Here is a 57671-nt window from a genome sequence, read left to right on the forward strand (position 1 = left end):
ACTCATCGTTTACGGCGTGGACTACCAGGGTATCTAATCCTGTTTGCTCCCCACGCTTTCGCGCCTCAGCGTCAGTTACAGCCCAGAAAGTCGCCTTCGCCACTGGTGTTCCTCCACATCTCTACGCATTTCACCGCTACACGTGGAATTCCACTTTCCTCTTCTGTACTCAAGCCACCCAGTTTCCAGTGCGACCTCAGGTTGAGCCCAAGGTTTAAACACCAGACTTAAATAGCCGCCTGCGCGCGCTTTACGCCCAATAATTCCGGACAACGCTTGCCCCCTACGTATTACCGCGGCTGCTGGCACGTAGTTAGCCGGGGCTTTCTTCTCAGGTACCGTCACTCCGGTAGCAGTTACTCTACCGGACGTTCTTCCCTGGCAACAGAGCTTTACGATCCGAAAACCTTCATCACTCACGCGGCGTTGCTCCGTCAGGCTTTCGCCCATTGCGGAAGATTCCCTACTGCTGCCTCCCGTAGGAGTCTGGGCCGTGTCTCAGTCCCAGTGTGGCCGTTCACCCTCTCAGGTCGGCTACGCATCGTCGCCTTGGTGAGCCGTTACCCCACCAACTAGCTAATGCGCCGCAGGCCCATCCCTTACCAGCAGATTGCTCCGCCTTTCATTCTCTTCTCATGCGAAAAGAGAAATTATCCGGTATTAGCTACCGTTTCCGGTAGTTATCCCAGACTAAGGGGCAGGTTGCCTACGTGTTACTCACCCGTCCGCCGCTAAGCTTACCCCGAAGGATAAGCTCCGCTCGACTTGCATGTATTAGGCACGCCGCCAGCGTTCGTCCTGAGCCAGGATCAAACTCTCCAATAAGGTTTTTCCGAGTAGTTACCACACCCGAATTACTCCGAGGAAATAACCATCCGAAAACTATCGAAAAGAGCGATTGCTCATTTTGAAACATCTGACGAGAATTTACATTCTCTACTTTTGGATCTCACCGAAGTGATTTCCGATACTCACTCGTTGTTCAGTTTTCAAAGATCAAGCACGTCGTCGCTTGCGATGTTCTCGTCAGCAGCGACCTTTATAATATATCATGTCGCCCTCATTTTTGTCAACATCTTTTTTTGAATTTCTTTTTTCCGTTGATCACCATCTGCTGTTCAGCTTGACGGTGTGTCGGAGGGACGAGTTATAATTTATCACAGATTTAACACCCGAGTCAACCCTAAATATTTCGTTTTATTTTTCTGCGTTAAAGGCCTGCTTTTACATTACAAACAAACAAAAAAAGAGAGCGTATTTCCTCTCCTTAGCTTAACCTGTACAGCTATATTTATAATGTGTAACGGACCGTATGTCCTTCAGAAGCATCTTTAGACCAGGCTGTGATCTCTCTTATCTGTGAGCGGGATACCAGCTTGCGCAGTACCAGCGGCAGTTCTGCACCAAGCGGACTGAGACCCGAATGCTGTAATAACTCCTTAATACTCCACGATTCTTTGCGGCTCCCGAGAATGTTCAGCAGCAACCCGCAACAGTCGGACATCTTGGACATAAGGGCAAATTCGCAGGCAAGCAGAATCAGCTCAATTCTTTGATCCAGTGTTTCGGTACTCACTGTAAGTTCTTCATACAGCTTATGGACCGGGGTATTAAGGCTCTTTACTTGCTCCCACACCGCCGGATTCGGGAAGCAGCCTGCTTCACTGACTTCAATACGAGCCCAGTGATACAAGGCCATAAGCACACAATTGTACGCATCCATCGTACAGCAGGCTTCGATATAGCGCTTGGATTTTACATACATATGCAGGAACCGGGCAAATTCCATGAACAGCACGCGATCTTTAAGCGGCCCCTGAAACCGGATAATCTCCCGCCTCATCTCACCCAATATCCCTTTGGGGTCCCAGATAACTTCACCTGTTATAAGACTGGTCAGTAATTCGTTGTTATCACCTGCCAAAACAGCCCGTTCCAGCGCAGGCAAACCAACATGAACTGTCTGTGTCCGTCTCTCTCCGGCAATCGTATGGGTCAAAATCCGTTCTTTCTCCTGCTCCGCGTGCAGCATCAGTACCACCATATCAAAATCATGGAGCAGCGCGCTCTGAAACGGAGCGTTACCTTTTTGCCGCAATGCTACGGCGCCCAGGACACTTTCATCAAACGTTTCTCCACTCAACAGGGTCAAATTGGACAGTTCCATGCTTCCCTCCATCAAATTTGGCGATTTTGCGTCACGTCAGTTATAATTCTCTTTAAATATTAATATTCTACATATCCATGTCAGTTCCTTCTGAACGTCCGAACTATATTTAGTTAGGAGCCACTAATCATGAAGATAAAATCGGCTAAAATCAATGCTTTCCGCACCTGGGGACTGCTGCTGACCATGCTTGGAATGGGCCTTATGATTGCCGGGACTGCAGGAATCGTGTTCTGGGGATCAGCAGGTAAGGTGGCAGCGGCAATCGGACTGGTTATCGGTCTGATCTCCATGATGGCCAGTTTGGCCATCTACTTCTGGGCAGGCATGCTTTCAACGAGTGCAGTTCAGCTGGAGTGCCCTGAATGTCACAAACTGACCAAGATGCTGGGCAAAACCGACCGCTGCATGTTCTGCCATACTCTGCTCACCCGCGATCCCGCACAGGCAACTATTACAGCTGAGCAGCTTGAGAGTCAACAGCTCAAATCCCACTGACAAGCCTCATGCACTTCTATCTTCTAATTATCTACTCTCCCACTGAAAAATCACTGAAAAATGATTGAAAATATAAAAACAAGGTGCCCCCTATACGGGAACACCTTGTTTTTATTATGATCAAAGCCGGCTATTTGTTTATTTCCTGCAGTGCTTTCCAGGCCTCGACCGTTCCGAAGCTGCGCGTCCAGGAGGCCACTCCGCCGAGCCCGAAGGACTTGGCTAGCTCAACTCTCGCTTTTAGGGAAACCTCGTCTTCAATCCAGATTTTCTGGAGATTTCCTTCTTCTTTGTACTCGACATAGTTCTGTCCTGCTTCACTATCGAAGGAAGGTGTCAGTTTCTTTTCTGCCAGAAGCTCCTGGACAGTCTTCATTCCGACAGCTTTGGAGCTGACCTTCATCTCACCCTTTTCCGTAGTCTCTGTCCAGATTCGCGTATATAGAGGCACACCAAGGATTATCTTCTCGGCAGGCACCTCGTCCTCCTTAATGATCCGGCTGATTGAGTTCTCAACCCACGGCAACGAGGCGACAGAACCTGCTGTAGGGCTGGAAGCCCAATGTTCATCATAAGCCATGACCATTAAAAAGTCAGCTGTTGTACCAAGAGCCTTACGGTCCAGAAATAAGGACCACATCTCACTATTGGACTTAGGGGTAACATCAATCGAAATAATCAGATTCTTGGCCTGGGCCATCGGCTTCAGTTCCCGCATAAACTGCGTAACATTGCCTCCATCCTTGGTATACACATTCTCAAAATCAATATTAATACCATCCAAATCATATAAATCAGCATATTCAAGCATCTGGACTATCGTCGTCATCCGTCTCTCATAGCTTGATAACGCCTCAGTGGTAAGATCGGCATCAAAGCTGTTACTGAGCAGCGCCCATACTTCCATGCCTTGCTTGTGAGCCCACTCTACATAGGCTTTATCCGCCTTACTTCGCACATTCCCGTCAACATCAACAATACTGAACCACGTCGGACTAACCACGTTAACCCCCGGAAGCTCACCGAAGTTTGCCGGGTTAGGCTTACGCTCATACACGGCTTCCCAGAACAGATTCACAGCCTTCCCTTTCCAGCTGCGTTCTGCACGCGTAGGTACGTACTCCCTCTGCTCCACCGTCTTTTCTCCGTCAGCAGTAATGTCCTCGGCCTTGATAAATCCGGTATACCCGCTGTTCATCTGCACATACAGCCATTCCTCGTTCTCGGTAGCTGAATGCCAGATCCGTACCACTGTACCCGGCGGCATATCCGCAATAATCGGCGCATGAATGGTCGGCCCCTTGCGCAATGCCTTTGTACGACCGCCCTCCTCGCCTTTTACTGTGCCAAGCTTTACGCTCTCACCGGCAGTCATCAGCAGAACAGCGCTGGTACTGCTATCCTCCTCTACTTCTAAACCATAGAGGTTCTCAAGGGAATCTGCCGGAAGATAGGTCACCCCGTCCTGTTCCTCAGGAGCAAGCCGGAGCTGAACAGGCTCGTTGTTGAGGCTTGCCGCGGTTGTATCCTCCTGCATATATAGCAAATCATTATCTGTAGAAAGGATAACGGACTTGGTAGCTTCTTCATAACGGATGTCCGGGTCAACATACTCCTGCAAAAGCGGAAGCGGTAAAAGCAAGCCGTCACCGGTGCCGCTGGCAGAATAACCAGTCAATTGTCCTTTAACGAAAATAGGCTGCTGCACTCCATTCCAGTCCGGATCAATATGCTGACGGTTTGGCAGTACATAAAAAGCAACCCAATAGGCGGCTGCAGCAATGATAACCAGTCCCAGGAAACGGCGAAGACGGCTTCCACGCTTGTTAGTGCGTCCTTGTCTCTGTCTGCTCTCCAAAATATATCCTCCAAAACTATCAATAGATTTTCATTCTGATATCCAATTTTAAGTATACGCTATATTCAGCGCTTTGGTTTCGCAAATCTACTGGAAGAAGCGGCATTAACTGGCCGGCATATTGTAGTAAAACAAAAAACGTGCGGCAGCCGTTACCGGATACCACACGTTATAAATTACGCTTCCTGATATAAGCGTCTATACAGCTAGTGCTTCTTCTCACTACAGCCTTTGCAGACACCGTACATCTCCATCCGTAATCCGTGAACCTTGAAGCCTGTTGCCAGCTCGGCCGCATGCTCCACCTCATGAAGGGAGGGATAGCTGAAATCCTCAATTTTACCGCATTCCTGGCAGATGACATGATAATGATCGGATACATTAGCATCGAAACGGCTGGAGTTATCGCCGTAGGTCAACTCACGCACCATTCCGGCTTCCATGAACATTTTCAAATTGTTGTACACCGTTGCCACGCTCATACTTGGAAACTGCGGCTCCAGCGCACGATAAATATCGTCTGCCGTAGGATGATTCAACGCTTCCATCAGATACGTCAAAATTGCATGACGCTGGGGTGTAATACGGACACCGGTAGTCTTCAATTGTTCCAATGCATGCTGTACGCCACTACCCATCAATTCCACCGCCTTTAAATTAAAGCCATAATGTAAGATCCTAAAACTATACTGCAATTGTAAAACCCGGCTTTGAATGTTGTCAATGCACCAAGTACATTATATTTATTATTATATAATAAAAATTACTTTTTTCAATATTCCTTCACATTTAAGCTGCTGTTTCCTTCCACACGCACCTTAAATTCACCCGTACCTACCTCGCCGGAGATCGTCTTTTTATCAATGGCCAATCCGGAAATGTCTGTGCTGATATTACCGTAGCCGCTCGATCCGTTCACTGCATAGTTGCCTGAAGCAGGCAGAGAAAGCGTAATATCCCCTACCGCGCTGTAGACCTCCCAGTCTCCTCCGAGCACCTCAGACCGAATGTTTATTGTGCCGTTCAGCGATTCCGCATGCAGCTTCGCCCTTGAGCCGTCAACTTCAAGGTTGCCGTTTTTGCTGGACAGGTTTACTTCATCCCCGCTGCCCGTAGCAGAAATATTGCCTACGACCGTAGAGAGCTTCAGCACTCCGGTAACATCCCAGGCATCCATACTTCCGCCGCCTGATGCAAGATCGACGTTTCCTTGAACTGTACGTGCCCGCACCGCACCGTTCAGTGTTTTTCCTTTTACATTTCCATAAATGCGGTGCAGAATCAGCTCTCCGTTGCCCGTTTCCAGAGCAATATCCTGAATCGCCTCAACATTCTGTAAAGTAATGCCGCCGTTCATCGTCCGCACATCCAGATTGAAGCGCCGGTCTTCCGGAAGCGAAATATCCAGATCGATACGCGGCTGGCGTTTGCCGGATTCACCATAGGCCTGGTATTGGGGAGTTATTTTAATGGTCGGCCCTTCCTCCACCTGAACAAAAGACTGCTCAGAGACCGCCTCGGCCTGCGCGCCTTCAAGCTCATCGACCCATACAGTCGCTATAATTTCAATATCCTCTACAGCGGCACGGTGGATGAGAATATCTCCGTTAATACCGTCGACCGTAAGTTTGGAGGTGCCCAGCTCAACGGGTACAATTAGCGGCGCTTTTTCATACCTGTTACCCGTAGCTTCCCCGTAATCCACCGCAGCGACAGTCAGGTTCATACTGACCTTGTTCCACAAGTGTAAGTAGTGCTCCTGCTCGGCTACAATAAATACGCTGGCCCCCAGAATTATTGCCGACAGCAGGCCGCGCAGGTCCATCCGGGGTCTCGGAGCTTTGATTGCTCTGCCTCTGCGGCGTGCAAACAAAGATATCAGCAGGTACTCCACACCCCACAGCACCGGAATCAGCGGCCACCATTTGAGCAGCAGCAGCATCGTTTCCGTACCGTTCAGCCAGTCCAGCAGCAGAAAAACACCTACACCAGCCAGCACTAAGGCGGCTGTATAACGGCCTACACGGCGCGGACGGCGTTCATCGCTTTTGCGGACCAGGATGCTCTTGGCTATCTCTCGTATCCCCAGCCACAGAGCACTAAGAATCAGCACTCCCGCAGTCAATGCCCCCGCATAGCCCTCAAAGAATTGCTGCAGCCAGAGAGGCTTTTGCCGGAAAAGAAACATGAGCGCCCCGCCAATCAGCAGCATCAGCCCGAAAGAGATCCCCGGTTCGCTGATCCAGGCTCTGGATCTCTTGACCGCTGTTATCGGCAATTCCGGCTCAGATTCCTCCGGCAGCTGCAGGATACGGTCTGCAGACTGAAGGACATCAAATACATTGTAGAAATAAACAACCGGAATCAGCAGCGCGAGCAAAATAAGCAGCGGAACGTTGATCTGCATGCCGGTTGATGAGAAGTACAGCATAGCCGCGATGTCCAGTAAAATAATGAACAGGAAAGATATCCCCTTGCGGAAAAGTCCGAAATAAAGATGTCCGGATCCAGGGATAACAGCCGCCAGCAGCCCTGCTATAAATTTGCGCTTGCGGGGGCGTTTTTTCTGGCGTGGCGGGATTACAGGCGGCTTAGGCGGCATAACAGATTCATCCTGCTGTTCGGAACTCATATCGGGACTCTTCCTTTCACGAAAGGTATAGTTCTTCCTGCTCAAAGCTGCCCACCCCGGTAAAATTCAATCAGCTCCACTCCCGGAGCCACTTCCTCTACAGCTGCAGGAACAAAACCATGCTTTGTATATAGGGTCACAGCAGGGCGATTCAGTTTCCCTGTAGATACTATAAACTGTTCCATTGCGGAATGATGCCTGAAAATAAATTCCAGCAGACTTCCGGCTATACCTTGGCGGAAATGCTCAGGATTCACCATCATCCGGGTAACAGTCAGCTTGCCCGGCGTTTCCTCCAGAACAGCTGCGGCACCCAGCAGATCCCCGTTGTCATCCAGGCAGCCGTAGAATACCTCCTTGACCGCCGCCAGCATCTCTCTCGTCTCCAGCAGCGGAGGGATTTCATTGAAGCCGATGATCTCCGCCTCCAGCCGGTAGGCTTTATGCTGAAGACTCCAGAGCTCGCTCAGGGTATACTCATCCTGCAGATCCAGCCTGACTATTGTATTCATCCGTACATTCCCCTTATATGCCAGCACAGGACCTGCCGTTGCCGACAAGCCCTGTGCTGAAGATCCTATAATAAATTACCCAAAACCGGTTCTATCCGTTCAATACTTCAGCCAGAAGTGTATTTACAAGGCCCGGATTGGCTTTGCCTTTGCTCTCTTTCATTACTTGTCCGACAAGGAAGCCGATTGCCTTCTGCTTGCCTGCCTTATAATCCTCTACAGACTGCGGATTCGCAGCTACGACTGCTTCGACAATTTGCTTGATCGCGCCTTCGTCACTGATCTGCACAAGCCCCTTCTCTTCAACAATAACTGCAGGGAGCTTGCCGCTTTCCAGCATTTCCTTGAATACGGTTTTGGCAATTTTGCTGCTGATCGTGCCTCCGGCAATCAGACCGATCATCTCGCCCAGCCCCTGCGGGGTAATCTTAACCTGGGATAATTCCAGGCTGTTACTGTTCAGATACCCGAGCAGATCGCCCATCATCCAGTTGGCTACGGCTTTGGCATCCTTAGTATAAGCAAGGCTGCCCTCGAAGAAATCAGCCAGCAGTTTGGATGAGGTAAGCACGCCGGCATCATAGACGGGCAGTCCGAACTCTTCACTGTAGCGGGCCTGCCGGGCATCCGGCAATTCCGGAATAGTCGAGCGGATGGATTCCTTCCAGGCATCATCAATGTGCAGGACAATCAGATCCGGGTCCGGGAAGTAGCGGTAATCATGAGCTTCTTCTTTGCCGCGCATGGACAGGGTTTTGCCCTGAGCCTCATCCCAGCGGCGGGTTTCCTGCACGACAACTCCGCCGTCATCCAGAATCTCGCCCTGGCGGAACTGTTCATATTCTAATCCGCGCAGCACGCCGCGGAAGGAGTTCATATTCTTCAGCTCTGCACGGATGCCGAACTCTTCCTGGCCTACAGGGCGCAGACTGATGTTGGCATCGCAGCGCATCGAGCCTTCTTCCATCTTGACGTCGGAGACATCGCAGTACTGCATAATCGCGCGGATCTTCTCAAGATAGGCGCGGGCCTCTTCAGGGGAGCGCAAATCCGGTTCGGAAACAATCTCGATCAGCGGTGTACCTACGCGGTTGAAGTCAACCAGTGAAGCAAAACCGCCGTCAACATGAGTCAGCTTACCGGCGTCCTCTTCCAGATGAAGACGGGTAATTCCGATGCGTTTGGTCTCACCATTAACCTCAATATCGATCCAGCCGTTCAGCCCGATCGGCTGATCGAATTGCGAGATCTGGTAGGCTTTTGGCGAATCGGGGTAAAAATAGTTCTTGCGGTCGAACTTGCTGACATCACCGATCGTGCAGTTCAGCGCCATAGCCGCTTTCATTGCATATTCCACCGCCTGGCGGTTCAGGACCGGCAGCACGCCGGGATGTCCCAGGCAGACCGGGCAGGTATGGGTATTAGGCGGAGCTCCAAATTCTGTCGAGCAGCCGCAGAAAATTTTGGACTTGGTATGAAGCTCCACATGAACTTCCAGCCCGATGACCGTTTCGTATTTAGACATAAATGATCTCATCCCTTAAAAGTTTTGTGAGCTTGTACTTGTACACAGTCTTATCCGGCGGGACTTACAGCTGTGGCCGCTCTTTGTGGTAGTCTGTATTCTGTTCAAAGGCATGCGCTACGCGCAGCACGGTGCTCTCGTCAAATTCCTTACCGATGATCTGCAGTCCGACCGGAAGACCTCCGTCAAAGCCGCAAGGAATGCTGACCGCAGGAATACCGGCAAGATTGACCGGAATGGTCAGTATATCGTTCAAATACATGGTCAGCGGATCTTCCGTCTGCGAGCCCAGCTTAAAGGCAGCCGTCGGCGCCGTCGGGCCGATAACCACGTCGTATTTCTTGAATACTTCGTCAAAATCCTGCTTAATCAGGGTACGGACCTTCTGAGCCTTCAGATAATAAGCATCATAATATCCGGAACTCAGAGCATAGGTGCCCAGCATAATCCGGCGTTTCACTTCCGGTCCGAAGCCTCGGCTGCGGGAGTTAAGATATAGATCAAGCAGGCCGCCGCCCTCATCGGCGCGTACACCGTAACGGACACCGTCAAAACGGGCCAGGTTGGACGAGGCTTCCGATGAAGCAAGCAGGTAGTACGCTGCCACCGCATATTCGGTATGCGGCAGGGAGACCTCTTCCCATACAGCGCCAAGACCTTCAAGCACTTTGAGGGCCGACATGACCTGTTCGCGGACAGCTGCATCTACACCTTCGCCGATATATTCCTTCGGCACGGCAATGCGCAGTCCGGAAATGTCGCCGGTCAAAGCGCTGAGGTAATCAGGAACGTCTACCTTTGCTGAAGTGGAATCCTGGGCATCGTAGCCTGCAATAGCCTGCAGTACATATGCGGAATCCTCTACATTGCGGGTAACAGGACCAATCTGGTCAAGCGATGAGGCAAAGGCAACGAGACCAAAACGGGATACCAGGCCGTAGGTTGGCTTGAGGCCGACCACTCCGCAATAGGAAGCAGGCTGGCGGATGGAGCCGCCGGTATCGGAACCAAGTGCGAATAACACTTCGCCGGCAGCTACTGCCGCTGCCGAGCCGCCGCTCGATCCGCCTGGAACATGCTCAAGATTCCAAGGATTGCGCACCGCACCATAAGCGGAGTTCTCATTGGAGCCGCCCATGGCGAACTCGTCCATGTTCAGTTTACCGACCGTCACGGCATCAGCCTGACGCAGCTTAGAGACAACGGTTGCATCATAAATCGGCTGGAAATTATCCAGGAACTTACTGGCACAGGTCGTGCGCAGTCCTTTGGTTACAATGTTATCCTTAATTCCTGCAGGAAGGCCGAACAACAGTCCGCGCGCCGCCCCGGATGCCAGCTTGTCATCCAAAATCCGTGCCGACTGGCGTGCCCCCTCCTCATCCAGCGTTAAAAATGCATGCACCTTACTGTCACGTTCTGCAATTGCAGCCAGTGATTGTTCCGTCAGTTCGCTGACGGAAATCTCTTTGCCCTGCAGCATGCTATGTAATTCAGGCAATCTATATTGAAACAGGCTCAACATTCTTCCTCCTTTCGGTATAGTTATTCCAGTACAGCCGGAACCTTGAAGTGTCCGTCTTCATCTTCAGGCGCATTAAGCAAAGCTTCTTCCTGGGACAGGCTCTCCTTCACGACGTCATCGCGCATTACATTGCTGACCTGCAGCACATGCGTAGTAGGCTTTACATTCTCTGTATCCAGCTCATTCAACTTCTCAGCATATTGTAAGATAGCATTCATTTGTTCAGTAAAAACAGCCTCTTCTTCCGGGCTTAATTGCAGTCTGGCCAGCTTGGCCACATGCTGCACATCTTTGACAGTAATGCTCATACCAAATATCCCTCCTGTTTAAAGGGCTAAAGCGCCCGGATAACGTTTTTAATTATATTGTAGAAGGCTGGACAATTCAATGTACTTGTCATTCCGCCCTTATTGGCATAACAAAAAGACCGGCTTGCGCCGGTCTCCCTTAAATCCAAGCCCGGAGATTCACCTGTTTGATGAATTCCGCCTGGGACATGCTCTCTTTAGGTGCTGCTTCCGCCTCTTCGGCTTCCGCATCATCGCCGTTCATCAGATGATGGAACAGCTTCTCGTTATGCGTCGACAAAGCGTAGTCGATCAGTGCTTCATGGGTCGCTCTTTCAGCTTCCGCCTCCAGCAGCTGCTCCTCCGCCTCAATATCCTCTGCAGTAACATAAAAGTTCCTGTTAGCCTGAGGAACACGAATAACATAATCGAACGCGTTGTCAGGATTGCGGTCATAGGCAATCAGGTAGCCGTAGTCTCCGATAGGAAGACTCTGTTCAAACGCGTCAGCAACAATGACAATCTTCTCTCCCAACCGCAGCATCGCCTTACCTCCTGCTCCAAAATCTATCATGGTTCTACTTGTTTCAACAGTCTACTAGAAAAAGCTAGAGCTGTCCAGCAGCAGCAGGGGTGTTAAATGAAAGTTCACATTTTTTTCTGAAAATCAACATTTCCAACTTATGGTTCAGCCTCTTCGTCCCGTTCCCCGGCGGTGTTCCGGCAGTACAACAAACAGCAGGTAAACAATCAGCGGAGCGGGAAACCCGGTCATCCCCCATAAACCCCAGAACCAGGCTGCCCTGCCTTTATCTCTTCTGCGGGCATCCTGGAAAAGCCAAGTCCCCTGAACCAGCAGTGTGACGGCAATGACAGCCCACAGCCAATATGGCACATCTTGCAGTTCCTTCATTGCCTTCTGTCCTCCTCCCGCTGCCTGAGCTTTGCGGCTGCCAGACCGCCAAGCAGAGCAAGCGGAATTACCGCTTGGAGAACCCAATAAACTGCAGGCGCGAAACCAAAAACGGCCAGAACAATACTCAAAAGGAAGATCGCAGCCAATAAAAACAGCAGCAGCTCCCGGCGGCCCTGGCGGCGTCTGCGGATAGCCTCTGCGGCCAAAAACTGCTGCATCATCGGTAAGGAAGGTGCCGGGATGTCGTCATACTGCGCATCCAGACGTTCCAGCTCAGCGGATAGCTTATTCAGAAGCTTCCGGTTCTCTGCCTCATTACTCATCCTCTTTCAGCTCCTTTCTCAGCTGCTGCAGACCTGCAGATACACGCGATTTCGCGGTTCCCGGCGGAATCTCCATGATGCTTCCGATCTCTTCATAGCTGTAGCCGTAGTAATGCTTCAGCAGTACAGCAAGACGCTGGGGCAGCGGCAGCCGTGACAGGGCATCGAGCACTTCGCTCCACTCCATATTGCGGCTTTCGAACCGCCAGCGTATGGCCGCCGCTCCCCGTTCTTGGCGCAGCCAGACAGATTCCCGCTTCCAGCGCCGTTTACGGTCAATGTACAGCCGTGTTGCAATCGTAATCAGCCATGAGGAAAAAGCCGAAGTCCCATTGTAATTGCCGATCTTCTCCATGGCCCGTACCATAGTGTCCTGGACAAGATCTTCCGCCAGGGAAGGGTCCATAGTAGCTTTGATTAAATACTTGAACAAAAAGTTGTAATGCTCACGCAGAAGCCCGGCCAGCGCCGAAGCATCGCCCTGCTGGGCCTGCCTGATTAACTCCAGCGTCCCTTCGTTCATCAGCTTCCCTGTTCCCTCCTTCATTGTGCACAACTGTTATACGTGCAGACCGGTCTGATCGTTCATTCACTGTCCCGGCTATTCTGCAGCTCCCACAATTTGCGCCGCCAGGGCTGATAGCGCCCGCGGCCTTCAGGAAAACCCCAAAACCGTAATTTGCCTCCCGTTTCTCTGACTGCCGGAGCTAGCTCTGCCTTTGAATGGTATAACGATAATGCAGTTCCCTCTATGCTATCAGCCTTAAAATCAGCTTCGTTTACGTTAGAATAATCATATAAATCAATAATATCATTCTTCAATTTACTTCCTCCCATACAAATAAAACCCGTTTAAACAGACAAAAAAAGAACGCAAACCGGGATTAATTCCGCAGTCTGCGTGCTTCGCGAGGTAAATGTTGCATTTAATTAACGTTATTGTAACAACTTTGTATTCATCTGTCTATCTCTATTTTCCCGTTTTTTGTCGCTTGCTAAGAAATGACGTCACTGCATGGGTACGTACGGATTGTTCCGGCGCTCGAAGCCGATGGTTGTCCGCGGGCCATGTCCGGGATATACCTTCACTTCTTCGTCCAGCCGGTACAGCTTGCCGCGCAGCGAATCAACCAGATCCCGTTCCCGGCCTCCAGGCAGATCCGTACGGCCTACACCTAACTTAAACAGGACATCTCCGGAAAAAAGATCATTGCCGCACAGAAAGCTGACACTGCCGGGAGAATGACCCGGTGTATGCAGAACTTTGAAGGTTAGCCCGAGCAGCTTCAGAATCTGGCCCTCGGCCAGATCATATTCCGCAGGCTCTGTGCTAATCGGAGGCGATGTATCCGGCCACATCTGTGAACCGTTCAGCTTGGGACTGACCAGCCATTCGCTTTCCAGTGCGTGGACGTATACCGGACAATTTTTGGCTTTGCGGATCTCATCCACCCCGCCGATATGATCAAAATGGGCGTGTGTCAGCAATATGGCTTCAATCTCCATATTCTCTATGGCGCGTACAAGGGCAGCAGGATTCATACCGGGGTCAATGATGACACCCCGCTGCGGATCAGCTCCGGTTAGCAGATAGGCATTGGTCTGGAGCGGCCCCAGATTATAAGAACGGATATTCAGCATACGTTTAGAAACCCGAAATCAGGCTGCGCAGCTCTTTTACGATGACTGCGTGTGATTCCGTACCTTCCCCGTAGGCTTGCCCCATGGCCTTGCGCACTTCTGCAATTTTGCTGTCGTAATCGGCGGCTTCCCGGTCCGGATTCTCCTGCTTAAACGTCCGCATCAGTGACTGCACATGCTCCGGACGAGGACCCCATTGTCCCAGTACATAACCGCCGGTATCCGCAAAAATCACTACAGGCACCGATCTTCCGCCCATCGTCAGAAAATCATCCATCAGATCCAGGTTTTCTTCCAGAATCAGCACTTCTGTTCTGATCCCTGCCGTCTCCAGAATCCGGAATACAACCGGTACATTGCGCACAACATCACCGCACCAGTCGGCAGCCAGAATCAGCACATGCAGATCATCGCGGTGGTTCAGGCTTTCAAAGAATTCGCGGTCATCCTCATTTTCCCAGACAAACTTCTCATACCAGGCTTCGAAAGCCTGCTGATTCTTGGTCATGCTCTCTACGAACTGGCGCGGGGTCAGACCCTGGCCGAACTTATTGGCTACATTCTGTTTCATGCTGCACTACCTTTCTTTTTGGATTTATACCATTTGAGCAGGAAGTATATAACGATAATGGCGATAGCAACCAGGATAAGCTCATGGGTATATTTGCCGGCAACCTCGTCAATTGTCTCCCATTTATCGCCCAGGGTGTAACCCAGATAGACAAACAGGGCACTCCAAGGAATCACTGCCAGCGTAGTCAACAGCGTAAATTTACCCAGCGGCATACGTGATATCCCGGCAGGCACTGAGATGGCATGACGGACAACCGGAATGAACCTTGCAGTAAAAATAACACCCGTACCGTACTTTTTGAACCATTCCTCTGAGTGGTCGATGTGCTTTTTGTTAATAAAAATGTACTTGCCATATTTCTCGAGCACCGGTCTTCCTCCATAACGGCCGATCCAGTACACAAAAATCTGGGCAATGACACCGCCGACTGTACCAAAAAGAATCGCCCCGAAGAAATTAATGTCGCCCTGTGAAACCAGGTAGCCTCCGAACGCGAGTACAATCTCACTCGGAATGACCTCAATCATCAGCCCGATCATAATCCCGAAGTAACCCAGACTCTGAATCCATTCAAATAAATGCGAGATCAGATCAGATATAACATGCAACTGCAGCCCTCCTCTCTTTTGAATACAGAACATAATCGCCCGAAATCCCGGCATTTCTCTGCTATGTACCAGTCTTCTTCTAGCTTATTCTAGCATATGCGGCCTTACAACTTCTAGTTGAGACCGCAGCAGCAGATCCATCGTTGACAATAACAGGAATTCGCGCAATTATATATTTAGACAATTATTTAAATATCGAAAGGTTGGATAGAACATGAATGAATCTTTTAAGGCGCTGGCCGATCCAACCCGCCGGCAAATCATCCGGCTGCTGCGTGAAAAGGACCGTACCGCCGGAGAGATCGCCGATTATTTTCGGATGACTAAACCAAGCATCTCGCATCACCTGAGTGCATTAAAGCATGCCGGGCTGGTGCAGGATGAGCGTAAGGGGCAGTTTATCGTGTATTCACTCGATACGACCGTGCTTGAGGAGGTCCTGGGATGGTTTCTGGAACTGACCGGTGCCGGAAAAAAAGGTGAAGCTGAGCCGCCTGCAGCCGGGGATCTCCCCGGCCTGAAGCTCCAATCTGACGAGGAGGAATTGTGATGAAGGATTTTAGATGGAAATGGCAGGATACCCTGATCGTTGTTCTCGGTGTGCTGGCGCTCGGGTACGCTATAATTAATTACAGCAGACTGCCGGAGCAGCTCCCTGCCCAGTTCAGCATTACAGGAGAAGTGAACAGGTATTGGCCGAAAAGCACGATTATTATTCAGGGTGCCTTCCTGGGTCTTGTCCTCCCCCTTGCTATGCAGTTCATCCGCCGGATTGATCCCAAGAAGGACAATTACAGCAAATTTCCCGGGGCGTATAAAATGATCCGTCTGGCTATAGCCGTCCTGATGGATGCAATGCTGGTGCTTGCTGTAACCAAAGGATTGAACCCGGATTTTGCTGCCGGCAAGCTTGCGATTGCGGTCGTCGGGGTGCTGTTCATCGCACTGGGAAACTATATGCCGCAGATAAAAGACAACTATTTCACCGGCATCAAGACACCATGGACGCTTGCTAGTCCTGAGGTCTGGCGCAAAACCCACCGCTTCTCCGGATATATGTGGGTAGCCGCCGGTATAATGCTGGTGCTCGCCGCTTTTCTGCCGCAGACGTTGTCCATTAGTCTGATCATCACTGCTTTGCTGGTTGCTGTCATTGTGCCTTATGTTTACTCGTGGCTTGTTTCGCAGCGGATGAAGGTGTAGGGATAGTGCGGGCGGGAAGCTATGCGGGTAAGGGCGTTGCTGGTACGGTGGTGCCAGTTCGGTCAGAGCCGGTGCGGGTAGGGGCGTTGCGGGTAGGGCCGGTGGGTAGAAGCCAATTATCGCATTACTTAAAACTAGTTGGAATTTTGTCACTTCATTCTCGTCTCCCTCGGTATTTATGCGATCTAAGTGGATTTTCGCCACTTATTTCCGGCAATTTGCCGCTTAAACGGGATTTCTGGTGCTATTAAGTGACGTTTTTCCAACTAGTTTCCGGTTCATAGCGTTGGCTGCGATTTTAAGTAGCAAAATTCCACTTAGTTACGGGTGATGTGCCTCGAAAAATGTATACGGCGCGCTAAAAAGGGGCATTGAGGTTCATGAAGAGTACGAAAATGTGCAAACCCTTCTATGTAAGTTTGGTGCCCCCAGTTATTCCCGCGTAAACTTTAAAGAAGCAGGCTCATCTCCTTGCACTGTCTTTACCTCGTAAGCTGCTGCAATCAGCCGATTCAGCTCTACACCCGCCTCTTCAGCTTCCAGTGAGAATTTAAAATCCCGGTCATTGTGTGCCGGACCTTTAGCATGCTCTTCAAGGGCAAGCACCCGGTAACTCCTCAACAGCCCCTGCCCGGCCAATGCACTAACCGCTGCGTTCTGCCGTTCACCCTTCGTCAAAAAATACTGCCCCATCTGCAGCATGCCATTAGCTGCACTCTCCCATTTAACAGCATTAAACTTGTCCAAAACCAGGCTCCTTCTCACCCAGTACAATGCCCTCCCCGGATCACGGTCAGCCAAATAAGACTCTGCCAATAGCCAGTGCAATCCTGCGTCATCCGGAGAATATTCAAGACTGCTGTGCAACAGCTTTATCTTTTCTTCCTCCGGAAGCAGCACTGCAAGGCTTAGAGCTGTACGGGGAGCATACGGATTGTAACGCAGCGATTTCTGGAGCAGCATCCTTTGGACTTCAGGTTCCGCAGAACGGACAGCCTGTCTGAATAAGACTTCACCCTTCCACAGCTTGAAGGAGAGTCCGCTGAGCATCAGACAGGAGCATACCACTGCCACCAGGATTACCCGCATTATCCGGACTCCCGCCCGCTGTGCTGAAGTGTGACGATTTATATGCTTATGGCGCCCGGCTGCTGGTGCTGATACTGGTGCTGATGTAAGTCCGGTTACTGAATCGGTTGCTGGTATAGGTGATGGCCCAGAATTAAGCAAGTGAGCAGACAAATGTCTAAATACCGATATGGATGAAGATGCTTGCACAGATACGGATCCATGTAAGGCTGCCGGATCACGCAGACCGGTTCGGCTCGCAGGGAAGCCGGCGTCCGGCTCCCGGCTGACTAACTTGGGCTGCGGCGAGGCGGCAAGCGTTCTTGCTGTCAGCAAGAACAGCAGCAGCCAGAAGAGCCCGTAGCTCCAGCTGAAATCCACTGCGCCGTGCAGGAGGATGACGAGCAGCGGGGGCAGCAGCCCAGGGGCGTTCCTGCCCGCCAGTATTCCTGCTGCCAGCAGCATAAGCAGCAAAACGGCACTGCCGGTGATACCGAGATTCAGCAGGAAATCGAGGTATCCGCTGTGAACCTGGCTGCCCACATAGGGGCGGGACTGGGCAGCGAGGTACGCGCTGCGCCAGGTCTCGCCCCCCTGCCCCAGCCAGGGGGCTTCCCCCGCGAGGCGCCAGGCGTCGCGGTAAAACAGCCCGCGGGCGGCGGCCGTCGGAGACGGCCCGCTGATCCGCCCGCGCAGCAGTGCCAGGACGGCGCTGCCCGCTGCCGTCCATAGCCCCGCCGCCATAAGCATGGCGGCGGAGTGCCCGCCCGCCGCGCGCCGGCAGCGGCGGTACAGCCACAGGCCGGCCAGCAGCGCGCCGGCCCAGCACCCGGCCAGCAGCAGCAGGCCGGGCAAGGGCTCTGCCGCCAGCCCGGTGCGGGCCAGCTGGCGGCAGTACAGCGCCGCAGCAGCCGCAGGCGCGGCGGCGCAGATCAGAAGCGGCGCGGCCAGCTGCCGCTTCCAGAGCAGGGCTGCGGCGGCTGCGCAGGCCGCAGCGAGCATGGCGCCGCGCGACTCGCTGAGCAGCAGCGCGGCGGCGTACGGGAACAGAGGCAGCATGCGCAGCAGCTGCCCCGCGGTGCCCGGCGCGCGGAGACGGGCGCGTGCCGCTACTCCATCAGCGGCGACGGCTACGATCCGCTCCAGCAGAAAAACGGCCATCACAGCGCCGAAGGCATTCGGATACTGGAGTAGCCCGCCCAGCCTTGCTCCGGTAACGCTGACTGCCGGAGAATCCGTATAGGCAATTGCATAAGGGAGCGGCAACCCGCAGACGGCCAGCAGTCCGCTCAGGCAAATGGTCATACCAAGCACATGCCAGAGTAGCGCAAGAATCCTTGCACCGCCGCGGCGGCCCGCACAGAAAACGGCGAAAAAGGCAAAGCTCCCGTATAATCCCCAGCGCAGCAGCTCATTAAGTGTCCCCTGAACCGAGAGCGGCCCGCGCAGCAGATGAACGGCATATAAAGCAACAATAAGCAGCGGACAGCTCAAAAATACAATATGTATATAGTTCCGCCTGTTACCGGCAACCTGTAAACTCACTGCAGGTTCGGTGCCCGGCAAGCTCCCTGAACTACCCTCCCCCCGGCTGCCCCTTCCCGGATTAGCCCCATCTGAATTCCCCGTGCCGCTTTCCACTTCCGGTTTCTCAGCTTCGCTCTCCCCGCCTCCAGTCGGGTCCTCCTTAAAGCTCAGGAAAACAGCAACAGCGGCACACAGGACGAACCATACAACCAGAAGGCCGTACATATCCCGGGCAAAAAACAGCCCGTGCAGCAGGCAAGCTGCCGCTGCCGACAACAGCAGCATCATCCCACTTCCCAAGGCTGGAATTGATTGCAGCCGGCGCCTGATTCTACTCATTTTAGTATCTGCCTCCGTGTACTCGTGTTACCCGACAGCTTTGCCGTAAATTCTGGTTTTTATAGGATAAACGGCCAAACCAAAGGACAGCATCCTCCGGCTGGAGGATCACTGTCCTTTGGTAATAGCATTATGGCCTTATCCGGCGGCCGTCAGCCCTGTGCCGGATGCTCTGCAGGAAGCAGGTCTGCGCAGACCCGTTCAAGATACGGCTTGGCTCCCAAAAAATCACGGAAGGCGCTGTATTCGCGCCATTTAGCCGCGTTGTCACCGCCGCTGGCTTTAACGGCGCGGATCAGGATGTTCTTGGGTGTATGCTCCATATCGATGAACTCCAGCAGCTGGCTGCGGTAGCCCATCAGATCCAGCAGCTTGGCCCGGATAGCGTCGGTAGCAAGTGCCGAGAAGCGCTCTTTGAGAATTCCGTGCGACAGCAGCGGGCTAAGCACATCATTTTCTATCTGATTAAACAGCTCATGCTGGCAGCAGGGAACAGAGAGAATGACGGAAGCGCCCCAGCGGACCGCTTTTTCCAGTGCTGCATCAGTCGCGGTATCACAGGCATGCAAGGTGACAACCATGTCCACCTGGTCCAGCTCATTGTAATCGGCGATGTCGCCTACAAGGAACTTCAGCTGGTCGTATCCCAGCTTAGCCGCCAATTGGCTGCAATGGGCAATAACATCCGCTTTAAGATCAAGGCCGACTACATTCAGCTCCCTGCGTTCACGTACGGCCAGATAATGATAAAGGGCGAACGTCAAATACGATTTTCCGCAGCCGAAATCGACAATCGTCAGCGGCCGTCCGGCCGGCAGGTCAGCCAGCACATCCTCAACCATCTCCAGGAAGCGGTTGATCTGACGGAATTTATCGTACTTTCTGGCCAGAACTTTACCTTCATTGTTCATAATCCCCAGTTCAACCAGGAACGGTACCGGCTCGCCTTCATCCAGCACGTACTGCTTTTTGCGGTTGTGCGCCAGGTCAGGCAGCTCCTCCTTGCTGGCAGATTTCGTCAAAATAGATACCTTATACTTTTTGCTGATCAGCACCTGATAATCTGCTTCAATAGTACAGATCAGCGCCTGGCGGAAGGTTGTCCGCAGCAGCGGCATCATCTCTGCCGCAGCCTCTTCAGCCGGAATGTTCCGGTGCTCCACCTTGGGTCCGGTATAATAGGCAAACTGATAGTGAAGCTTTCCTTTAAGCTCGACAGGCTTGATCTGAACCTTGGTGTAGGCAACCTCGCCTTTGCTGCGGAGCTGGCTTAATGTAGCTGTTATTAAGGTGCGTTTGTTAATCACCTGTACGATTAATGTATTTAAAGATTCCACGGGGTACATCTCACTTTCACATTTTAAAATGGAGAACGGATTCTCCTTAAGTAGCCGTTATATTATAGCATGTCCGGCACCCGGATATTATAACAGGCTGCTGTATAGTCTGCTATTTAGTGAACTACACACCACCTAAGAGGTGGGTGCTTCTTGGTCAATAGAGCTACCGCTCTAAGTTTACCCAAGCTCATAGGCTAGTTCCTAGCCCAATCTTTGCAATATTACATTGCTAATTTAAGTAAGTTTTTTGCTGCGTTTACATCTCTATCATGTAGTGTAGTGCATACAGGACAAGCCCATTGACGTACACTCAGATTCTTCACCTCTGCATTTTTGTAACCACAGCATGAACATAGCTGACTGCTTGCAAAGTTTTTTGGAGCAATGATTAACTCTCTACTGTACCATGTCGCTTTGTAGGCGAGCATTTCTCTGAACATACTCCAAGAGACTTCGGATATAGCTTTAGCCAACTTGTGATTTTGCATCATGTTCTTTACACGCAAATCTTCCATCACGATCACTTGGTTATCGTTGATCATTTGGGTGGACAGTTTGTGCAAAAAATCTTTACGCTGATTCGCTATTTTTTCATGCAGCTTGGCGACCTTCAACCTGGCTTTATATCGGTTATGACTCCCTTTCTTCTTGCGCGATAAGTCCTTTTGTAATTTGGCTAATCGTTTTTCAGACTTACGCAAGTATTTAGGATTAGGTATGAATTCTCCATGTGAAGTAATCGCAAAGTCTTTCAGTCCAAGATCAACACCCATCTTAGTATCTAATTTGAGCAAGGGGAGGATATCCGTGTCCACCAATAAGGCAGCATAATATTTTCCTGTTGGTGTTTTGGAAATCGTACACGACTTAATAAGACCCGCAAATTGACGGTGCAACTTGATTTTTATTTTAGTTTTCAGTTTTGGAATTTTGATGGTTCCATTTTCAATCGCAATCGTTCCATTTTGATTATTCGTTGTGAAGCTATGGTTATTTGTTTTCTTACTCTTGAATTTAGGGAATCCCACTTTCTTATTGCGGAAGAAGTTCTTATAAGCCTTGTCCAAGTTAAGCTGGGCATTAGCTAAAGCAAGGCTATCTACTTCTTTCAGCCATTCAAAATCCTTTTTGTATTGGGCTGGTGTATTTTTAAGCATGGTTTCCGTCTGCTTGTAATGCTCCATTTTATCTGCAAGCATTCTATTGTAGATGAAGCGAACGCATCCGAATACGTTAGCGAAGTACTGCTCTTGTTCGTGGGTAGGATAGATTCGATATTTGTAAGCTCTTAACACATGCCCACCTCATTTCTGACCTTGTGACTCAATATACTTTCTGATGACATCAATCGGTGCTCCGCCAGTCGTTATTAAGCAGTAGCTTCTTGACCAAAAATATTCTTTCCATAATTGTTTACGAATAATATGGAATTCTTTCTTAATTAGTCGAGAGGAAGCGCTTTTGTAAGCATTCAGAAACTTGGAAATATCGCTATTGGGGTGAGCTTTCATAAGAATGTGAACATGATCCTTATCATGATTCCATTCCTGCAAAGTAATATTGTAATTCATCTGGATAGATTGAAATATCACTTTTAACCGTTCAGATATTTCATCGTCTATTACTTTTCTACGGTACTTTACAACTAGAACAAGGTGATAATTAAGGGAGAATACTGAATGATTATTTGTGTCCAATTCCACTGATATCACAACCCATTTTTTTATACGACTGAATAATTTAATTGTAATATTATGGGTTATAGTTGTCAATGAGAAAGACCGCTGACATTCATCCCCCACTTAGAGAAGTAGGGGAATTCTGACAGCAAAATGTTAAAAATAACGCTGCCATTCGTTTAAAACAAAGAAATAGCACAGAACACCTGATCTTGATACTCCCCAGGGCTTCTGTGCTGTTCAGTGGTTTAAATCAGTTCTGCTCCTGCTTCGCTGCAGCGGTAATTCTGTCCCATTCCGCCTGTCCCTGCCGGACCTCCTCCAGCGGCAGGCCGCCAAGCTCCAGCTCTTCCGGAGACTTCAGCAGCAGACGCTCGTAGAGGCCGCGGCCTTCCAAAGCAACATCTATACTCTGATCCCACAGCCGGTACAGGCTGTCCTCCGCCTTTGCATAACGGCCAGCAGACTCCAGATAGGAGAGCAGCTGTCGTTCTGTTTTGACAGGAAGCTGATAGCCTTCGGTTTCCTTGAGCAGCTCATCTACTTCCTTGTTCATATCCAGCAGCTCCCGGTCAGCACCATACAGATCCGCATACAGGAATAAGTGCAGGGAGCGCATGAACCGGAACAGCGCAGCTTCCCCGTTCCCGGCAGCTGCGAAGATACTGCCCTCCTCTTTAAGCAGCCTGGCTACGCCCTGCAGCTTGTCGGACTCTATAACACCGCCTAAACGGAACATTTCAATGATATCCTCCACCGACAGAGAGTTCAGCAGGCGGGAATTCAGCCGGAAATGGCGGTTAAGCAGCTCATCCACTTCCCATAAAGCCTCTGTTGTCTTCTTTTCCTGCTTCAGCGTAAATACCTTGGCCACCATGGCCGTCATATCTTCAATCATCCGGACGATATAATCTCTTCGGAACATAAACGTCACTCCTCCCCGGGAATTGAATTAATGAATGCTTTATGTTCATCTTAAACCATTACAGGCCTTACGCGCCACTGAACCCCCGCCTGGACCGGCTCCCTGCACTTTGCGGAAGTCATTGACAAGAAAAGAAACCATCTCATATAATGAGCCCATCTTTTTTGAATAATTGAATCCGGAGGATAACCTGAATGAATCCCGCTACAGCAACTGATTCCGCAAGCCGTAATCCCTTGCGTAAATTCTCCTCCCTGTTTACCTCATCGCAGGCGTTCCCTTATCTCTGGCTTGGAAATCTTATTTCCTTTCTGGGCAGCTCAGTAACTATGGTCATCCTGCCTGTCCTCGTCTACTCCATGACAGGTTCGACCAAGACAATGGGCATCGTAATGGCCATTTATATGCTGCCGAATGTGATTATGCTTCCCGTATCGGGCCATATAGTGGACCGGTACGACAGAGTTAAAATTATGATAGGGGCTGATATCGCCCGCTTTGTCATTATGGTCGCAATCGCCGTGCTCTCGCTCACCGGTACGCTAAGCATTTCGCTGCTCTATCTGTTTATGGGCCTCTATGGCATGCTTGACGGATTGTTCCGGCCTGCATACTCTGCAACCCAGGCTACGGTATTTACACCGGATATCCGGATTGCCGCCAACTCACTGACACAGATGAGCACCCAGGCGGTCCGTCTGATCGGCCCCGCGCTTGGCGGCCTGCTCATAACACATCTCTCTGCAGGCGTAGGGTTCGGACTGGACGCTTTTACCTACATCCTCTCCCTGTTCTGCCTGATTTACCTGCGCAGGGCGCTGATGGCCGGACTGCGGCAAAAGTCCTCACCGGCCTCAGCTGAAATACATAACGCACCTGCAGCCAGCCCCCCGGCAGCGCCTGCAAACTGGAAAGATGATTTCAAAGAAGGTATCGCCGTTCTGCGCAGTCATCCGTGGCTCTGGATTACGATTATTACCTTCTCCTTCTTCAATATCTGTTTTGCCGGAGTGACCAGTATATTGATTCCCTGGCTGTTCAAGGTATATCACGGCTGGCCGCCTTACATCTACGGTCTTGCGGTTACCTGCTCCGGTGCCGGTGCCATTATTGCCGGACTGCTGTACAGCCTGCGCCAGCACTGGACCCGCCGCGGGATTATGGCCTACGGAGGCGTTATTCTCAGCTGCCTTGCCCTGTTCCTGATGCCGTTCATTCCAAATGCGGCTGTAGCAGTCGCCCTGTTCACCGTGGAAGGCTTCGGGCTGATGATCTTCGGCCTGATCTGGGAAATCAGCCTGCAGGAGCTTGTTCCCCAGGAAGCATTCGGACGTGTAGCCAGCCTTGATCTGCTCGGCTCCTTCGCGCTGCTGCCGGTAGGCTATATTCTGGTCGGCTGGCTGGCGGATCAGATTGGCGGTCTTCCTACCATCGCCATCTTTTCGGGTCTGGGTGCAATTTGTGCCGCTTCAGTGCTCTGCCTCCCGGCAATCCGAAAGTTCCAGTAACAGGCACAGCCTAAAGAGGCAGCCTCCGCTGATCAGCGGAGGCTGCCTCTTTAGCATACCGATATGTTCCATCCTGGACGCTTATTTCTTAGCTGCCGGTACCTGAACATAATCCTTAATGATCTCTGCCAGACGCTCCGGCGCTTCATACATGCTCATATGGCCTACACCGGAAATTGTCGCCTTGGTTACAGTTGCCTTGTCAGTTGTAAAAATCCGTTCAGGCGGCACCAGACTATCTTCCGCACCGGCTACAAGCAGCACCGGCAGGGAAGATGCCGAAATAACATCCCGGCGGTCCGGCCGCTCCCGCATCGCCAGAGCGGCCCCAGCCGCGCCTTGCGGCGGGGTTTTGTAACCGATTTCCTTGGCACGTTCAAGCAGCTGGGGTGCGGCGCCCGGAGCAAACAACCCGGGAATCAGGGCATCGACAAACGCGGTAATCCCTTCATTCTGAACGGTGCTCACACTCTTGAGGCGTTTTTCCCGGGCTTCCTCGCCGTCCGGATAACCGGTAGAATGAATCAGCCCGAAGCCCTTCAGCCGGGAAGCATACCGCTGGGCAAAGGATAATGTGACATAACCGCCCATGGAATGGCCCAGCAGATGCACTTCCGGTATCTCCAGATAATTCAGCAGGGACAGTACATCATCAGCCATCTGATCAATGCTGTATGCGCCGAGCGGTGCATCCGATGCGCCATGGCCGCGCAGATCAGGAGCAATAACCCGGTAGCTGCCGCTTAGGTAAGGAATGACCTGCTCAAAGTACGCAGAGCTTCCGCAGAAGCCGTGAAGCAGTACGATAACTTCACCCTGCCCCTGATCGCTGTAACAAATATTGCTTCCTTCACAACGGATATTTTCCATGACTGCTTCCTTCTTTCTATGTAGTGACTAAGGCGTTTTATAATTATTAAGCAGAACGGTTCATCTTGAAACGGGCCTTAAGTAGCAAGTCTGAAACCTTTTGCTGCCGCCAGCGCAATCTGCTCTGCCATCTGCATTACCCGGTACAGCGGTGTCGTCTGCAGCGTACGGTAAGGAAAGGGGCCGTTCACCCCGACGACAGCAGCCAGGCTGTAATTCCCTACCTCAGGCAGGTATAGACCTACCGATTGTGCCGGGCGCAGAGGTTCACTGGCGGCAAAATAATGACCGAGTGCAGCCGGCGGACCCAGACACGCGTCAATAGCTATAATCAGCTGCCCTTCCGGAATTGCGGCAATCCGCGCAACCAGATTGTCTGCATCACAGGGCGACGGCAAGGTGCCGGTGACGTGCGGAAATCCGTATTCCAGCAATTTGCTGCCGGTCAAAGGGCCGAGGGCATCACCTGTAGAGCGGTCCGTCCCGATGCACACAAACGTGATGCCCTCAGCTTGATGCCGCTCAGCAATCTCCCGGAAGAAGATACCGATCCGGTCAGCATCCATTTTGATCCGTTTTCTGCTTTCCTGCTCCCTGATTGCCACTTTTTCTCCTCCTTGCAGTAATTAAAGTCTGCAATTATTCTTTCTAATTTAACACGGTTTTTCGGAATATGGACAAAAAAATGGTGTTTCTTTATCCTGTCATGATAAAATACTTCAGTAGGAACGGCTGACGGTCAAACGCTAAGCCGGTAATTTCAAGACAGCTTACTCAGAAAGGACTGTTTGCACTCCATGGATCTAACAAAGCCCAGCCAGGAAAATGTGGAATATATGATCGAGGGCATCAAGAGCAAGCTCAAAATGGCCAGCGCGGCAGCCATGCAGGCATCCGCTTTCTCGGTAGACCATTATGAGGATATTCTTGATATTTACGAGGTTGCTATGGGCAGCGACCGGCTCAGCATCTCCCAGGTGGAAGCCCTGGTTTCCGAGCTCGGCCGCCTGCGGAATAAATAACAGGCCCTTAACGGACAGGAGCTCTCTGCCCTTTGCCGCCATCTCCGGATGACTGCAAGGCTGAGAGCTCCTTTTCTTATCCCTGTGTAAGCCGGGGGTCGTACTCTATTATGGCAGGTCAATCAGGATGAACTCTGCGTCCCCCTCGCTGCTCGTCCCTTTAAGCTTCAAATCGCAGCTTTTGCGGATACGTGCCGCGTCACCGGGCTGCAGCTGAAAATCCCCTTCGCTGCAACTTACCTCCAGATTTCCGGCAATCAGATAAATATGGGTTCGTCTATCCTCCCGCTGCGGATACTGCACTTCCCTGTCTGTCTCAAGCACCGACAAATAAATCGTAACCTCTTCCCCCAGCTTCAGCACCCCGTCCGTATCTGTCCCCGAGGCCACTGGAAGCAGGGTATTCAGCTTCAGCTCACGCGGAAAATATTTCGCATCCCAGGCCGGTGTTACCCCCGGACGGTCCGGCAGCAGCCAGATCTGCAGGAAGCGGACCTGCTCAGCCGGCGACGGATTCGTCTCTGAGTGTGTGATTCCTGTTCCTGCGCTCATCACCTGTACACTGCCTGCCTGAAGCTCTGCATGATTGCCGAGATCATCCTGATGCTTCAGTACCCCTGAGATTACATACGTAATGATCTCCAGGTCATGATGCGGATGCTCCCCCATCCCCTGTCCCGGTTTCAGCTCATTATCGTTATGGGCCAGGAGAGCCCCGAAATGTGCATTGCTGGGATCATCATAATCGGCAAACGAAAAGCTGAATTCACTGTGGATCCATTCTCTATTCGAAGTATGACGCTCTGCTGCCGTAACGATTTTTATCATAATCTGTGCACCTCCAAAGATGTTAGAATTCTTTCATTCTTTAAGTTCAGGGCGTTTCCACCCAGCTCCTATCAGTGTATGGGCGCCTTAATTATGTATTTCTTACCCTTAACTTTTCTCTGTCAATCAATTGTTATTACTATATTATTCCAGATGAAATCAGACGGACGCTGCCGCTCTACAGCATCCGGATTCCAGCCGTAATAGTACTGATATATCTTCTTATGGTTTGCATCTTCACGGTCCGGCCTTCACCAATGGGTAATCTTTCCTCAGCTGCCCTGCTGTTTCAGCCTATATCTCAACGTTTATATACGAAGTAAGAACCTTCAGGCTATCCTGAACTCCAAAAGACGGCAGCTGCCTTAACAGCCCAGCTGCGACCGACCAGAGGCTGCCCGGTTTTGGAATATCATATTCTATTAAGGAGTGATTAAAGATGAATAAGACAGAAACAGAACATCCGGTAGATAGCGGAAGCACTTTTTTCAAAGGGATTTTTATCGGTGGTTTGCTCGGCGCCGCGGCGGCGCTGCTGTTCGCACCTAAGCCGGGCCGCGAAATGCGCAGCGACCTCTCCGATAAGCTTACGCTGGCAACAGATAAGACAAAGGAAGTTGCGGGTGTCGTAACAGACAAGACTAAGACTATTGCCACTACTGTCAGTGAAAAGGCAACGGATCTGGCCAGCACAGTATCGGCCAAAGCTTCGGACATTTTCACAACTGTGAATGACAGCAAACAGCAGATTGCGGCTACATTACAGGAAACCGGCAAAAAGATCGGGGATACTGTCTCCGAAGCGTCCGCCGATATCGCTTCCGATGTTACAAAGGCATCCGAGGATGTGGCTGATGAGGCTCAATCCTCTTCTAAAGAGGTTGCTGAACAAGCCAAGGACGCCAAAGATGAGGTCGCTGATAAAGCTAAGGATGCCAAGGAAGAGGTTAAATCCTCCTACAAGTCTTCTTACTAACATGCTGTGATCTGCGGCTCTGTCTAAATTTGAGAACAGCCAGCTCACTGCAGCTGGCTGTTGTTATGCTAATCGCAGCTTCTTCTAACAAGTTAGAAACTGCATTGTATCAAAGCCTTTTATGGCTACAGAAAGCGGGGATATCTTATGGGAGATGCGGGCAGCAAGACCAAAGCATATGAAGTTGAGGAGCATCCCTTTGAACTGCGGCATGAGGTGAAGCGGCTGAATGCGAGGCTGGACAAAATAGCGGATTCACTGGAGAAATCCGAATTCAAGGATATCCTTGAAAATTATACAAATCCCAAGAAGCGGATCATTACTAACCTGATGGCCGGTATATCCCGCGGACTCGGGCTGTCTCTGGGTACCTTTGTTATTCTCGGTCTGCTCGGTTATGTTCTCAGCCTGTTTCTTGATGTACCGGTTATCGGTGAGTATCTTGGCGAGATCAAAACCTATATTGATGCCAACAGCTGATATGTCCATCCTGGTTCACCCCGCCAGCAGCCCGCGTTATTATACCCAGGCTGCTGGCGGGGTGAACTGCTATGCTGATATTCAAGATCATTCACACAAATAAGGACATGCCATTTCCTGTGAAATAGGGCATGTCCTTATTGTATTCATATGGCTTAACCACAAATGCATCAATATGAGGAATTCGCCATGATCTGTTTAAGCTTCTCCGTAGCCCGCTTCTGGATCCGCGATACGCTCATCTGGGATACACCCAGCTTCTGAGCAATCGCCCGCTGGGATTGGCCATCCTGGAAAGCCAGCAGCAGTACCTGCTGCTCCTGTTCCTTGAGCTGGCCCAATGCCTGCTGGAGATCCATGCGCTTCTCGACTGTTTCATAGTCGTTGGCATCCGAGCTGATCAGCTCACCAAGCGTAGCACCGGTTTCCTCCTGCGACAGCGGCGAATCAAGCGACACATAGTGGTAGCATTCTCTGCCTGCCAATACCTCCACTGTTTCTTCTACGGTAAGATCAAGATAATGAGCAATTTCTTCGACAGCAGGTGAACGCTCCAGTCTGATGGTTAGCTCATCAATGGCCTGCTGGACGAGAGCCCCCTTCTCTTTAATCCGTCTCGGAACCTGTATGTACCAGGACTTATCCCGCAGGAAATTCTTCATATGGCCGATCATACTCTTCATCGCATACGGCTCAAAGGGAATTCCCAGACTGATGTCATATTGCTGAAGCAGTCTTATCAGCGCCATTTGTCCTACCTGATACAGATCTTCATATAAGTCCGGACGGTTACGGGCAATTTTGCCGGCAGCCATCTTGACCATGGGTTCGTATTTACGGATCAGCAGGGTGGCAATTTCATTATCTTTGGTCTGCTGGTATTCCCAGATCAGACTTACCGCATCATTCATGGACTCTGGGGGAGTCACTTTGTCATTCATACTTTCTCCTCGCTGAAATTAAGCCGTTTAGTCAAGGTAACGACCGTCCCTCTCCCTGCTTCACTCACAACGCTAACATCATCCATGAGTGCCTGCATCAGATAAAAGCCCAGTCCGCCAACCTCAACATCATTCAGCTCTTTGTCATGCAGCGTCATGCGCGGTTCAGGTGATTCCACTCCGTCAAAGCTCTCCCCCTCGTCTTTGACAGTAATGGACAAGGCACTTGCTCCTACTTCAAAAATGACATCGACAAGCCCGTCTTCCTGTCCGTAAGCATACAATACGGAGTTATTACAGGCTTCCGAAACGGCTACCTTCATATCTTCAATATCTTCATAGGTAAAGCCCATTTTAGAGGCAATCCCGTATAAATTTAGTCTGACAATGTCGACATATTCTGCGCTGGCGGGTAACTGAAGAACTACTTTTTGCACGTCATCATTCATCCTTATTTCGATCCTTTCCTAGTGGGAGTTCTCTTGGGAGGCAAAAAACTTGGAAATACCAGTCATATCAAACAGCTTCTGAATCTGCGGCGGAACTTCCTCAACCGCAAATTTAACGTCCATTCCGTGTCTGGCCTTGAGAATCGAGAGCAGGATACCAATGCCTGTACTGTCGATGTATTTAAGGTCTTTCAAATTAATAACGAGATCTAGTCCCGTGTCTCCCACAAGCGGCTCCATCACCAGACGGAAATCAGGAGCGACAGACAAATCAAGTTCTCCAAACAGATAAACTGTACATACATTGCCTTCGATTTCGGTTTTTGCATGGAATTTTTCGCTTTTATGTGTATTCATAGACAATCTCTCCTGATTAAATGTTTTCTTTACCAATAACCCTAAAGACATAGTGTTGAAACAAAAAACGGACAATCTTCATCAGGTAATTCCTGGGTGTCCGTTAAAAGAGTGAGGCATTTCGTTCAATTAGTGGACTTCCATGAGGCTCATAACGGCTGATAATTTGCTTGATGCTGCTCAGCTTGAGCGGTTTACTGACGTACCCGTCCATTCCTGCGGCTTTACAGCGGGTCTGAATGCCCTCCATGACATTGGCTGTCATAGCGATGATAACTGCCTTCTGTGCTGACAGACTGCTGCCAGAACGGATTCTGGAGGTTGCAGTAAGACCATCCATTACCGGCATCTGCAGATCCATAAAAATAAATTCATAATAGCTCTTTGCTGCCAGCTCTACCGCCTGGCTTCCATCTTCGGCAACGTCAGCGCTATAGCCCAGTTTGTCCAGCATGCTGACCATCAGACGCTGATTGATGGGATGGTCATCGACCACAAGCGCCTTGCGGTGCGTCCGCTCCTGATTCACCGCCCCATACGGCTCTTCAACCTGAAAGCCCCGGGCCAGCTCATCCTCTGGCATCGCCGCCTGAATCGTAAAGACAAAGGTTGCCCCTCTCTCCTCCATGGATTCCACACGGATCTCGCCGCCCATCATCCCGACAAGCGATTTACAGATCGCCAGCCCCAAACCTGTTCCACCGTACTTCCGGGTCATGGAGGAATCCAGCTGGGAGAAAGGCTGGAATAACCGGTCACATTTTTCAGGGGAGATGCCGATACCGGTGTCTTTTACAGTAAACTCCACCATTAGCTTCTCATCGGTACCGGAAGCTTTGGAGGCAACCAGATAGACGCCGCCCTGGTTAGTGAACTTGACCGCATTGGCCACCAGATTAATCAGAACCTGACGGAGGCGGGCCATATCCCCGTAGATCAGCTTAGGCAGATCCTGGTCGATGAAATAAGCCAGCTCCAGATTCTTTTTGCCGGCCTCAACCGAGAACAGGCTGAATACTTCCTGGATTGTACCCTGCAGCTCAAAGAGCTGCTCTTCCATCTCCATCTTTCCGGATTCCATCTTAGTGAAGTCCAGGATGTCGTTGATTACGGTAATGAGCGTATCAGCACTCTTGCGGATGATTTCTGTATATTCCTTTTGCTCCGGAGCCAGATCAGTCTCCATCAGCAGGTCAATCATGCCTACGACGCCATTCATCGGCGTACGGATTTCATGACTCATCATCGCCAGAAACTCGGTCTTGGCATTTGCGGCAATTTCCGCCGCCTCCTTGGCTTTAACCAGTTCACCGTTTATTTTCTCCAGCTCCTGCGTTTTTTGCTGCAGCAGCATGGACTGCATCTGATGTTTTTTATTCGCCAGATACATATGAACAAAGCCTTCGATTTTGGACTTGAGAATCTGCGGGATGAAAGGCTTGACCATATAGTCAATAGCACCGGCGGAATATCCGGCAAACAGATGCTCCGCCTCTTTGCTGTTAGCCGAGATAAAGATGATGGGGATATCCTTGGTCTTCTCTCTGGCCTTGATTAATTTGGCGGTTTCAATACCATCCATGCCTGGCATCTGAACGTCCAGAACGATTACAGCAAACTCATATCTTAATAAACTCCGCAGCGCTTCTTCTCCGGAATTTGCTTTGACAAGTTTATAATGCTGACTTTCCAGCACGGCTTCCAGCGCAAGCAGATTTTCAGGACGGTCGTCAACAAGCAATATATGAACCGATTCTTGAACCCCCATAGGCCCCTCCCATCCCGTTATTGATTCTTACGGTATATTTTTTCCACTCTGTCCAGGGGCTCGTAGCCATCGCTAAACCTGGTGAAATGAATAGATTCTTTGGATCCCAGCACCAGCACGCCAAACCGGCTCAGGCTCTCATAAAACAAGCCATGCACATGATCGCGGAGCTCATCGTTAAAATATATCATCACATTTCGGCAAAAGATAACATTAAACTCATTAAAGGAAGTATCCGTCGCCAGATTATGCTCGGCAAAGATAATGTTTTTGCGTAAAAACGGCTGGAAGATCACTGAATTATATTTTGCAGTATAGTATTCGGAAAACGCGCGCGTGCCGCCCGCCTCCATGTAATTCTTGGTGTACTGCTTCATCCTGCTGATTTCATATACTCCTTCTTTGGCTTGCTGCAGTGAGCGGGCATTCATATCGGTTGCATAAATGCGTGCCTTGTCATACAGCCCCTCCTCATGCAGAAGGATTGCCATCGAATACACCTCTTCACCCGTTGAACAGCCGGCATGCCAGATTCTGATGTACGGATAGGTCCGCAGCAGCGGAATGACCTTTTGGCGGAAGGTTAGGAAGAGACCCGGATCACGGAACATTTCCGTCACGGGGATAGAAAGGCTGTAAACAAATCGTTCAAAGCAGGCCCGGTCATGCAGAACTTTCTCCTGTAGCGCGGATATGGTGGGTACATTCTCGGCATGAACATGATGCCAGATCCGCCGCTTCAGCGAAGGCAGCGCATAGTTTCTGAAATCATACCCGTATAAGCGGTGCACTCCGCTGAGCAGCAGCTCAATTTCAATCTGCTCCAGCTCCTGCCTGCTTCCCGAATTATCAGCCTGATCATCATATCCGCGTTCCATTGCTGTCATAGTTATCCCTGCTCTCCTGCATACTTCCGTATTCCGGACTGGTTTTTTTGATCTTACTGTAATGCTATTACCCCAATAATCGGCTTACGAATACAGCCATACACGCATTAGGGATAGAAGCTGATCTGTGCTGATCGGCTTCTTCATATAATCAGAGGCTCCGGCCTCAATACACTTGGCCCGGTCCTCTTTCATTGCTTTGGCGGTGAGCGCAATAATCGGCAGCTTCTGATACTGCGGCATCTCACGGATCCGGCGCATCGCTTCATACCCGTCCATTTCCGGCATCATCATATCCATCAGCACCAGATCGAAATCATTATGCTCAACCAGCAGATCCAGTGCTTCACGGCCGTTCTCCGCGAACTTCACTTCCATCTGGTATCCTTCAAGCACGCTTGAGAGGGCAAAGACGTTACGGATGTCGTCATCAACGAGCAGTATCTTTTTGCCGTCAAAGAGCTCCTCCTTATTGTGCAGCTTTTGCAGAATTTTACGCTTATCCTCCGGCAGATTCGCCTCCACACGGTGCAGGAAAAGGGTGGTCTCATCCAGCAGGCGCTCCGGTGAACGGACATCCTTGATAATAATGGATTCGGCATATTTCCGCAGCCGCGTCTCTTCCTTGCTGTCCAGATCCTTGCCGGTATAAATGATAATCGGCAGATCATTAAGCTCCTCATCATCACGGATCTGATCCAGCAGCTCAAAGCCGGTCATATCGCCCAGCATCAGGTCAAGCACCATGCAATCGTACCGCTGCTTGCGAAGCTCGCTCAGCGCTTCCTCACCGGTGGATACTGCAGTAATGGCAACATCGTCGTGACCGATCAGCTCCATAATAGAGCGCCGCTGGATCTCATCGTCCTCAACAATCAGAAGATGCTTCAAGGTACTGGACGTGTAGTTCTCAATCTGGGAAAAGGCACGGTCCAGCGCCTGTCTGGAGGACGGCTTCTTCAGATAGGCCATCGCTCCCATCATCAGCCCCTGCTTCACCTCATCATTAACCGAGATGACATGCACCGGAATATGGCGTGTCTGTGAAGCACCCTTCAGCTCTCTAAGGATGGACCAGCCATCCATAACAGGCAGCTGGATGTCCAGGATGATCGCGTCAGGCAGGAAGGTTTTGGCCATCTGCAGCCCGGTATCCCCTTGCAGGGCTACCAGGCCTTTAAAGCCGCGCCCGCGGGCCATGCCGAGCAGAATTTTGGCGAAGCTGTCATCATCCTCAATAATCAGGATGACCTTATCTTCTGCCGTAAGCTCCTCGCGGTCATCTTCAACCTGTACCGGGTTAAGCGGTACAGGTATGGCCTCTCCAGGTCCGGCCGTCAGCCGCTCCTCCACAGCCAAAGCGGCTACCTCATGGGCTGCCGCCGCTTCCACGGCTCCCGGAAGGAGACTGTAATGGCCTTTTACAGGCAGGTAAAGAGTAAATACGCTGCCTTGTCCTTCCCGCGATTCCAGTCCGATCGCTCCGCCCATCAGACGGGCCAGCTCGCGGCTGATCGATAGTCCCAGGCCTGTCCCGCCGTATTTGCGGCTGGTTGTCCCATCTACCTGCTGGAACGCCTCGAATACAACCTCTGTCTTATCAGACGGAATCCCGATACCGCTGTCCTTGACAGCAATGGCTACATATTCGAACTCATCCGGCAGGAACGCAGGCAGCATGCCTGGTTCAGCACGGCTGATTGAGAATTCCACGAAGCCTTCGCTCGTGAATTTGAAGGCATTGGACAGCAGATTACGCAGTATCTGCTTGAGCCGGTGGCTGTCCGTGTACAGGCTGTCCGGCAGCGGCTCATCAAAGGAAAGTCGCAGAGACAGCCCCTTCTTGGCCGCCTGCGGCGCAAAGTTCTGTTTCACGAACGTTTTAAGCTCAGTAAGCGGAATATCCTCGTAGCTCAGCTCCATCTTGCCGGCATCCACTTTGGACAAATCGAGAATTTCATCGATCATCTTCAGCAGGTCAGCGCCCGACATATAAATGGTATGGGCGAATTCTATCTGTTTCTCTGTCAGGTTGCCGTCTTTATTCTCCGTAAGCAGCTGGGAAAGAATAAGCAGACTGTTCAGCGGAGTCCGCAGCTCGTGGGACATATTCGCCAGAAACTCTGATTTGTATTTTCCTGTAACAGCAAGCTGCATTGCCTGCTTCTCCAGCTGGCTGCGGGCATGCTCAATTTCATCCTTCTTCTCCTCGACCTCCTGGACCTGCTCCTCAAGGGCGCGGGTCTTGGCGACCAGCTCAATATTGAAATGCTCCAGCTCGCCCTGCTGCCGCTGCAGGAGCTCCTCAGAACGCTTCAGCGCATCCGTCTGCTCTTCCAGGTTCTCATTGGAACGGCGCAGCTCTTCCTGCTGGGTCTGCAGCTCCTCTGACTGGCACTGCAATTCTTCCGTCAGTGCCTGTGATTCGCGCAGGAGCTCTTCAACCGCCATTCTGCGGTTAATATTATTTAGAATAATACCGAGATTGACCGCCAATTGATGAAGCAATTCATTCTGCAGAACTGTAAATGGTGTAAAGGACGCAAACTCGAGCACCCCGAGAACCTCATCCTCAAACAATACAGGATAAATGAAAATATGATCCGGGTGCCCGTCCCCGAAGCCGGAGGACACGTTGATATAATGATCAGGCGCCTTTTCCAGCTTAATCGGTATTTTATCTGAAGCACACTGCCCGACGAGCCCCTGGCCGAAGTCGAAATACTCCTTGAGGCCGTCCTCGGCATCACCGGCATAGAAGGCACTGGCCAGAAGCCGTTTAGCGTTATGAGGGTCTTTCAGATAAAGCGCCCCATATTGTGCGCCAAGCACCGGGGTGAACTCACTGATAAAGGTCTGTGATACGCGGTCCAGCGAGCTGACACCCCGCAGAAGCTCTGTCACACGCGCAATATTGCCATTAAGCCAAGCCTGGTCGCTCTGGGCCTGGGTGTATGCTTTTTCAAGCTCCTGCTTCTGCTCAATATCCTCAGCCATCCGCTGAAAGACACGTGCCACATCGCCAATCTCATCCTTGGAGTTAACCTTGATCCGGCGGATCGCCCGCATCTTCCCGCTGCCAAAGCTGGTGATCATCATGGATACAACATTAAGGCCGCGTGTAATGCTCGGAATCACCCATAGAATAATACCGACCCCGAGCAGCAGCCCGACAGCCATGATCAAGGCTACCATCTGGATGGATCTTTCATAAGCAGCCTGGGCTGAAGCATTCTCCTGCGTCATCCGGTTGGCATTATAATCTGACAGTGCATTCAGGCTGTTAAGCACTTCGTCCTGGATGTCCTGTCCCTCAGCGTTCCGGTAAGTGTTGGCATTCTGGAAATAGCCGGATTCGAGCATCTCAATCGCCCTGTTCTGGTAATTCATGTAGGCGGCATAAGCAGTCTCTATCCGGTTCAGCATCTCTATTTCATCGGCAGAGGAAAGGAAAGACTCAATGGCCTTCCGGTATCCTTCTGCTTTTATCATCTTATTGTCTATCTCGGTTTTCTGAATCTCTATTGTCTCTACATCGGCATTAAGCATTGCCGTGGTCAAAATGCGGGCCATATCATTGACTTCGCCGCGCAGTCCGGAGGATGCACGGCCCTTATCGTATCTCTCCTGGAAGCTGTCAAGCTGACTGCTCATATAGTTCAGCCGATCGTAGCCAATCATTGTCAAGGCCAGCATAATGGCCAGCATTGCACTGAAGCCGATCAGCAGCTTGGCTTTTATTTTCATTACTGTTCAGTTCCTTTCCCCAGTGTAATCCACACCAGGCATTTATCGTCATCGCGTTCAAGGTCAGGCTCGTCTATAAAGAAGACGTCACGCATCGCTTCCTCATGCCATTCATGCCCTCTGTTTAAATGTCCGGTCATAAATTTAAGCTGGTCCTCCTGGTCGCCCTCTGCCATTTCGAGCAGCCCGTCCGTATACAACACCAGATGTCCCTCTTCCTCAAAGCTGAGGCTCTGCGGCTGAATGTCAATCCGGTCAAACAGGCCTACAGGGTGGCAGTTGCTTTCGAGGAGTACAGGCTCTTTGGCTCCTCCCTCGAAAAACAGCCCCGGCGGATGTCCGGCATTCACATAATCGATGCGCTTCATCCGGGTATCGATCACCATATAGATAGCCGTAAAGTAATACTGGACCAGTTGCTTCTCAATGTACAGCTGATTGAAACGGCGGTTCAGCTCCTGGATCACCTTTTCCGGTTCCACATAGGTAGTCACCGTATCCTTCAGCACGGAAGCCAGGAACATACAGAACAGTGAAGAGGAGATGCCGTGGCCCATCATATCCAGCAGAATTACGGCATACCTTCCTTCGCCCAGCGGAAACCAGGCATACAGATCGCCGGCCAGTTCAAAGGAAGGCTGGTAAATGGCATGCACCTCAAAGGCCTCTTCCATAATCGGCAGGCTCAGCACCGCATTCTGCACGAGTGCGGCAAGCTTCAGCTCGTCCTTTATCCGCTGGTCCCGTTCGTTATGCCAGTCCTTCTCCCGCTTCAGACGCAGCGCCAGACGGATCCGGGCCATCAGTTCAACCTTATTTATCGGTTTCGTAACATAATCGCCGGCTCCTGCATCAAGCGCTTCAGCCAGTTTTTTGGAATCTCCTACCGCAGTCACCATTATAATAGGGATATCACGCAGATGTTCATATTGCTGTACGACGCGGCAGGCTTCAATTCCATCCATCTCCGGCATCATCATATCAAGCAGAATCAGATCAACATCCGAATGGCGCGGCCGCGCCGTATCATTCCCGGAGGCGATCCCCAGAATCTTCAGCATCTCCTTCGCGGACGATGCCGTTATAAAGTTCTTGTAATCTTCCTTCTTCAGGATTTCACGGATTATAATTACGTTGGTAGGATTGTCATCTACAATTAATATTTTCAAGCCTCTTCACCTCACACGAATAATTTGAGCTCCGTAAACATCCCTGCTAGTCCATCCTCTTATCATACGATATTTAAAGAGTTACTTTCCACGAATCTATAATTTGGCAAAACAGGGTGTTATTGTTTCCGTATTCAACAAAGTAACCTCCAGCCCCACTACAAAATAGTGGAAATGGAGGTTACGCTATTGCGCTATAGTTCCGGCATGCCGGAAAATGCTGATTATTGCGGATATTTCTTGGCAATGACAAGCACCTTACCCGCATCCAGTTCTTTCTCATAAAATCCCGCTTCAGCCGCGCTAAAGCCAAGTGCTGTTATCTTGGAACGCAAAGCATCTCCGCGTGACCGGAAAAGATTGGCGATAGAGCCAAACAATCCTTCTTCGCCTAAGCCGACCTCATTTGTGTTCGCCGCATCTACAATGCGGTTTTCACGGTCCTGATCATGACTGATAACATAAATGTTATCCTTGGTGTAACCGCTGTCGCGCAGACGGTTCACTTCTTCTATCGCCTGAACACCGTTCTCCAAAAGCTTGGCATACGACTGTGCCCCGATTGAACCCATGAGATCACGCTCCTTAAGCTTAGATTGTGAGGTTAATTTTGTCCCCGAAAAGACAACTGTATGTTATTTAACCTTAACCGCAGCTTATGAAACACCTCAGGAAGCATTTGCATCAAATAAATCAATTCCGTCCCATTCACCGGTTATTGAATTGCGGTAAATCTTAAGCGCTGCATTTCCTCTTATATAAACATCACCGTCTTCAGCGATAAAATCCGGATAGCCCAGCAATTCACGCACATTGTCATCAGCCGGGTTCAGTATAACCTCATTCAGCTTCAGACCGTATAATCCGGCCTGGGCCGGAGAAACATGAATGTAGGTAACCATCCCATCGCATATACCTGCTGTCATATCGGCATACTGATATTCCAGACATTCCTGCCAAGGGTCAGGCGTAATATTCAGCGGTGTGCCCTTAGTGAGCAGAAGTTCTTCCACAGGCGCATACAAAGCCGCTCCGGCCATTGAATCAAAGCTGTCCATATAACGGTCCAGACTCAGACCCTGTTCAAAAGCAAGGACTGCTTCGGGCTGCATTGTGAAGAAATGGGCAGGAGCCTGCACCTGCTGCTGCTCAGAGGGAGTAAGATAAGAGGAAAACAGGCTAAACAAAAGAATGATGACGTTCATAAGACCGTCCCGCCTTTCATAATGTGCACCGGTGCTGTGTTAATGGGACTTTGATTTTAAGGTTACATTTTGAACGCTGAATGAAGGATTAATGACGGAATTTCTGCCAGATTGCAGCTGCGGCATCTATACCCTTCAGCGCCACTCCTATTTTTCCCGGCGCTTCTTTGGCGTATGCAGCGTCATAGGATTTCACCGTACGTTCTTCTGCCGGAGACAGCGGCTTCTCATCGATTGACACAGCCCCTGCCTTCTGCTTCAGCTCACGGGACTTGCGGTATTTCTCAATCACTGTAACTGAAACCTGCTTGACAGTCAGTGTCAGCTCGTTCATAACATCGCCGAGATTTTTGACGGAATCGACAATAGGATCAATCTTCTGGATTTTACCCTGCACATCTGCAGTAATATCATTGGCATGCCTTACGGTTGTCTTGATCTCGTAGGTAAGCTCATCTACTGTCTTCTGCACTTCCTGCAGAGTCTGGCTGACTTTGTCGAGGGATTCCTTTGCTGAGTTCAATGTTTTAATTAAAAAGAAGACGAGTACGGCGAATGCGACAGCAACCAATGCTACGCTAAGTTCAATGATCATTTCAAAAACCCCTTCCAAGTCATAAAATGTCGGCTTGCCCTGCCTTGTTACTGCATAGTTACCCTCACGCCTAAAGCCCGAAACAGCCTGTCAAGCGCCTTAAAGACCAGAGCGGGCCTTCATGTTTCAAAGCGGAAAAGCCCGTTTAAAAATGGACTACACCACCCGACAGAAAGGATGACTTCACATGCTGAAATGGTCGGTAATTCTGCTGGTGATCGCACTCATCGCCGGTGTGTTCGGATTCTTTAATATCGTAGGAGCGGCAGTCGGTATCGCCAAGGTTTTGTTCTTTATCTTCCTGATCCTGTTCATTGTCTCCCTCTTTACCGGACAGCGCGGAAGGTCAATGTAATCATATCCAGCCGGAATATTAACTTACTGAATGTTAGATCGGTGAGCCTTGCATAACATAATGGTGCTAAACCCGGAAACTCCGCTAAGGAGCTCCGGGTTGTTTTATGTACGGATTATTTTTATGTACGAAATGTCCTCTGCCACTAATATCCTATTCCCGCAGCAGATCGTATAGGCCTTTCCCGCCCTCAAATGAATTTTAAAGTTTTATCTGGACGGCTGGTTCACTGCCTCCCCTTTTTGTTTACATGCATATTAGCACAGTTCAAACATGGAAAAATCCGCTAACCCAAACCCACACTAGGAGGAATTACAGATGAAAAAATTAGCCAGTTTTACCGTAGCAGTAGGTCTCATGGCATCCATTGCAGCATCGGCTTCAGCGGCAGAAGTTACCGGTACAACAGAAGGAACCACAACAGTTACTGGAAGCACTTACAATGAACAGTTCGAAACTGTAATTACTCCGGCGGACATCAAACCGGCGACTCCAATGATTATTTTGACAAAAGCAACTCCTTTCCATTTCTCCACATCCAGCTTGACTCCGGCCGGCTGGCTCAGCGCGCAGACCATTGATACAACCGGCGCTGTGATGACCGATGCCTGGGGCAACGAATGGAGAGAGATTTACACCTGGATGGGCAAAGCATGGATCAAGGTTCCTGCTTCCGCCTACGTAATTACTCCATAATATCTGCATCTGCCGAATCCGGATCATGCCCCGCCAGGGCATATATACAGCAGCCTATGACCATCCGGTCTTATGGCTGCTGTCTTGCTTTTTACGATAACACAAAAAAAGGACTATCTCAGCAGAAGAATTTCTGCAAAAGAGATAGTCCTACAATCAACCCGTCTTTGTTCACCCGTCACAAACCTTGTACTGCCAGCGCTTCCGCACGTATATCCTCCACTATAATCAGCGGATGACCGAACCTCCGTAAAGGAACCGGTTCGTCCAGGACGAGCTAAGATTATCCACTCTTACACCGCCGGAAGATACAGAATACGTATGCAGAATTTTCCCGTCTCCGAGGTACATTGCCACATGCGAGATCCGTTCTGAAAATCTGTCCACTCCTGCATAGGCAGAAGCCGAGCTGCCCTGATAATCCATGAAGAACATCAGATCGCCGCGTTTCAGACTGGAAATATCAGTAACTGTGGTGCTGTTTTCACGCACCCAGGTTCCCTGCTGCCGGGAATCGGCCGGCAAGGTTAAATTGAGCGCATCCTTAAACATTTGGCGGATAAAATCCGAGCAGTCAAAGGTGCTTGTATTACTTCTGCTGGAGCCGAATTCATACGGTGTCCCCAGATATTTCATGCCTGCTGCAATGACATTGTCTATAACAGCTGACTTTGCCGGTGCAGCCGGTGCAGTTGGTGCTGGCGTAGGAGCCGGAGCCGGTGTAGGAACCGGTGTAGGAGCTGGTGCCGGCGCAGCCGGCGCCCCGTCCAGCCGGATATACTGATCAGCCGAGCTGGTATAGCCGATAGTGCCGTTGGTAGTCTGTACTCTGTACCAGTAGCTATTGGTTTCTTCTAAAATAACCACCGGATCACCTGCACTCAGATAACCCAGCACTTTTCCGCTGGTTGATGGTGTTTCACGCAGCCGGACACTCGCCTGAATAACAGCCGTCTGTACAGCAGGTGTTACCGCAGGTGCGGAAGCTACGCTGATGTACTGGTCGCCCGAGCTCGTATATCCGACTTCACCGGAGGCCGTTCTGACTTTATACCAGTAGCTGTTGGTTTCTTCAAGGATAACTACTTGATCGCCTTTAGCTAAATATTTAATCACACTGCCGCTTGTAGAAGGGCTCGTGCGCAGACGAACCGAAGCTTGAATAACGCCTGTCAGCGAAGCAGAAGCCGTTACAGATGGTGCCGATTGTGCGGCGAATGCCTGCTCAGGACTGAACACTCCCCAGGATAATGCAATTGATGCCGAGACCAATAACGATGCTGTTAGCTGTTTATGTGATCTTATCATAGCGTTCCCCCGCTTATGCAAAGATGAGAATTCAACAACGGCGCGCGCTATCATTGTTGCTTTCTGCCCTCATTATAGGTGCAGGCGGGAATTGGAACATGCTTCTATTCTCACAAATAAACTTGCCAAGTTATGGTAAGTACCGGGTCTATAGTCTTGATTTCTCCTTGGATTTGGTGGAAATTACAGCTAATTAGGAGCAAACTCTCTTAGCTTTTGGGTTCGACATGAACATGCACATTCATGATGTTATGCCTGCTGCTCATAACCTCTTCAATGGAGTCGCTGATCCGGTGGCCTTCTGTCACACTAATGCCGGCATCGACCTCCACAACGACATCGACCAGCACATAGCTTCCATGAACCCGGGCTTTGATATCCTTAATCCCCTCTACTCCCGGAGTCCGGGCAATGGTACTGCGCAGATCCAGCAGCCTGGCCTCTTCAAAGCCGTCAGTCAGCCGGTATGTGGCATCGCGGAAAATATCCCAGGCTGTCTTCAGGATAAGCAGGCCCACAGCAACTGCAGCGGCAGAATCGATCCACGGCAGACCGAACTGTGCACCGACAATCCCCGCTGCCGCACCGATACTGACCATGGCATCGGAGAAATTGTCCTTGGCGGCAGCCATCAGGGCACCATTATTGATCTGCGTGGCTAATCTCTTGTTATATATATATACCCCCATCATCGCCGCTGCACACACCACCGCTACTGCTGCTGACCAGAGCTCCGGAACTGCCTTGGCTCCTTCAAAGAGCGAACGCACAGCTTCAACGATAACCTGTATACCCACTACCGCCATGATAAAGGACGCCAGCAGGGCGGCTATGGTCTCAGCCCGGAAATGCCCGTACGGATGGTCGGAATCAGGCGGCTTCCGCGAAATCCGCAGCCCGACCAGCACCGCGGCTGAGGCTACAATATCCGTCAGGTTGTTGAAACCGTCGGCCAGCAGGGCGCTGGAGCCGAATAAATAGCCGCTGACCAGCTTGAATGCGGACAAGACCAGATAGGCGGCAATACTGACCATCGCCCCGCGTTCACCTTTGCGTATATCCTCATAAATATCGGCCACCGTCTGACACTCCCTATTGTTTAAATTTGTTTGCCCGACCTGCTCCGGCAATTGATTTCTTGAATTATTCTTGCCCTTGTGGCGGGATTTAAAAACAATTAAAATGAGGAATAGGACTTGCTTCATAAGGGGGTAACATAATGAGCGAAAATACCGAAAAGCCGAAGATCAATCTGGCAGATGCCATCCGTCAGAAGCTGGAGCAGAAGAAACAGCAGAATTCAAACAAACCGGGCTCGTCGTTTCAGGCCGGCTCAGCTAAGCCGCTGAAGAGCCAGAACAACAAAAAGCCTAACAATCAGCGCCGCCGCACCGGCGGCTCCTAGGACTTTAGGTCCTTAGGGGTGTAACTTCATAAGGTAACATAAACGGCTGCGTCATCCTCAAGGGATAACGCAGCCGTTGTGTTATGAACATCAACCGTTCATTTTATGCATTCCATTATACTTCGACTGGATACATGCGCTGGCGCAGTTCCTTAATTTCCGGATTCTCCAGATACTCATCATAGCTCATCGAGCGGTCGATTACGCCGGTAGGCGTAATTTCGATAATCCGGTTGGCGATGGTCTGAATGAACTGATGGTCATGGGAAGTAAAGAGAATGGTTCCGTCAAAATCAATCAGCCCGTTATTGAGCGCAGTGATCGATTCCAGATCCAAGTGGTTCGTCGGCTCATCGAATACAAGCACGTTCGCGCCGTTCAGCATCATTTTGGCCAGCATACAGCGGACCTTTTCTCCCCCGGACAGCACGCTTGCCTTCTTCAGCGCTTCTTCACCGGCAAACAGCATCCGGCCCAGGAATCCGCGCAGGAAGGTTTCATCCTGATCCTTGGAGTACTGGCGCAGCCATTCCACGAGGTTCAGGTTCACACCGTCGAAATAGCTGGAGTTGTCTTTCGGGAAATAAGCCTGGGTAGTTGTTACGCCCCATGAGTATTCACCGCTGTCGGCTTCCTTCTCGCCCATCAGAATATCAAACAGCAGTGACTTCGGCTGGGAATAAGGGCCGACAAAAGCAATCTTGTCGCCTTTGTTCACTACAATGCTGAATTCATCCAGCATTTTCTCACCTTCAACTGTCTTGCTCAGGCCAGTAACCGTAAGCAGCTGCTTACCGGCTTCGCGTTCCGGCTTGAAGTTGAGGAACGGATATTTACGGTTGGACGGACGGATATCGTCCAGTGTAATTTTTTCCAGCTGCTTCTTACGGGAAGTCGCCTGCTTGGATTTGGAAGCATTGGCCGAGAAGCGCTGGATAAACGCCTGCAGCTCCTTGATCTTATCTTCCTTCTTCTTGTTGGCATCACGCTGCAGGGTCTGAGCCAGCTGGCTGGACTCATACCAGAAGTCGTAGTTGCCGACATACATCTGAATTTTGCCGAAGTCGATATCCGCAATATGCGTGCAGACCTTGTTCAGGAAGTGACGGTCATGGGATACCACGATAACAGTACCTTCATAATCCATGAGGAAGTTCTCCAGCCAGCCGATGGATTCCAGATCCAAGTGGTTGGTAGGCTCATCGAGCAGCAGGTTGTTCGGACGGCCGAACAGGGCTTGAGCAAGCAATACCCGGACCTTCTCGTTGCCGCTGAGTTCGGCCATCTTTTTGTCGTGCATTTCACGCATAATGCCCAGGCCGATCAGCATTGCTGCTGCATCCGGCTCGGCATCCCAGCCGTTCAGCTCGGCGAATTCACCTTCAAGCTCACCGGCGCGCAGGCCGTCAGCTTCCGTGAAGTCGCTTTTGGCGTACAGGGCATCCTTCTCCTTCATAATTTCATAAAGGCGGGTGTGACCCATAATTACCGTTTCCAGCACCTGATATTCATCGTACTCGAAATGGTTCTGTTTCAGGATTGCCAGACGTTCGCCCGGAGTGATATGCACATCCCCGATATTGGCTTCAATCTCGCCGGACAGGATTTTCAGAAAAGTAGATTTACCGGCACCGTTCGCCCCGATCAGGCCATAGCAGTTTCCTGGTGTGAATTTTATGTTTACATCTTCAAAAAGTGCGCGTTTTCCGTAGCGGAGTGTTACGCCGCTTGTGCTAATCATTAAGCATTACCATCCTTTTCACTTTAGGGTTTCGGCTCATTATAGCATAAAATCAAGGCAAATAGCCCGTAAGATCACGTTGTTCGTGCGGTTTTGGCATTAAATCCCTAAGCAGGCCCCTTATTGCCCCGAATAACGCTCCTCCGGATGCACAATTAATGTCTCTCCATAACCCAGAGTGCGTATCCGTTCGGGGCTGATCCCCTGGGCCTTGCGGGCCAGCTCCATCCGGTCCAGTGCCTCCCGCGCCGTATCGTCGGCCAGCCGGAAGGTGCCGAAATGCATCGGAATCATCATTTCCGCACCTACATCCAGAAAAGCCTGTACTGCTTCCTCTGGATTCACATGCTGCGAGCTCATGAACCACTCCGGCTCGTAGGCACCGATCGGCATCAGGGCAATATGCAGCTTGAAGCGGCTGCCGATATCTTTGAAGCCCGGAAAGAAGCCGCTGTCTCCGGCAAAATACAGGTTCGGCGGCAGCTTGCGCTTCTGCCCGTCCTTCCCCCCTTCCGGATGCTTGCCCGGCTCGGCAGGCTGAAGCACATACCCGCCCCAGTGGGAGCTGTTGGTATCAAAAGGCGTCCGCCGGGTCCAGTGCTGGGTCGGCACAAAGGTCAGCTTGACCGGTCCCAGGATAAGCTCCTCCCACCAATGCATCTCATAGCAGTTCGGAAAGCCCTTGCGGAGCATTTTCCGCTTGAGGCCGGCCGGTACAACTATTTTGGTAGCCGCCTTATACAGCTTGCGTATCGACGGGAAATGCAGATGATCATAATGGGAATGCGAGATCAGGATCAGATCCACCGGCGGCACCTCGTTCAGGGGAATCCCCGGCTGGCCGATCCGTTTCTCGAATCCGAGCCGGCGCGCCCAGATCGGGTCGGTAATAATGTTCAGACCCTCATATTGCATGAAAAAGGTGGAATGCCCGATCCAGGTTATCGTCGTATCCAGCCGGTTTCCCGTTAGATAGGTCAGCTCCGGCGGATAATTCGGTACTTTGTAAGTGTAGTCCTTCTGTTTCGTCCGGCGCTCCTCGCGCCACTGGCGCAGTTCCTTTAGCGTTTTGTCCACACCGACATTATCAATATTGTTATATCTTATTTTAGCCATAACGGCATCTCTCCTTAACAGGATTCAGTACAAATTTTACCCATTTTTGTGCCTGATTAAGCTGCCGGGGCAGGCTCCCGTTTTGTATTCCGCCCGTATTATGATGTAAAATGCGGATAAAGACTACGGTGCCTGTACCGATTAAAGGGGAGCTAAACGTATGAAGATTACATTTATTGAACCGACTCCAAGTCCAAATACGATGAAGCTTCATCTGGACGAGAGCTTAGAGCCCGGCATACGCCGGACGTATACACCGGAAAGTGAGCGCAGCGCCCCTGCCTGGGCGCGGGATATGCTGAGTATTTCCGGCGTGACCAGCATCTACCACGCCGCTGATTTTGCCGCCCTGGAGCGCAAGGGCAGCGCCGACTGGGCAGCGATTCTCCGCGAGGTGCAGAGCCGCTTTGGCGCTGACGGCCTGAGCGCGGAGATTAATCTGGAGGATGAGAATGCCGGTGCCCACTTCGGGGAATCGCAGGTATTCGTCCAGATGTTCCGCGGCATCCCGATCCAGATCCGCGTGAAGACCGGCGCGAATGAGGAGCGCATCGCCCTCTCCAGCCGCTTCACGCAGGCGGTGACCGATGTGGCCAGCGCTGTGCTGATCAAGGAGCGCAAGCTCTCCGATTACGGCGTGCGCTACGGCGAGCCGCCGGACATTGCCCGCGAGGTCGAGCAGGAGCTGGAAGCGGCGTATCCGCAGGAACGCCTCGACTCCCTCGTGCAGCAGGCCATCGCGCACGGGGCCGCCGGCGAGTTCGTCGAGCAGCGGCAGAAGAAGGAGCAGGCCGAGCTGCTGCGAGACCTGCAGGATACCGACTGGCGCGTGCGCTACGCCGCGCTGGAGGATCTGGCGCCAAGCGCAGAGCTCCTGCCGGAGCTGCGCAAGGCGCTGCACGACCCCAAGCTGCAGCTGCGCAGGCTTGCGGTCGTGTACCTGGGCGACATCCGCACGCCGGAGGCGATGGAGCTGCTCTATGAGGCGATGGCAGACAGTGCTCCAGCCGTGCGGCGCACGGCCGGGGACACGCTGTCCGACATCGGCGATCCGTCAGCGACGCCGGTGATGACGGCGGCGCTGACGGATGCCAGCAAGCTCGTCCGCTGGCGGGCGGCGCGCTTCCTCTATGAGGTCGGCACCGCCGAAGCTCATGATGCACTGGCAGCTGCGGCCGACGACCCGGAATTCGAGGTCGGGTTGCAGGCCCGCATGGCGCTGGAGCGGATTGCTTCCGGTGAGGAAGCGGCCGGCACCGTCTGGCAGCAAATGTCGGAGCGCCGCCGTACCTGACACGCAGCTGCCGTATTTTGTTATTGCGTGAGTCTTAGGTGTTGCATTATACTAATTCCTGTTGTGTTCATATTGTATAAAGATAGCCTCATCATACCTAAGATGAGGTAGAGGTCGCGAATATTATAAGTAAGCGTGCAGAGGCGTTAAGAGCCGCCTGTGAAGCCGCCGAAAGGAATATCCGCCGAAGTCAGCGCCGCCGCTCCTAAATGCGCCGTTGACTGGGGCCGTTGCCGAACAGGCACGGAACTGTCACAGTGTACCGCAGGCCGCAATTGCCTGCCGGATTCTGCACTGTGTTGCGCTATCTTAACAGGGAGTATGATGCGGAGCCGTATTTTCAGGAAACCGCAGATCCGTCTGCGGTTTTTTTGCGCCTACAGGATTTGCCGCCCTCATGTGTGAGGGCGGCTTCGTATACCACTCCCCTTCATGAACAGAAACACGAACCTTCAGAAGGAGTGTCCATTTTTATGCAAGCAACACAAGACAACCAGCAGCCGGCACTGCGCAAAACCTTCAAAGCCAGACACTTGACGATGATCGCCCTCGGCGGCTCGATCGGAACCGGACTGTTCCTGGCCAGCGGCGGCGCGATTGCCTCCTCCGGCCCGGGCGGAGCGTTGCTCGCTTATGCTGCGGTCGGCCTCATGGTGTACTTCCTGATGACCAGCCTTGGCGAGCTGGCTACCTATCTGCCGGACTCCGGTTCCTTCAGCACTTATGGCACCCGGTTTGTCAGCCCGGCTTTCGGCTTCGCCATCGGCTGGAACTTCTGGTACAACTGGGCGGTGACCATAGCAGCCGAACTGTCTGCGGCCACCGTCATCATCAAGTACTGGTTCCCTGAGAGCTCCTCCACCCTATGGAGCCTGCTGTTCCTGGTTCTGATGTTCGGCCTGAACTTCCTCTCCTCCCGCGGGTACGGGGAATCGGAATACTGGTTCGCGATCATCAAAATCATCACCGTTATCGTCTTCTTAGTTGTAGGCGTGCTGATGATCTTCGGTATTATGGGCGGCGAGCGGATCGGCTTCAGCAACTTCCAGCTCGGCGGCAGCTCGTTCCACGGCGGCTTCTTCGCCTTCGTCGGCGTCTTCATGGCTGCCGGCTTCTCCTTCCAGGGAACCGAGCTGGTCGGCGTCGCCGCCGGCGAGAGCGAGAATCCGCGCCGCAACGTGCCGATCGCAATCCGCCAGGTATTCTGGCGGATTATGATCTTCTACATCTTTGCCATTCTTGTCATCGGCATGGTGATTCCTTACACGAATCCCGACCTGCTGCGCGGCGGCATCGACGACATCGGCGTCAGCCCGTTCACCATTGTCTTCAACAAAGCCGGACTGGCGATCGCCGCTTCTGTGATGAATGCCGTTATCCTCAGCTCCGTGCTGTCGGCCGGCAACTCCGGCATGTATGCCTCCACCCGCGTCCTGTACGCGATGGCCAAGGATGGCATGGCGCCGCGTGCGCTGGGCAAGCTGAACCGCCGCGGCGTGCCTGTCGGCGCCCTGCTGGTAACTACAGCAGTTGGCATGCTTGCCTTCCTCGCCTCGTTCTTTGGCGACGGTGCAGTGTACAACTGGCTGCTTAACGCCTCCGGGATGTGCGGCTTTATCAACTGGCTGGGCATTGCCATCTGTCATTACCGGTTCCGCCGTGCTTTCGTGAAGCAGGGCCATTCACTGGATGAGCTGCCGTACCGGGCTAAATGGTTCCCGTTCGGCCCGCTTTTTGCCTTCGCACTCTGCATGATTGCAGTCCTCGGCCAAAACATGGGCGCTTTCACCGGCGGCAGCATCGACTGGTACGGCGTAATGGTCTCCTATATCAGCCTGCCGCTGTTCCTGCTGATCTGGGCCGGCTACCGCTGGTTCAGACCAAGCCGCCTCATCCCGCTCAAGGATTGCGATCTCAGCACCCATGCGGATTAAGCCCTCGTTCAGCAGCTGAACTATTTACTACATTAAAAAGGATGCCCCCGTTGCCTCTGTGGCGCGGAGCATCCTTTTTTTGTTTATCGTTCAGCTTACATTCCTTTCTATGTTTCCCAGTTGTACTCCAGCTGACAGAATGTCTAGCCAGTCTGCAAGACGTCATGATTCAGAAAAAATTTTCTTAAAATTGTTACGAATATTTCTTGCGTTGTTCATGTGCCAGGCGGTAGACTATGGTAAAAATAAGCATAGGCTTCTATCAGTCCTATGTCCGATGATTTCACAGCATGGCAAGCAGAAATTATTCATTACATTTGAATATGGGAGGCTGACAATGCAGAAGGCAAGAGAACGTAAACCCGATTGGCTTAAAATATCACTCACTACGGGGGACGGTTATAAAGAGATTAACTCGATGATGCGCGGCCGCAAGCTTCACACGGTCTGTGAAGAGGCAAAATGTCCGAACATTTATGAATGCTGGAGTCAGCGGACAGCGACCTTCATGATTCTGGGGAATATTTGTACACGCGCCTGCCGGTTCTGCGCCGTTACCTCGGGTTTACCGACGGAACTTGATCTCGAGGAGCCGCGGCATGTGGCACAGTCGGTCAAGGAGATGGGACTTAAGCATGTCGTTATTACTTCCGTTGCCCGGGATGATCTGAACGATCACGGAGCTTCGATGTTCGCTGCAACAATTACAGCGGTGCGTGAGAGCAATCCACTGACGGACATCGAGGTACTGATCCCGGATTTAGGCGGGGAAGTGAACCGGCTTGCTCTCGTACTGGCGGCGAAGCCGGATGTTTTGAATCATAACCTGGAAACCGTAAGCCGGCTGTCGGACAAAGTGCGGGCGAAGGCGAAATACCAGCGATCTCTTTCTGTGCTGCGCCTTGCGAAAGAGCTGCGTCCGGAGCAGACGACGAAATCCGGCATGATGGTCGGGCTGGGTGAGACGAAGGAAGAGATCATCGAAGCGATGAAGGATTTGAGAGCTGCAGGCTGTGACATTCTGACGATCGGTCAGTACTTGCAGCCTACACTCAAGCATATTGGGGTCGACCGCTATTATGAACCGTCAGAATTCGCTGAGCTGAAGCGGGAGGGACTGGCGCTGGGCTTTGCACATGTCGAGGCGGGTCCGCTTGTCCGCAGCTCCTATCATGCCCGGGAGCAAACGGAGAGCGCGAAATCGGCTGCTGCGGGTACGGAAGCCGCTGTGCTTGAGAAATGAGCAGGGATTCCGGTCTAGAGATAGCTGGCGTTATTTAAGTTCTGACGAAGGGAGTACCCGGCGATGCGGTTAGACAAGCATAAGGCGGATATAGACAAAGTTAAACTCGACGGTACTTCACTTTATTATGATGCGAAAATCGGTGCCGGCAAGCTGGAGGCGGGGATATGATGACGATGTGGAGGTTTGTACATACAGGAAACCGGACGCCTGCGGAAAACATGGCGATCGACGAAGCGATGCTCACCGCACACGAGCGGGGTCTTGTCCCGCCCACGGTGCGATTCTATGGATGGAATCCAGCGACATTGTCCATCGGCTGCTTCCAGCATGCCGCCAAGGAAGTGGACTTCACTGCGCTTCGAGAGTACGGCCTGGGGTTTGTGCGGCGGTCGACCGGCGGCCGGGCTGTGCTTCATGATCAAGAGCTCACCTACAGCATCATCGTATCGGAGAACTATCCCGGTATTCCGGCAAGTGTAGTGGAGGCATACCGCGTGCTAAGCATGGGGCTGCTGCTCGGTTTCCGGAAGCTGGGTCTGGATGCACATATGACGGGCCTGGAATCTTCCCGGACACCTACCTTGGCAGATTGGCAAGTAGAGGATTCCCGGCGTGGAAACAAGCCCATGTCGGCGGCTTGCTTCGATGCGCCATCCAAGTACGAGCTTGTAGTCGAAGGCAGAAAAATCGCGGGAAGCGCTCAAATGCGTTCCAAGGGAGTCATTCTGCAGCACGGCTCCATTCTTCTCGAGCTGGACTCGGATCTTCTGTTCAATGTCTTGAACTTCACCGATTCTGAGGACAAACAGCGGATGAAGAAGATTTTTGAGCGCAAAGCGGTTGATATTAATTCATGCCTGCGGCGGAAAGGGGACTCTCCGGTGACTATCCGTAATTTGGAGGAAGCCTTTCATCAAGGTTTCGCAGAAAATTTGGGTACGGAGCTCATCCCCGGGACATTGACTGACTTCGAAATTGAACTGGCCAACCGGCTTGCTGAGGAGAAGTATGGTGCCGACAGCTGGAACCTGAAGAAGTAAAGGATAATTATCTGCATGCAGTTGTGGAAATTAACTGCACTTGTATTCCCGTACCGTGTAAACCCGGTACGGGAATTTGTTTTGATGCACTTTTGCAATACATAACAACTGATTGCTGCGTTCCTTTCGCATCAGGACAGCAACCGCATGGGAGAGCCCCTCCATTGTTATTTCCAGGTAACATAGACCTTGAGATCACCGGTATTCTCAAAAACAGAGCTGGTGTACGCAAGCTGGTCCAGCCCAAGTGCATACAGCGTCTGCAGATCATTCTTCAGCAGCTTCTCGCTTCCCCGGTAACGGAACAGCAGCGATTGCTTGCCGGAAGCAACAGCGGCTCTCGCCAGCGACTGCAGCTCTGAGGCTGTGCTCACAACTTCATTTTCCTCATACAGGCTGTAATTCAGCTGCTCCTGCAGCTGCTTGAACACGGGTACTCCCGTTCCGCCGCGGCTGACCAGTTCGGACAGCGTCTGGGCATAGCTGACCGATGCGGCAGGATAAGATTTCGTCCAGCTGTGGTCACGGCGCATCTGCGAGTCCGTTCTCATGTAGTATGCCGTGCTGACTTCTCCTTCGATGCCTGGCACCGGATCATCCCAAGTCGTATCCAGATGGTACCAGAGCCCGTTCAGCTGAACAAGATTCCAGGCATGGGATTGTCTTGCCCCTCCCGCCGGCTTGGCAGTACCCTCGACGATTTTATTCGGGATCCCTGCGCCGAGCAGCAGCTTATAGGTAAGCAGAGAATAACCCTGGCATACGGCGCTGCCGGTTGTCAGCCCTTCATAAGCAGTGTATTTAGTATACGAATTATCGTATTTCAGGTTCAGCACCACCCAGTCATGTATAGCCTTGATTTTCTGGTGGTTGTTCATGCCCGGCTTGATTATTTTCTGGAGAATGGCTTTTACCTGCTGATTGACATAAGCGGTCTGCTGCTGTGTCTCCCGGTATTTCACCTGCACTGTCACATTAGCAGACTGGCCGTTTTGTTTATATGAAAAGGCATAGCTGTCAACAATGTAATACAAATAAATATCACTGGCCATTGCCTGGTCAATCGCACTCTGTACCTGTGCCTTCAGCTTGTTTGTCTTCCCCGTATATTTAAAGGTGATCGTCTCCCGGCGGTTGCTCATTGCCCCCGTCAGCTTCTGCGTCATCTCGCTTACCGATTGAAGCGAAGCGGATGCAGCAGCCGCATGGACCTGCCCCCAGCCGTAGTACGCCGCCGGCGGCAAAGCTGCAGACAGCAGCATTCCCCCGAGTAACGCCTTCATCAGCGACATATGTTTCTTTCGCATGTTTTCCCCCTTGCCTCCTGCTACCTTCCAATGGCTGTGGCATACAGTAGAGCATAGTTTGTACTCCTACTCTATAGTAGATGCCTGAAAGTTCTTCTATACGACCAGAATCTTAGTAAACTCAACTGCTTCGTCCTGCTATGCTATATCCTGAAGCACTATTACCATTTTATCTCAAATTAAAAGTATATACTATTATTATCGGACCGGAAAGTCCGTGAGATAAGGTTTTACGAGGGAATAGTGCCCTGCTGCCAGCAGAATTTGGACCACTGCTATAATACGTATGCAGGAAAATGGATACAAGGAGGTTTACCGCTATGACTAATACACCCGGCAAAAAGAGAGCCGACTCCGCCTCACGAGTTATCAAAGCATTACCGATCCAGCAATCCAGGGTAAGACCTCGGAACAGACTGACGTCGTAAAGGGGAAGCTCCTGGAGCTTGTATAGCTGCTCAATCTAGTTCGAAGTCCCCACTGCTGCTTACCACCGGCTTTATTTCATCGAAAAAAAATGGCTCCCCGCAGCTTACTCTGCGCTGGGAGCCGTTGTCTGCTCACACTATTTCATCCCGGGTAATTCTTTTACCCTTCATTAACAGTCACGCGGTAGACTTCCCCGCTCTTAACCTGAAGCGGCTGATCCGCTGCGGCCAAGCTGCCGTCCGGCAGCTGAATCTTCAGCCCGCGCGCATAGACGATCCGGCATTCCCCGTCACGGGATGCGGTGATGCTCGCCGATACCAGCGCATGGTCCTGCCATACAAGCTCCAGCTCGTAGCCGCCGCGCGCCCTGATTCCGCTGATCCGGCCATCCTTCCATGCCGCCGGCAGAGCCGGCAGCAGGCGAAGCTCGCCCAGATGGCTCTGCAGCAGCATCTCAGCGATCCCGGCAGCCGCGCCGAAGTTCCCGTCAATCTGGAACGGCGGATGGGCGTCGAACAGATTAGGGTAGGCCGAGCGAGTCAGCAGTGTCCGCACGAAGCTGTGAGCCGCCTCCCCGTCCCGCAGCCGGGCGTACAGGTTAATCAGCCAGGCACAGCTCCAGCCGGTATGCCCGCCTCCTGAAGCAATCCGTTTCTCCAGCGTCCGGCGGGAAGCTTCGACCAGCTCCGGAGTATCCTGCTCATTAATCATCTCCCCCGGGTACAGCCCGTACAGATGGGAAACATGGCGGTGCCCCGGTTCTGCTTCAGGGAAATCCTCGAACCACTCCTGCACACGCCCGTCCGCAGTGATGACAAGCGGGGCCAGGCGCGGCAGCGTCTGCTCCAGCTGCTGGCGGAAAGCCTTATCCGTATCCAGAAGCTGCGCAGCTTCCAGGCAATGCCCGAACAGCTCCCGGATCAGGCTCATATCCATCGCCGAGCCCATCGAGACACTGCAGGGTTCCCCTTCTGCGGTTACAAAACGGTTCTCCGGCGAGGTTGACGGACTGGTCACAAGCAGGCCGTCCGGCCCTTCGACCAGCCAGTCCAGCGCGAACAGCGCTGCACCCTTCATCAGCGGATAGGCCGTCTCCTGCAGAAAGGCAGGATCAGGGTTATACGCGTAATGCTCCCAGAGATGGCGGCTCAGCCACACGCCGCCCATCGGCCAGAACGCCCAGCTGGCATCGCCGCCGGACGGCACAGAGCTCCGCCACAGGTCCACATTGTGGTGGGCTGTCCAGCCGCGCGCTCCGTAATGGACCGCGGCCGTTCTGGCTCCTGTCTCACTCAGCTCGCTGATCAGATCCATCAGCGGCCCGTGAAGCTCGCTCAGATTGCCGACCTCGGCCAGCCAGTAATTCATCTGCGTATTGATATTAGTCGTATAATTGCTGTTCCACGGCGGGGTAACATGCTCATTCCAGATCCCCTGCAGATTGGCGGCCTGCGAGCCGGGACGCGAGCTGCCGATCAGCAGATAGCGGCCGTACTGGAAGAGCAGCGCTTCCAGCGCCGGGTCTTCCCCGCCGTCCTTATATGCAGCCAGCCGCTCATCTGTTGGCAGCTCAGCCGCCTCGCTCCACCCGAGGTCAAGCTCCAGCCGGCGGAATAGTGCCTGATGGTCGGCGGTATGCCGCTGCTTGAGCACTTCGTACGGTACAGCGGCAGCCGCCGCCAGCCGCTGTTCGCAGCTCTCTCCCGGGCTTAGCAGCCCAGCCGGGCCTGCACCGCTGCTGCTCTTCAAATGTGCCGTCCGGCTCTTCACCTGCTCATAGTCCGTTGCAGCGGCCAATATCAGCTGCACCTGGTCTGCACCTGAAATAATCAGCCGTCCATCTGCTGCTTCAAGGCTGCCGCCTGTAGCAATGACCTGCATATGCAGTGCGAAAGCGATACCCAGTCCGTCCTCATATTGAATGGCGTAAGGGTGATCCCGGTGATAATTGTCGGCAATATGCGTCGGGCAACGGCCTTCCAGCACCAGTGAAGCTGCTCCCTGCTGCTTCACCGTATGCTTGAGCGGGCTCGAAAGGCTCAGCTCCAGGTCCAGGCCGCTGCCAGCCTCGCTCGAAAGCCGGACAACCATCACGCCATCAGGCGCACTGATCAAGGATTCGCGGGTATACCGGCCAGCCTCTGTCCGGAAGGACACGGTAGACACTCCGCTGTCCAGATCCAGCTCCCGGCTGTATTCCGCACAGCTCTCCGCATCCGGCTGCTTCAGCAGCAGATCGCCAAGCGGCATATACGCCTGGCAGTTTACGCCGAGCATCCGGCTGTTAACAAGCTGTTCCGCCCCGGTATAGTTACCCGCTGCCACCAGCTCACGCGCCTTTTTCAGATAGCGGAGCGCCTCGTAGTTGTTCGTATCCCGGGGAAATCCGGACCATAGGGTATCTTCATTTAACTGGAACCGTTCCTCAGCGGTACCGCCGAAGACCATTGCGCCCATATGCCCGTTACCAAGCGGCAAAGCCTCTTCCCACACTGCTGCCGGCTGCTTGTATTTTAACTTCCATGCCTGCTCCTGTTTCACGGCCCTCACCCTCTCCCGTCTTCCGTATAGGTGCAATATACAGCAAAAGACCCGGACAAACACCGGGTCCTTGCTGCTTTATTACAGTAGTTACTTTGGCTTAAAATTCTTTGCCTGTCCACAGGGATACTCTCTTTTTCACGAGCTCAGTGAATTGTGCTTCCATATCCTCAGCGCCTGCTTTGTCCAGCTCGGCAAGGAATGAATCGTATACCTTGTCGAAGTCAGCCGGTTTGGACAGGATTGCTTCCGGAATACGTTTGCGGATGATATCTTGAGTTTTCTTGTAGATTACTTGATACTGGCCGTCAGTTGGAACTGGCAGGTTGTAAAGCGCGCCGGTTTCCTTCACAGGGAATTCATCTTCTTTAGGGAACAGATCTTTCCAGGTTGTAGCTTTATAAGCCGCGAGTGATTCTTTCTCAGCATCGGAGTAAGCAGCTACAATTTCATCAGGGAAGGTTGCAGTGTAATAGTTGTCAGTAGAATCCTTCACTCCGTCGCCATAACGTGCGCCGAAGATCAGATACTGGCCGATACCTGTTTCTTTCTGGAAGTTAGCAACATCGTTAGCTTTTCTGTCGGAAATCTCAGCCGGAACTTCACGTTTGCCTTCTGCATTTACAGTGTAGTGCTTGCCTTCTACACCCCAGCTTCTCAGGATCTGGCCTTCATCGGAGGACATCCAGTCCAGCCATTTGATGATGCGGACAGGGTCTTTAGCTGCAGTTGTGATTGCCAGGCCGTAGCCGTCGATACCAGTCTGCATGAAGGAGTGATCTTTATACTCTTCGCCCATGGTTACTGGGAAGTGAGCATAAGTGTACTCATCTTTGCCGGCTGCCTTCAGAGCATTTTCACCGTCAGCATATTCCCATTCCTGGGAGATCAGGCCGAGTACGCGGCCGCTCGCCACTTTAGCTTTGTATTGGTCGTCTTTCTGTACAAATGTATCTTTATCCAGCAAGCCTTGGTTGTACATCCCGTTCAACCAACGGAAATATTCTTTTTCTTCAGGACGTTTGTAGTGAAGCTTTGCTTCATAAGTTTCCGGATCTACAAAGTATTCACCGTCATCCGGTGCACCAGTTGTTATGAAGGCAGGGTTTGTAACCGTGATCATGATCTTCCAGTCATCGGCATTCAGTGTCAATGGAATAGTCGGCTGGCCGTCTGTTTCCGGATGCAGAGCTACGTAATCCTTCAATACTTTTTCATAATCTGCGAGTGTTTTCACTTCAGGATAGCCCAGCTCTTTCAGAACACGGTGCTGAATCTCGAATCCGCCTGTAGCATCAAAGGAGGACTGG

General features: G+C 51.7%; 55 protein-coding genes, 1 rRNA gene and 1 riboswitch (2 of these 57 running past the window's edge). Of the genes, 14 read left to right on the forward strand and 42 right to left on the reverse strand.

Annotated elements, in window-relative coordinates; translation table 11 throughout:
- Positions 1-825: ribosomal RNA gene (locus NST84_RS26390) — 16S ribosomal RNA — on the reverse strand (it extends 723 nt beyond the left edge of the window).
- A 466-nt stretch (positions 826-1291) separates the two neighbouring features.
- The gene (locus NST84_RS26395) at positions 1292-2167 is read right to left on the reverse strand and encodes a nucleotidyltransferase-like protein (RefSeq protein WP_342563032.1); all 876 of its coding nucleotides are present in this window, start codon (positions 2165-2167) and stop codon (positions 1292-1294) included.
- Positions 2168-2296: 129 nt separating this feature from the next.
- Here NST84_RS26395 and NST84_RS26400 point away from each other — a divergent pair, with 129 nt between their 5' ends.
- Complete coding sequence (locus NST84_RS26400) at positions 2297-2665, forward strand: DUF2614 family zinc ribbon-containing protein (protein ID WP_342563033.1); 369 nt, start codon at positions 2297-2299, stop codon at positions 2663-2665.
- A 130-nt stretch (positions 2666-2795) separates the two neighbouring features.
- Here NST84_RS26400 and NST84_RS26405 read toward each other — a convergent pair whose 3' ends face one another.
- From NST84_RS26405 to NST84_RS26475, 15 genes are all read right to left on the reverse strand, one after another.
- Entirely contained in the window at positions 2796-4523 is a 1728-nt protein-coding gene (locus NST84_RS26405) for a glycosyl hydrolase family 18 protein (RefSeq protein ID WP_342563034.1), read from the reverse strand.
- A gap of 206 nt (positions 4524-4729) precedes the next feature.
- Positions 4730-5161 (reverse strand): peroxide-responsive transcriptional repressor PerR, encoded by a 432-nt coding sequence (perR, locus tag NST84_RS26410; protein WP_342563035.1) that lies wholly within the window; start codon positions 5159-5161, stop codon positions 4730-4732.
- A gap of 134 nt (positions 5162-5295) precedes the next feature.
- Positions 5296-7155 (reverse strand): DUF4097 family beta strand repeat-containing protein, encoded by a 1860-nt coding sequence (locus NST84_RS26415; protein WP_342563036.1) that lies wholly within the window; start codon positions 7153-7155, stop codon positions 5296-5298.
- Between the two features lie 41 nt (positions 7156-7196).
- Positions 7197-7667, reverse strand: a complete 471-nt coding sequence (locus NST84_RS26420) for a GNAT family N-acetyltransferase (protein WP_342563037.1) — start codon at positions 7665-7667, stop codon at positions 7197-7199.
- A 91-nt stretch (positions 7668-7758) separates the two neighbouring features.
- A complete protein-coding gene (gene gatB / locus NST84_RS26425) occupies positions 7759-9204 on the reverse strand; it encodes an Asp-tRNA(Asn)/Glu-tRNA(Gln) amidotransferase subunit GatB (RefSeq protein ID WP_342563038.1) in 1446 nt (481 codons plus the stop codon).
- A gap of 52 nt (positions 9205-9256) precedes the next feature.
- Positions 9257-10714 (reverse strand): Asp-tRNA(Asn)/Glu-tRNA(Gln) amidotransferase subunit GatA, encoded by a 1458-nt coding sequence (gatA, locus tag NST84_RS26430; RefSeq protein ID WP_342563039.1) that lies wholly within the window; start codon positions 10712-10714, stop codon positions 9257-9259.
- 23 nt (positions 10715-10737) lie between these two features.
- Positions 10738-11025 carry an Asp-tRNA(Asn)/Glu-tRNA(Gln) amidotransferase subunit GatC gene (gene gatC, locus NST84_RS26435; RefSeq protein ID WP_342563040.1) on the reverse strand — a complete coding sequence of 96 codons (288 nt, stop codon included), beginning with the start codon at positions 11023-11025 and terminating at the stop codon, positions 10738-10740.
- 139 nt (positions 11026-11164) lie between these two features.
- On the reverse strand, positions 11165-11548 hold the full coding sequence (locus NST84_RS26440; protein ID WP_342563041.1) for an ATPase: 384 nt from the start codon (positions 11546-11548) through the stop codon (positions 11165-11167).
- 144 nt (positions 11549-11692) lie between these two features.
- Positions 11693-11917, reverse strand: coding sequence for a hypothetical protein (locus tag NST84_RS26445; RefSeq protein WP_342563042.1), 225 nt, complete (start codon positions 11915-11917; stop codon positions 11693-11695).
- Positions 11914-12243 (reverse strand): DUF5345 family protein, encoded by a 330-nt coding sequence (locus NST84_RS26450; RefSeq protein WP_342563043.1) that lies wholly within the window; start codon positions 12241-12243, stop codon positions 11914-11916. The genes NST84_RS26445 and NST84_RS26450 overlap by 4 nt, the downstream gene beginning before the upstream one ends.
- On the reverse strand, positions 12236-12790 hold the full coding sequence (sigY, locus tag NST84_RS26455; protein ID WP_342563044.1) for an RNA polymerase sigma factor SigY: 555 nt from the start codon (positions 12788-12790) through the stop codon (positions 12236-12238). The genes NST84_RS26450 and sigY overlap by 8 nt, the downstream gene beginning before the upstream one ends.
- 38 nt (positions 12791-12828) lie before the next feature.
- Complete coding sequence (locus NST84_RS26460; protein ID WP_342563045.1) at positions 12829-13065, reverse strand: hypothetical protein; 237 nt, start codon at positions 13063-13065, stop codon at positions 12829-12831.
- 186 nt (positions 13066-13251) lie between these two features.
- A complete protein-coding gene (locus NST84_RS26465) occupies positions 13252-13884 on the reverse strand; it encodes an MBL fold metallo-hydrolase (RefSeq protein WP_342563046.1) in 633 nt (210 codons plus the stop codon).
- Positions 13885-13888: 4 nt separating this feature from the next.
- Complete coding sequence (locus NST84_RS26470) at positions 13889-14455, reverse strand: thioredoxin family protein (protein ID WP_342563047.1); 567 nt, start codon at positions 14453-14455, stop codon at positions 13889-13891.
- The gene (locus NST84_RS26475; RefSeq protein ID WP_342563048.1) at positions 14452-15066 is read right to left on the reverse strand and encodes a DedA family protein; all 615 of its coding nucleotides are present in this window, start codon (positions 15064-15066) and stop codon (positions 14452-14454) included. Before NST84_RS26475 ends, NST84_RS26470 begins: the two co-directional genes overlap by 4 nt.
- A gap of 214 nt (positions 15067-15280) precedes the next feature.
- Between NST84_RS26475 and NST84_RS26480 the strand changes: the two genes are divergently transcribed.
- Together NST84_RS26480 and NST84_RS26485 are read left to right on the forward strand one after the other, a co-directional pair.
- On the forward strand, positions 15281-15616 hold the full coding sequence (locus tag NST84_RS26480) for an autorepressor SdpR family transcription factor (RefSeq protein WP_342563049.1): 336 nt from the start codon (positions 15281-15283) through the stop codon (positions 15614-15616).
- A complete protein-coding gene (locus NST84_RS26485) occupies positions 15616-16269 on the forward strand; it encodes an SdpI family protein (RefSeq protein ID WP_342563050.1) in 654 nt (217 codons plus the stop codon). Before NST84_RS26480 ends, NST84_RS26485 begins: the two co-directional genes overlap by 1 nt.
- Positions 16270-16701: 432 nt before the next feature.
- Here NST84_RS26485 and NST84_RS26490 read toward each other — a convergent pair whose 3' ends face one another.
- From NST84_RS26490 to NST84_RS26510, 5 genes are all read right to left on the reverse strand, one after another.
- Complete coding sequence (locus NST84_RS26490; protein WP_342563051.1) at positions 16702-19152, reverse strand: O-antigen ligase family protein; 2451 nt, start codon at positions 19150-19152, stop codon at positions 16702-16704.
- Positions 19153-19355: 203 nt separating this feature from the next.
- The gene (locus NST84_RS26495; protein ID WP_342563052.1) at positions 19356-20549 is read right to left on the reverse strand and encodes an SAM-dependent methyltransferase; all 1194 of its coding nucleotides are present in this window, start codon (positions 20547-20549) and stop codon (positions 19356-19358) included.
- 215 nt (positions 20550-20764) lie between these two features.
- Entirely contained in the window at positions 20765-21838 is a 1074-nt protein-coding gene (gene tnpB, locus NST84_RS26500) for an IS200/IS605 family element RNA-guided endonuclease TnpB (protein WP_342563053.1), read from the reverse strand.
- Between the two features lie 9 nt (positions 21839-21847).
- Complete coding sequence (gene tnpA, locus NST84_RS26505) at positions 21848-22246, reverse strand: IS200/IS605 family transposase (RefSeq protein WP_342563054.1); 399 nt, start codon at positions 22244-22246, stop codon at positions 21848-21850.
- Between the two features lie 229 nt (positions 22247-22475).
- Entirely contained in the window at positions 22476-23147 is a 672-nt protein-coding gene (locus NST84_RS26510) for a DUF6483 family protein (protein ID WP_342563055.1), read from the reverse strand.
- A gap of 194 nt (positions 23148-23341) precedes the next feature.
- Between NST84_RS26510 and NST84_RS26515 the strand changes: the two genes are divergently transcribed.
- Positions 23342-24655, forward strand: a complete 1314-nt coding sequence (locus NST84_RS26515) for an MFS transporter (protein WP_342563056.1) — start codon at positions 23342-23344, stop codon at positions 24653-24655.
- A gap of 81 nt (positions 24656-24736) precedes the next feature.
- On the opposite strand, the gene NST84_RS26520 is transcribed toward NST84_RS26515, so the two are convergent.
- Positions 24737-25525, reverse strand: coding sequence for an alpha/beta hydrolase (locus tag NST84_RS26520; protein ID WP_342563057.1), 789 nt, complete (start codon positions 25523-25525; stop codon positions 24737-24739).
- A gap of 77 nt (positions 25526-25602) precedes the next feature.
- A complete protein-coding gene (yyaC, locus tag NST84_RS26525) occupies positions 25603-26130 on the reverse strand; it encodes a spore protease YyaC (protein WP_342563058.1) in 528 nt (175 codons plus the stop codon).
- Positions 26131-26322: 192 nt separating this feature from the next.
- Here yyaC and NST84_RS26530 point away from each other — a divergent pair, with 192 nt between their 5' ends.
- A complete protein-coding gene (locus NST84_RS26530; RefSeq protein WP_342563059.1) occupies positions 26323-26547 on the forward strand; it encodes a DUF1128 domain-containing protein in 225 nt (74 codons plus the stop codon).
- Between the two features lie 108 nt (positions 26548-26655).
- Here NST84_RS26530 and NST84_RS26535 read toward each other — a convergent pair whose 3' ends face one another.
- Complete coding sequence (locus NST84_RS26535; RefSeq protein WP_342563060.1) at positions 26656-27375, reverse strand: pirin family protein; 720 nt, start codon at positions 27373-27375, stop codon at positions 26656-26658.
- Positions 27376-27814: 439 nt separating this feature from the next.
- Between NST84_RS26535 and NST84_RS26540 the strand changes: the two genes are divergently transcribed.
- Both NST84_RS26540 and NST84_RS26545 read left to right on the forward strand, forming a co-directional pair.
- On the forward strand, positions 27815-28351 hold the full coding sequence (locus tag NST84_RS26540) for a YtxH domain-containing protein (protein WP_342563061.1): 537 nt from the start codon (positions 27815-27817) through the stop codon (positions 28349-28351).
- Between the two features lie 147 nt (positions 28352-28498).
- Complete coding sequence (locus NST84_RS26545) at positions 28499-28831, forward strand: DUF5665 domain-containing protein (protein ID WP_342563062.1); 333 nt, start codon at positions 28499-28501, stop codon at positions 28829-28831.
- A gap of 170 nt (positions 28832-29001) precedes the next feature.
- On the opposite strand, the gene NST84_RS26550 is transcribed toward NST84_RS26545, so the two are convergent.
- The 10 genes from NST84_RS26550 to NST84_RS26595 form a co-directional block, all read right to left on the reverse strand.
- Positions 29002-29772 carry a sigma-70 family RNA polymerase sigma factor gene (locus NST84_RS26550; protein WP_342563063.1) on the reverse strand — a complete coding sequence of 257 codons (771 nt, stop codon included), beginning with the start codon at positions 29770-29772 and terminating at the stop codon, positions 29002-29004.
- Positions 29769-30221 carry an anti-sigma B factor RsbW gene (gene rsbW / locus NST84_RS26555; RefSeq protein WP_342563064.1) on the reverse strand — a complete coding sequence of 151 codons (453 nt, stop codon included), beginning with the start codon at positions 30219-30221 and terminating at the stop codon, positions 29769-29771. Before rsbW ends, NST84_RS26550 begins: the two co-directional genes overlap by 4 nt.
- Before the next feature lie 18 nt (positions 30222-30239).
- A complete protein-coding gene (locus tag NST84_RS26560) occupies positions 30240-30578 on the reverse strand; it encodes an STAS domain-containing protein (RefSeq protein WP_342563065.1) in 339 nt (112 codons plus the stop codon).
- A 103-nt stretch (positions 30579-30681) separates the two neighbouring features.
- Positions 30682-32346, reverse strand: coding sequence for a response regulator (locus NST84_RS26565; protein ID WP_342563066.1), 1665 nt, complete (start codon positions 32344-32346; stop codon positions 30682-30684).
- A gap of 17 nt (positions 32347-32363) precedes the next feature.
- On the reverse strand, positions 32364-33224 hold the full coding sequence (locus NST84_RS26570; protein ID WP_342566531.1) for a protein-glutamate O-methyltransferase CheR: 861 nt from the start codon (positions 33222-33224) through the stop codon (positions 32364-32366).
- A 93-nt stretch (positions 33225-33317) separates the two neighbouring features.
- Positions 33318-36980 carry a response regulator gene (locus tag NST84_RS26575; protein WP_342563067.1) on the reverse strand — a complete coding sequence of 1221 codons (3663 nt, stop codon included), beginning with the start codon at positions 36978-36980 and terminating at the stop codon, positions 33318-33320.
- On the reverse strand, positions 36980-38149 hold the full coding sequence (locus NST84_RS26580) for a fused response regulator/phosphatase (RefSeq protein WP_342563068.1): 1170 nt from the start codon (positions 38147-38149) through the stop codon (positions 36980-36982). The genes NST84_RS26575 and NST84_RS26580 overlap by 1 nt, the downstream gene beginning before the upstream one ends.
- A 224-nt stretch (positions 38150-38373) precedes the next feature.
- Positions 38374-38721: a general stress protein gene (locus tag NST84_RS26585; RefSeq protein ID WP_342563069.1), complete on the reverse strand. Its 348-nt coding sequence runs from the start codon at positions 38719-38721 to the stop codon at positions 38374-38376.
- Between the two features lie 96 nt (positions 38722-38817).
- Positions 38818-39354, reverse strand: coding sequence for a hypothetical protein (locus NST84_RS26590; RefSeq protein WP_342563070.1), 537 nt, complete (start codon positions 39352-39354; stop codon positions 38818-38820).
- An 88-nt stretch (positions 39355-39442) separates the two neighbouring features.
- The gene (locus tag NST84_RS26595; RefSeq protein WP_342563071.1) at positions 39443-39949 is read right to left on the reverse strand and encodes a DUF948 domain-containing protein; all 507 of its coding nucleotides are present in this window, start codon (positions 39947-39949) and stop codon (positions 39443-39445) included.
- A 187-nt stretch (positions 39950-40136) separates the two neighbouring features.
- Here NST84_RS26595 and NST84_RS26600 point away from each other — a divergent pair, with 187 nt between their 5' ends.
- Both NST84_RS26600 and NST84_RS26605 read left to right on the forward strand, forming a co-directional pair.
- Positions 40137-40304 carry a DUF1328 domain-containing protein gene (locus NST84_RS26600; RefSeq protein WP_042180844.1) on the forward strand — a complete coding sequence of 56 codons (168 nt, stop codon included), beginning with the start codon at positions 40137-40139 and terminating at the stop codon, positions 40302-40304.
- Between the two features lie 318 nt (positions 40305-40622).
- Positions 40623-41000 (forward strand): hypothetical protein, encoded by a 378-nt coding sequence (locus NST84_RS26605; protein WP_342563072.1) that lies wholly within the window; start codon positions 40623-40625, stop codon positions 40998-41000.
- A 228-nt stretch (positions 41001-41228) separates the two neighbouring features.
- On the opposite strand, the gene NST84_RS26610 is transcribed toward NST84_RS26605, so the two are convergent.
- Positions 41229-42308 carry a C40 family peptidase gene (locus NST84_RS26610; RefSeq protein ID WP_342563073.1) on the reverse strand — a complete coding sequence of 360 codons (1080 nt, stop codon included), beginning with the start codon at positions 42306-42308 and terminating at the stop codon, positions 41229-41231.
- A 209-nt stretch (positions 42309-42517) separates the two neighbouring features.
- Complete coding sequence (locus NST84_RS26615; RefSeq protein WP_342563074.1) at positions 42518-43387, reverse strand: cation diffusion facilitator family transporter; 870 nt, start codon at positions 43385-43387, stop codon at positions 42518-42520.
- Positions 43388-43527: 140 nt separating this feature from the next.
- Between NST84_RS26615 and NST84_RS26620 the strand changes: the two genes are divergently transcribed.
- The gene (locus tag NST84_RS26620; RefSeq protein ID WP_068729748.1) at positions 43528-43713 is read left to right on the forward strand and encodes a hypothetical protein; all 186 of its coding nucleotides are present in this window, start codon (positions 43528-43530) and stop codon (positions 43711-43713) included.
- Between the two features lie 115 nt (positions 43714-43828).
- On the opposite strand, the gene NST84_RS26625 is transcribed toward NST84_RS26620, so the two are convergent.
- On the reverse strand, positions 43829-45454 hold the full coding sequence (locus NST84_RS26625; RefSeq protein ID WP_342563075.1) for an ATP-binding cassette domain-containing protein: 1626 nt from the start codon (positions 45452-45454) through the stop codon (positions 43829-43831).
- Positions 45455-45574: 120 nt separating this feature from the next.
- On the reverse strand, positions 45575-46570 hold the full coding sequence (locus tag NST84_RS26630; RefSeq protein ID WP_342563076.1) for an MBL fold metallo-hydrolase: 996 nt from the start codon (positions 46568-46570) through the stop codon (positions 45575-45577).
- 160 nt (positions 46571-46730) lie between these two features.
- Here NST84_RS26630 and NST84_RS26635 point away from each other — a divergent pair, with 160 nt between their 5' ends.
- The 4 genes from NST84_RS26635 to NST84_RS26650 all read left to right on the forward strand — a co-directional run bounded on the left by NST84_RS26635 (position 46731) and on the right by NST84_RS26650 (position 52084).
- Entirely contained in the window at positions 46731-47864 is a 1134-nt protein-coding gene (locus tag NST84_RS26635) for a virulence factor (protein WP_342563077.1), read from the forward strand.
- A gap of 100 nt (positions 47865-47964) precedes the next feature.
- A riboswitch (Lysine riboswitch) is annotated at positions 47965-48179 on the forward strand.
- 158 nt (positions 48180-48337) lie between these two features.
- Positions 48338-49798 (forward strand): amino acid permease, encoded by a 1461-nt coding sequence (locus NST84_RS26640; protein WP_342563078.1) that lies wholly within the window; start codon positions 48338-48340, stop codon positions 49796-49798.
- Positions 49799-50135: 337 nt separating this feature from the next.
- Entirely contained in the window at positions 50136-51041 is a 906-nt protein-coding gene (gene lipA / locus NST84_RS26645) for a lipoyl synthase (RefSeq protein ID WP_342563079.1), read from the forward strand.
- A gap of 170 nt (positions 51042-51211) precedes the next feature.
- Positions 51212-52084, forward strand: a complete 873-nt coding sequence (locus NST84_RS26650) for a biotin/lipoate A/B protein ligase family protein (protein WP_342566532.1) — start codon at positions 51212-51214, stop codon at positions 52082-52084.
- A 167-nt stretch (positions 52085-52251) separates the two neighbouring features.
- Here the strand turns inward: NST84_RS26650 and NST84_RS26655 are convergent, their stop codons facing one another.
- The 3 genes from NST84_RS26655 to NST84_RS26665 form a co-directional block, all read right to left on the reverse strand.
- Complete coding sequence (locus NST84_RS26655) at positions 52252-53391, reverse strand: transglutaminase domain-containing protein (protein ID WP_342563080.1); 1140 nt, start codon at positions 53389-53391, stop codon at positions 52252-52254.
- Between the two features lie 588 nt (positions 53392-53979).
- Complete coding sequence (locus NST84_RS26660) at positions 53980-56361, reverse strand: glycoside hydrolase family 95 protein (protein WP_342563081.1); 2382 nt, start codon at positions 56359-56361, stop codon at positions 53980-53982.
- A gap of 100 nt (positions 56362-56461) precedes the next feature.
- Positions 56462-57671 carry the 3' portion of an ABC transporter substrate-binding protein gene (locus NST84_RS26665; protein ID WP_342563082.1) on the reverse strand. 536 nt of this gene lie beyond the right edge of the window, so only the last 1210 of its 1746 coding nucleotides appear in the window; the start codon falls outside the window, past its right edge; the stop codon is at positions 56462-56464.

It is taken from the genome of Paenibacillus sp. FSL R7-0345 (genome assembly GCF_038595055.1).
GTDB lineage: Bacteria > Bacillota > Bacilli > Paenibacillales > Paenibacillaceae > Paenibacillus_AQ.

Excerpts from the sequence above, each read along its gene's own strand:
- NST84_RS26395 (WP_342563032.1), bottom strand. The coding sequence starts at position 2,167 with ATGGAACTGTCCAATTTGACCCTGTTGAGTGGAGAAACGTTTGATGAA.
- NST84_RS26400 (WP_342563033.1), top strand. The coding sequence starts at position 2,297 with ATGAAGATAAAATCGGCTAAAATCAATGCTTTCCGCACCTGGGGACTG.
- perR (WP_342563035.1), bottom strand. The coding sequence starts at position 5,161 with ATGGGTAGTGGCGTACAGCATGCATTGGAACAATTGAAGACTACCGGT.
- NST84_RS26415 (WP_342563036.1), bottom strand. The coding sequence starts at position 7,155 with ATGAGTTCCGAACAGCAGGATGAATCTGTTATGCCGCCTAAGCCGCCT.
- NST84_RS26420 (WP_342563037.1), bottom strand. The coding sequence starts at position 7,667 with ATGAATACAATAGTCAGGCTGGATCTGCAGGATGAGTATACCCTGAGC.
- gatB (WP_342563038.1), bottom strand. The coding sequence starts at position 9,204 with ATGAGATCATTTATGTCTAAATACGAAACGGTCATCGGGCTGGAAGTT.
- gatC (WP_342563040.1), bottom strand. The coding sequence starts at position 11,025 with ATGAGCATTACTGTCAAAGATGTGCAGCATGTGGCCAAGCTGGCCAGA.
- NST84_RS26440 (WP_342563041.1), bottom strand. The coding sequence starts at position 11,548 with ATGCTGCGGTTGGGAGAGAAGATTGTCATTGTTGCTGACGCGTTTGAA.
- NST84_RS26445 (WP_342563042.1), bottom strand. The coding sequence starts at position 11,917 with ATGAAGGAACTGCAAGATGTGCCATATTGGCTGTGGGCTGTCATTGCC.
- NST84_RS26450 (WP_342563043.1), bottom strand. The coding sequence starts at position 12,243 with ATGAGTAATGAGGCAGAGAACCGGAAGCTTCTGAATAAGCTATCCGCT.
- sigY (WP_342563044.1), bottom strand. The coding sequence starts at position 12,790 with ATGAAGGAGGGAACAGGGAAGCTGATGAACGAAGGGACGCTGGAGTTA.
- NST84_RS26465 (WP_342563046.1), bottom strand. The coding sequence starts at position 13,884 with ATGCTGAATATCCGTTCTTATAATCTGGGGCCGCTCCAGACCAATGCC.
- NST84_RS26470 (WP_342563047.1), bottom strand. The coding sequence starts at position 14,455 with ATGAAACAGAATGTAGCCAATAAGTTCGGCCAGGGTCTGACCCCGCGC.
- NST84_RS26480 (WP_342563049.1), top strand. The coding sequence starts at position 15,281 with ATGAATGAATCTTTTAAGGCGCTGGCCGATCCAACCCGCCGGCAAATC.
- NST84_RS26485 (WP_342563050.1), top strand. The coding sequence starts at position 15,616 with ATGAAGGATTTTAGATGGAAATGGCAGGATACCCTGATCGTTGTTCTC.
- NST84_RS26490 (WP_342563051.1), bottom strand. The coding sequence starts at position 19,152 with ATGATGCTGCTGTTGTCGGCAGCGGCAGCTTGCCTGCTGCACGGGCTG.
- NST84_RS26495 (WP_342563052.1), bottom strand. The coding sequence starts at position 20,549 with ATGTACCCCGTGGAATCTTTAAATACATTAATCGTACAGGTGATTAAC.
- NST84_RS26510 (WP_342563055.1), bottom strand. The coding sequence starts at position 23,147 with ATGTTCCGAAGAGATTATATCGTCCGGATGATTGAAGATATGACGGCC.
- NST84_RS26515 (WP_342563056.1), top strand. The coding sequence starts at position 23,342 with ATGAATCCCGCTACAGCAACTGATTCCGCAAGCCGTAATCCCTTGCGT.
- NST84_RS26520 (WP_342563057.1), bottom strand. The coding sequence starts at position 25,525 with ATGGAAAATATCCGTTGTGAAGGAAGCAATATTTGTTACAGCGATCAG.
- NST84_RS26530 (WP_342563059.1), top strand. The coding sequence starts at position 26,323 with ATGGATCTAACAAAGCCCAGCCAGGAAAATGTGGAATATATGATCGAG.
- NST84_RS26535 (WP_342563060.1), bottom strand. The coding sequence starts at position 27,375 with ATGATAAAAATCGTTACGGCAGCAGAGCGTCATACTTCGAATAGAGAA.
- NST84_RS26540 (WP_342563061.1), top strand. The coding sequence starts at position 27,815 with ATGAATAAGACAGAAACAGAACATCCGGTAGATAGCGGAAGCACTTTT.
- NST84_RS26545 (WP_342563062.1), top strand. The coding sequence starts at position 28,499 with ATGGGAGATGCGGGCAGCAAGACCAAAGCATATGAAGTTGAGGAGCAT.
- NST84_RS26550 (WP_342563063.1), bottom strand. The coding sequence starts at position 29,772 with ATGAATGACAAAGTGACTCCCCCAGAGTCCATGAATGATGCGGTAAGT.
- rsbW (WP_342563064.1), bottom strand. The coding sequence starts at position 30,221 with ATGAATGATGACGTGCAAAAAGTAGTTCTTCAGTTACCCGCCAGCGCA.
- NST84_RS26560 (WP_342563065.1), bottom strand. The coding sequence starts at position 30,578 with ATGAATACACATAAAAGCGAAAAATTCCATGCAAAAACCGAAATCGAA.
- NST84_RS26565 (WP_342563066.1), bottom strand. The coding sequence starts at position 32,346 with ATGGGGGTTCAAGAATCGGTTCATATATTGCTTGTTGACGACCGTCCT.
- NST84_RS26570 (WP_342566531.1), bottom strand. The coding sequence starts at position 33,224 with ATGGAACGCGGATATGATGATCAGGCTGATAATTCGGGAAGCAGGCAG.
- NST84_RS26575 (WP_342563067.1), bottom strand. The coding sequence starts at position 36,980 with ATGAAAATAAAAGCCAAGCTGCTGATCGGCTTCAGTGCAATGCTGGCC.
- NST84_RS26585 (WP_342563069.1), bottom strand. The coding sequence starts at position 38,721 with ATGGGTTCAATCGGGGCACAGTCGTATGCCAAGCTTTTGGAGAACGGT.
- NST84_RS26590 (WP_342563070.1), bottom strand. The coding sequence starts at position 39,354 with ATGAACGTCATCATTCTTTTGTTTAGCCTGTTTTCCTCTTATCTTACT.
- NST84_RS26595 (WP_342563071.1), bottom strand. The coding sequence starts at position 39,949 with ATGATCATTGAACTTAGCGTAGCATTGGTTGCTGTCGCATTCGCCGTA.
- NST84_RS26600 (WP_042180844.1), top strand. The coding sequence starts at position 40,137 with ATGCTGAAATGGTCGGTAATTCTGCTGGTGATCGCACTCATCGCCGGT.
- NST84_RS26605 (WP_342563072.1), top strand. The coding sequence starts at position 40,623 with ATGAAAAAATTAGCCAGTTTTACCGTAGCAGTAGGTCTCATGGCATCC.
- NST84_RS26610 (WP_342563073.1), bottom strand. The coding sequence starts at position 42,308 with ATGATAAGATCACATAAACAGCTAACAGCATCGTTATTGGTCTCGGCA.
- NST84_RS26620 (WP_068729748.1), top strand. The coding sequence starts at position 43,528 with ATGAGCGAAAATACCGAAAAGCCGAAGATCAATCTGGCAGATGCCATC.
- NST84_RS26625 (WP_342563075.1), bottom strand. The coding sequence starts at position 45,454 with ATGATTAGCACAAGCGGCGTAACACTCCGCTACGGAAAACGCGCACTT.
- NST84_RS26630 (WP_342563076.1), bottom strand. The coding sequence starts at position 46,570 with ATGGCTAAAATAAGATATAACAATATTGATAATGTCGGTGTGGACAAA.
- NST84_RS26635 (WP_342563077.1), top strand. The coding sequence starts at position 46,731 with ATGAAGATTACATTTATTGAACCGACTCCAAGTCCAAATACGATGAAG.
- NST84_RS26640 (WP_342563078.1), top strand. The coding sequence starts at position 48,338 with ATGCAAGCAACACAAGACAACCAGCAGCCGGCACTGCGCAAAACCTTC.
- lipA (WP_342563079.1), top strand. The coding sequence starts at position 50,136 with ATGCAGAAGGCAAGAGAACGTAAACCCGATTGGCTTAAAATATCACTC.
- NST84_RS26650 (WP_342566532.1), top strand. The coding sequence starts at position 51,212 with ATGACGATGTGGAGGTTTGTACATACAGGAAACCGGACGCCTGCGGAA.
- NST84_RS26655 (WP_342563080.1), bottom strand. The coding sequence starts at position 53,391 with ATGCGAAAGAAACATATGTCGCTGATGAAGGCGTTACTCGGGGGAATG.